The organism is Aggregicoccus sp. 17bor-14 (genome assembly GCF_009659535.1).
Classification (GTDB): Bacteria; Myxococcota; Myxococcia; order Myxococcales; family Myxococcaceae; genus Aggregicoccus.
On sequence record NZ_VJZZ01000005.1, the window covers coordinates 334,457 to 391,164 of the forward strand.

Genomic DNA, 56,708 nt, shown 5'->3' on the forward strand with positions numbered 1-56,708 from the left:
GACGCGGCGCCCGGCGTGAGGAGTTCCTCGCCGCTGCCCTCCTCGCCCTCGGCGTCCGCGCTGGACTCGGGCAGCTTGGAGATGCCGGTCACCTTCTCGTCCTCGCTCTCGAGCGAGATGAGCCGCACGCCCTGCGTGTTGCGGCCGATGACCGAGATCTCCTTGGCCTTCATGCGGATGAGCATGCCGCCGTTGGTGACGAGCATCACCTCGTCCTCGTCGCGCACCTGCACGAGGCCCACCACCTTGCCGTTCCGCTCGGTGGTCTTGATGTCGATGATGCCCTTGCCGCCGCGGCCCTGCACCCGGTACTCCTCCTCGAGCGTGCGCTTGCCGTAGCCGTTCTCGGTGACGGTGAGGATGGTGGTTCCCTTCTCCACCACGTCCGCGCCCACCACCTCGTCGCCCTCGTCCAGGGTGATGCCCTTCACGCCGTAGGCCTGTCGGCCCATGGAGCGCACCTCCTCCTCGGCGAAGCGGATGCTCATGCCGCTCGCGGTGGAGAGCAGCACGTCCTTGGTGCCGTCGGTGATCTTCACCGCCACCAGCTCGTCACCCTCCTCGATGCCCAGCGCGATGATGCCGCTGGTGCGCACGTTGGAGAACGCCGTGAGGTCGGTGCGCTTCACCACGCCGCGCTTGGTGACGAAGAACACGAACTGGTTGTCCGTGAACTCGCGCGTGACGAGCACCTGCGCGAGCTTCTCGTCCTGGCCCAGCTGCACCAGGTTCACGATCGCCTTGCCGCGCGCGGCGCGCCCCGCCGCCGGGATCTGGTGGACTTTCAGCCAGTACAGCTTGCCCTTGGTGGTGATGGGCATGATGTACGCGTGGGTGCTGGCCACGAAGAGGTCGGTGACGAAGTCGTCTTCCTTCGTGGTGGCGCCCGTCTTGCCGCGCCCGCCGCGCTTCTGCGCCCGGTACTCGGTGAGCGCCGAGCGCTTCACGTACCCGGTGTGGCTCAGCGTCACCACCATGTCCTCTTCGGCGATGAGGTCCTCGCTGGTGAGCTCGTCCGTCTCGCCCACCAGCTCGGTGCGGCGCTTGTCCGCGTAGCGCTCGCGGATCTCGCGCAGCTCGGCCTTGATGACGTTGAGCAGGCTGCTCTCGTTGGCGAGGATGTCCTTGAGCCGGATGATCTCGCGGATGAGGTCGATGAGCTCCTTGAACAGCTCCTCGCGCTGCAGGCCGGTGAGGCGCTGCAGGCGCATGTCGAGGATGTTCTGCGCCTGGATCTCGCTGAAGCCCGCGCCCTCGTACTTGTGCGCGAGGCCCGCGTAGTTGGGCTCCACGTCGCGCGCCCGCGAGACCAGCTTCTCCATCTGCGCGCGCGCCTGCGCGTAGTCGATGCGCGGCAGGTTCACGAACTTCGGGTGCTCGTAGAGCGCGGGGTTGAGGATGTTCATCAGGCCCCAGCGCGCCTCGTCCGGGTCGCGGCTGGCGCGGATGAGGCTCACCACCAGGTCGATGAGGTCCTGCGCGACGAGCAGGCCCTCGACGATGTGCATGCGGGCCTCCGCCTTGCGCAGCTCGAAGCGGCTGCGGCGGGTGACCACGTCGCGGCGGTGCGACACGAAGCGCTCGAGGATCTCCTTGAGCGTGAGCGTGCGCGGCTGGCCGCCGTCGATGGCGAGCATCACCGCGCCGAAGGTCGTCTCCAGCGGGGTGTTGGCGAAGAGGTTGTTGAGCACCACGCCGCTGATGGCGTCGCGCTTGAGCTCCACCACGATGCGCATGCCCTGGCGGTCGCTCTCGTCGCGGATGTCGCTGATGCCCTCGAGCTTCTTCTCGCGCACCAGGTCGGCGATCTTCTCGATGAGGCGCGCCTTGTTCACCTGGTAGGGGATCTCCGTGATGATGATCGCCTCGCGGTCACCCTTCTTGGAGGTCTCGATCTCGGTGCGCGCGCGCAGGGTGATCTGCCCGCGGCCGGTCTCGTAGGCGCGGCGGATGCCCTCGCGGCCCGTGACGAAGGCGGCGGTGGGGAAGTCCGGGCCCGGGATGAACTGCATCAGCTCCGGGATGGTGCACTTGGGGTTGTCGATGAGGTGCAGCGTGCCGTCGATCACCTCGCCCATGTTGTGGGGCGGGATGTTCGTGGTCATGCCCACCGCGATGCCGCTGCTCCCGTTGACGAGCAGGTTCGGGAACTTGCTGGGCATGACGAGCGGCTCTTCGAGCGAGTCGTCGTAGTTGGGCCCGAAGTCCACCGTCTGCTTGTCGAGGTCGGCGATCAGCTCCTCGGCGAGCCGGTCCATGCGCACTTCCGTGTAGCGCATGGCCGCGGGACTATCGCCGTCCACGCTGCCGAAGTTACCCTGGCCGTCCACCAGCAGGTAGCGAAGGCTCCACTCCTGCGCGAGGCGCACCATCGCGTCGTACACCGCGGTGTCGCCGTGCGGGTGGTACTTGCCGATGACGTCGCCGACCACGCGCGCGCTCTTCTTGTAGGCGCGGTTGTGCGTGTTCCCCAGGTCGTTCATCGCGTACAGGATGCGGCGGTGAACGGGCTTGAGGCCGTCGCGCACGTCCGGCAGCGCGCGGCCGATGATGACGGACATCGAGTAGTCGAGATACGAGCGGCGCATCTCGTCTTCGATGTTCACGGGGATGAGTTCCCCGGCGCTGCCCGGAGGCGGGGGCACGGGGGTCGCTGCCGGCTTGTCAGTGGTGTCGTCGGCCATGAGCTCTTGGGTAGGGCGGAATGGGGTGCGGGACCGGCCTGCTGGGCGATCACCGACCCGTTGGAGGAGGTTTCGTAACCCCCGGATTTCCCTGCGTCAACTCTCTAGAGCGCCCCTTTTTGGCGCGCCTGCCCGCCTGCTCCGGACGGGCCTGCCAAAGGGGCGAAAAGAGGGGGCAAAAACCAGGGCTCCGGAAGGGGTCTCCCGGGGGCCCGGGAGGGGCCCGTCCAGGGGTCTGCGAGGGGGTCCTGAAGGGGGTCCCGGGCAGGCCGCTCAGGAGGCCCGGCGCAGCCCCGAGAGCAGGCGTTCGGCCTCGGCTCCCACGGCGCCCTCGGGGTCCTTCTGGCGGGCCTTCTCCAGCGCCGCGATGGCCAGGTCCTTCTGGCCCTGCAGCCGATAGCAGACACCCAGCTGCAGGTGCGCCGCGGCATGGTCGCGGTCCATGGCGAGCGCCTCGCGGAAGCGCGCGAGCGCCACGTCCACGTCGCCGGAGAGCAGCGCCTCCTTGCCGGCCTGCACGCGCTTGTCCGCGTCGTTCACCAGCTCCACCGAGAGCACGCTCTTGCCCGCCACGTTGAAGAGCAGCGCGCGCAGGATGCCGCCCCAGTAGAAGGTCAGCCCCTCTGCGGCCACCACCGCGGCGAGCGGCAGGTCCGGCAGCAGCTGCTTGCCGCGGAACTTGAAGCGCACGCGCGTGTAGCGGCCCTTGTTCGCCCAGTGCACCAGCTCGCCCTGCAGGCTCTTGAGGCCCTCCTCGAGCTTGCGCGGGTCCAGCTCGAAGGGGAGCGTGCGCGCCTCCTGCTCCCCGGCGGGCAGCGCAGGCAGGGGCTCCGCGTCCACGGGGGGCAGGGCGGCGCCGGGGCGCGCGGCGGGCGCGGGGGGCATCGTGGGCTTCACGGCCGCAGTCGCCTTCACGGGGGTCGTCGTTGCAGCACCGCGCGACGTCGCGGCGGCGCGCTTCGCAGGAGCAGGCTTCGCAGCGGCCGGCTTCGGAGTGACGCGAGCCGCGCCGGTCTTCTTCGCGGCGGGCTGCGCCGCAGGGGACTTTCTTGCCGCGGGCTGCTTACGGGAGGAGCGCTGGGCCATGGGCGAGACCTTAGGTCAGTGGACGCTGTGTTTCACCGTCCGCCTGTAGCGTACGGCCGGCCCGTGCTGCGCTTGCATCCCGGGATCCCCATCGCACGGCTCGCTGCTCCGTGTCGGCCGTACACCGCCCGGGCGCGGCGCGAAGGGGCGGCAGCGGACACCGCGCCTGGAGTGCAGGTGCCCCCGCCTGCGCACCCTGCGTAGCGTGCGCTGCGCCGCCTTCCGCGGCCCAAGGGTGGTGCGCGATGGCTCTCGCTCCTCAGTCCGCTGGTCTCTCCCGCCGTGCGCTGCTGCAGGGCACGCTGGCCTCGGCGCTGGCGTACGCAGCGCGGCCGGCGCTCGCCGTGCCCCGGGTGGACCGGCTCAGCCTGCAGGTGCTCGTGGACAACGCCACCTTCGGCCCCTTCCTCGAGGACGCCCGGCTGCCGGGGCTGCGCGTGGAGCGCATCACCGGGAAGCTCGACCACGGGCGCATGTCCGCGCATGCGATGATGGCGGAGTTCGGGCTCAGCCTGCTCGCGGAGTCGCAGAAGGGCGCGCAGGTGCGGCGGGTGCTGGTGGACTTCGGCTACTCGCCCGAGGTGCTCGCCAACAACCTCGCGATGCTGGAGGTGGACCCGGCGCTGCTCGACGCCGCCGTGCTCAGCCACGGCCACCTGGACCACTACGGCGGCTTCCCCGGGCTGTTCCAGGGACGCGCCCCCCGTCCCCACCTCCCGCTCCTGGTGGGCGGCGAGGAGGCCTTCTGCGAGCGCGTGGCGCTCATCGGCAACCCGCCCCCGCTGATGGGCACGCTGGACCGGCGCGCGCTTGCACGCGCGGGCTTCGAGGTGCGCATTGCCCCCGCGCCCTCGCTCGTGGCCGAGCACGCCTTCACCACCGGCGTCATCCCGCTGCGCAGCGCCGAGCGCGCCGCCATTCCCACGCAGATGCGCCCCGGCCACGGCTGCGACGCCGCGCGCCTCTCGGAGGCGAAGCGCTCGGCTGCGCAGCTCCCGGACGACGGCGAGCACGAGCTGGCCACCTGCTACGCAGTGGAGGGGCTGGGGCTCGTGGTCATCGCCTCCTGCAGCCACCGCGGCGTGCTCAACTCGGTGGCCCGCGCGCAGGAGGTCTCGGGCGTGCAGCGCGTGCACGCGGTGGTGGGCGGCTTCCACCTGGTGCGGCCGAGGACGGAGGCGGAGGCGCGCCAGACGGTGGCCGAGCTCGCCACACTGGACCCCACCTACGTCATCCCCATGCACTGCACCGGCGAGGTGTTCATCGCCGAGGCGCTGCGCCGCATGCCGCAGAAGGTGGTGCGCCCCTACGTGGGCACGCGCTTCACCTTCAGCGCCACCTGAGGCTGGGAAGCCACCCCCGTGATGCCGTAGACACCTGGCCTCCACGGGAGCTCTGCGCTGCCCGCCCGCGCGCTAAAGTCGCGTCCATGAGCGACACGCGCGACATCCCTGCCTTCACCACCGCCGACCTGTGCGACGCGCACGCGGGCGAGCCCGACTTCCAGGTGGCCGAGCCCGGCTTCCTGGACTTCGGCGCGCGGCGCAGCTTCCACGGCGCCATCGCCACCGTGCGCGCGCCCGAGGACAACAGCCTCGTGCGCGAGGCGCTGGAGGAGCCCGGCGGAGGCCGGGTGCTGGTGGTGGACGGGGGCGGCAGCCGCCGCTGCGCGCTGGTGGGTGACATGCTCGCGGCGCTCGCGCAGAAGAACGGCTGGGCGGGCGTGCTGGTCAACGGCTGCATCCGCGACGCGGGCGAGGTGGCCCGCACGGCCGTGGGCGTGAAGGCCCTGGGCACCCACCCGCTCAAGAGCGGCAAGCGCAACGAGGGCCAGCGCGACGTGGAGGTGCGCTTCGCGGGCGTCACCTTCCGCCCGGGCGCACACCTCTACGCGGACGTCGACGGCGTCGTCGTGTCCGCGAAGGCGCTGCTGTAGCGCCTAGAAGGTGCCGCTGAGCTGCAGCCCCGCGCCCTGCGGCCCCACGGTGGCTCCGAGCTGCGCCTGGAGCACGGGCGGAACGGCGGGCTTCTTCGGAGCACCGTCGTCCTCCAGCCCCAGCTCCCCGCGCAGCCGCTTGTTGTAGTCATCCGCGAGCTCTCGCGCCTGGCTCCCGCTCACGGGGTGGGGGCTCATCAGGCGGGCGCCCATGATCAGGCCGCCGCCACCGAGCGCCGCGCCGAGCCCCAGGACGGCCTTCGTCATCCCGCGCGAGCTGCTGCACGAGGGCGGCGCGTCGAGCCCGCAGAGCTTCGGCTCCGCGGAGATTCCCTGGTACATGAGGACCCCGCCCCCCACGAGCGCCGCGCCGCCGAGCACGCCCATCACCACCTTGGCGGTCATCCGCTGCTCGTACGCGGCCACCAGGTCCTTGCGGCCCAGCCGCTCGTAGAAGGCCTTGCCCTGAAGGGGCTTCTTGAACTTGCCCTCGTACGGCGCGCTCCAGTGGGTGACGCCTGCGACAGGCACGTAGCCCCACGTGTTGACCGTGACGACCACGCTCTCGTCGAAGCCGATGCTCTTCAGCTCGTACTGCTCCTTCGCCTCGGCGAGCGAGAGGCGGGGGCGCAGCGGCGGGAGCAGCGACGGCGCCTGCGGCGAGCGGGAGGGCGGCGCGGCCCCGTCGGCCCCTTCCGACGGGGCAGCGGGGGGTGAAGCGTCTGCCACGGGCGACGCAGCAGCACCCGCTTCCGCGCGGGCGTCCAGGCTCGCGGTGTTCAGGTCCGAAGGCGCGGCGACCTTCTCGGTCGCAGCCACGGCGCCCGCCTCCAGCGGCGTGCCCGCAGTGGAAGCGAAGGTGCCCTGCGACGTGCCCGCCGTGTCGTAGAGCGCGACCACCGCCTGCGCCAGCGCGCCGCTCGCATCCGGGAACAGGCGCAGCACCACCACGCGGTCCACCGGGAAGGCGGCGCTGCGCTGGACGATCTCTGCATCCGAGAGCTGCGCCACCGCGCCCAGGGCCTGCGCGCTCATCACCAGCGTGGCCCGGCCCCCGGTGCGCAGCGCGGCCGTCAGTGCCTGCTCCGCACGCGCGAGCTCGGCTCCGCCCTCCCCCGCGGGCACCACGATGAAGCGCGCGGGCGCCGCGCCCAGGTGGCTCGCGACGCCTGCCGGGGTGAAGGTGCCGCTCCAGGAGGGCTGCTCCGCGGCGTGCGCGAGGCGCGCAGGAACCGAGAGCAGCAACACGAGCGAAACCAGAAGAGCGCGGGTCATAGGCCCTTTCTACGGGGCCCCGGGAGGCGCACACAATCCCCCCACCCGCGCCCGGGCTCAGGCCCGCACGGGCCAGGGCGTGGGGCGCAGGCCCGCGGCCCAGTTGTCGTGGCGGCCGTCCCAGTAGCCTACCTGCAGCGCGCCCACGTCCACCGCGTCCAGACAGTTCACGTTCACCGAGGCGAAGGCGCCGCCCAGCTCCGGCACGTCTCCGCGCCCGAAGAGGTAGGTGCCGCAGGCGCGGCAGAAGTAGCGGCGGTTGGGGCTGCCCTCCCTGCCGTAGCTGCCGAGGCTCTCCTCGCCCGAGAGCACCCGCAGCTGCTGCGGCTTGAGCAGCACGCCGGTGGCGCCCAGCTTCTGGCAGATGCTGCAGTTGCAGCGGGTCGCGCCGGCATCCAGGTCCAGCTCGGCCTCGAGGCGCACGGCGCCACACACGCAGCCTCCCGCGTGGTGCTGGAGGCCGGACGGGTTCGGGGACTTCGGACGGGGCTGGCTCATGACGGGGCTCCTCGGTGAGGCGGGTGGGATTTGCGCTACCCGGCCAGAGATAGCCCCCTCCCGTGACAGCCTCATGTCAGGTTTGTCCGTCTGCGCCCGGCTACTTCTTCTGCTGGTCCTGGCAGATGCTCGCGCACTCGGTGCGCATGCAGGTGTCCGGGTCCACGCCCTGCGTCGTGGCGCAGCGCTCCTTGCACTGGTCGCAGGTCTCGCCGCAGGCGGGGCCTCCGGTACAGCCGCGGTTGCAGCTCTTGCCGCAGCTCACGGCCGCCAGCACCACCACCACCAGCGGGAACCAGCGGCGCTTCAGGGTCTGTCTCATCGGGTCCTCCGGGAGGCGGGGGCGGGCAGGGTGTAGAGGTTCCCGCGCAGGGCGGGCGGTGCGCCCAGCGCGCGCGTGAACGCGGTGCCGTGCGCGGTGATGAGGTCGCGCAGCTGCTGGTCGCGGTCCGGGATGTCCATGCGCATCACCTGGCCGAAGAGCCGCAGCAGCTCCTCGGGGCGCGGGTAGTTCACCGGCACCGGGTGGATGACGGGGAAGTCGGGCACCCGGCGCACGTAGTCCTTCACCCGGTCGTAGAGGCAGGCGGTGACGCGCGCGTAGTACGCGCCATCCAGGGTGACCACGTCTCCGGTGAAGGGGGCCCAGGCCTCCGTCTTCAGCTTCTTGCCGGCGCAGTTCTTCAGCACGGGGCGCACGGTGACGGTGAAGCAGCCCTCGCCGGCCACGTTGCGCAGCGTGAGCCGGTCCTCGTGCCGCTCGTAGGTGAGGTGCACGTCCTGCACCACGGCGCTGCCGCCGGTGAGCGGCAGCGGGTAGTGCGTGTTCACGCCGGTGAACGTGAGCGTACCGGTGCTCTGGCTGATGTCGAAGGGCACCTGCTGCGCGCCGCTGCCGCAGTCCACCCACCAGTCCGTGGTGAACACGTCCCCGAACAGCGAGGGGATGAGCTGGAAGCTCGCCAGCTGGTCCTGCAGCTCCTCCGAGTAGCCGTAGTCCCCCTTGAGGCAGCCCTCGGTCACCACGTACACGCCCACGCCCGCCCCCACCACGTTCAGCCGGGACACCTGCACGGGCACGTCCACCCAGGGCTCGGGGCGCGCGAGGAAGGACAGGGGCCACGTGCCCGCGAGCGAGAGCGCCTCCGGGGTGATGCGCAGCGCCTCGAACTTCACGCCCTGCAGCGCGCCCAGGCTCAGCAGCGCGAAGGGCTTGCCCACCACGCTTCCCACCGCGCCGCTGATGGCGCCCGCCGCCCCGCCGCCGCCGCCCGCGAAGAGCTCGGAGAGCGAGGTGCCCAGCAGGTCGTGGATGGCCGCGGCCGGATTGGTGAACACCGCGACCAGGCCGTTGAGCAGCACGCAGAAGTTGTCCACCTCCGTGGTGACGGTGGTGCTCAGGCCCAGCGTGGTGGCCCCCAGCGTGTTGCCCTGCAGCCACAGCGCTATCTGCCCGCTGAAGGAGCCCCACGCCTCGTAGCAGTCCCCGGAGGTCTCTGCCGAGCCGCTCACCTGGATGACGCCCTCGCCCAGCGAGGCCTCGAGTCGGGTGAGGGTCACCCCGTCCACGTCGATGCCCGAGCCGCCGCAGGGCCCGGGAATCTGCGCCATCGCCAGCGAGCCCGGCGTGCGGTTCAGGTAGCGCTCCAGCCCTTGGCGCAGCCCCTCGCAGAAGACGAAGCGGCGAAAGGCCGGGTCCGAGAGGTGCAGCGCCACGTCCTGCCCCGGCTGCAGCGCGGTCTCCGTCTTGCCCGCGGGGTTGCCCTGCGCGTGGTTCGCGGCGAACAGCGTGCCCAGCAGCGCGAGCGCCTGGCGCGAGCGGTCCGGGTCCGCGAGGCAGTGCACCTCCACGCGCTCGAACTGGGTGCTCGCGAGCGTGCCGGTGCCCAGCGAGCCGTCCACCCCGGGCAGGATCTTGAGAGGCACGTCCAGGGACTGGAAGCCGTACTTCTGCACCTCGGTGGTGAAGATCTGATCCACCTGCGCGGGCAGCGTGGCGAGCGTCACCCCGAGCCGCTTCTGCACCACCTCCAGCGAGGCCGCATCCAGCGCCACGTGCACCGCGGCGGCGGCGAAGTCCAGCCCCAGCAGGCGCCCCGCCGGCACGGGCCGCAGCTGCACCGGCACCTCGATGCGCACCGTGCCCGCGAGCGGACAGGCGAGGCGGTTGCCCACGTGCAGCGTGCTGTTGTCGAAGGCGAGCAGCAGCGCCACCCGCTCCTGGGGCAGCAGCTCCAGGTCCAGGTCCCGGATGAGCACGTAGGCGCGCGGACCTTCGGGACCTGCGTCGTCGCGCCCGGTGCGCAGCTCGTAGGGAGGCGGCGTGCCGGGCACCGGGGCGAGCGGGAAGTGGCGCAGCGCGAGCCGGCGCAGCGCCTCGCGGGAGATCTCGATGCCCACGTCGAAGCCGGCGAGCAGGCTCATCGGGGCGTCCCCGGAGCCCGCGCCTTCGGGGCCCGCTTCCGGGCGGGCGGATGGCCCTCCGGGTGGAAGAGGCCGCGCAGCCGCACCTGCACCGCCTGCGGCGTGCGCCCGCCTGCCCGCAGCGCGCGGTAGGGCTGCTCGGACAGCGTGGCCAGCGCGGGCTGCTTCGCCACCAGCCCCCGCTTGAAGTCCTCCCCCAGCTCCACGCCCAGGTCCTCGAGGAGCAGGAAGGGGTGGAGGAGGAAGAGGTTGCCGCCGGAGGGCAGCTGCTCGATGCGCTCCAGGATGGCCGCCTGGTGGCGCGCGAGGTCGTCGAAGGACTCGATGCGACACCAGGGTCGGGTCATGGCCGCGCGCCTCCAGAGTGACCCAGAGGTGCGCCCGGCCGGCGCCCGGGGCCATTGCCCCAACAGGCTAGCGCTGCAGTGCCAGCCGCCGCCCTACCCCTCGCCGAGCACCCGCGAGGGGTCCACCTGCAGCGCGCGCCGCGCCGGAGCGAGCGTGGCGAGCAGCGCCACGAGGGCGAGCAGCGCCATGGCCGCCGCGAGCGCGACCGGGTCCGCCGGGCTCACCCCGCGCAAGGAGGCTTGCAGGAGGCGCGTGGCCCACACCGCCGCGAGCCCGCCCACCCCCAGCCCCGCGAGCACCGGCCGCATGCCCTGCCACGCGAGCATGCGCAGCACGTCCGCGGGCTTCGCGCCCAGGGCCATGCGCACGCCGATCTCCCGCGTGCGCAGGCCCACGAAGTAGGCCACGACGCCGTAGATGCCCACCGCCGCGAGCAGCAGCCCCACGATGCCCAGCACCGCGAGCAGCAGCGTGCGGAAGCGCGCGGTCGCCGTGCTGGCGCGCAGCGCCTCCTCGAGCGTCGTGATGCCGGCGAGCGGCAGCGTGGAGTCCACCTCGCGCACGGCGGCGCGCATCGCCGTGATGGCGTCCGCGGTGCTGCCGCTGCGGCGCACCACCAGCGTCACCGTGCGGTCGATCCAGTCCCAGCTCTTGCCCGGCGCCTGGCGCAGCGGCAGGTAGAACTCGGGCGCGGGGTCGCTCATCGGGCCCTGGCTGCGCACGTCCCCGGCGATCCCCACCACCTCCTTGTTGCGCAAGGCCGGCTCCATCTCGCAGCAGCCGATGTGCTTGCCCAGCGCGCGCTGCCCGGGCCACGCCTGGCGCGCGAGCGCCTCGCTGAGGATGATGACCTGCGGCGCGCCGCCCACGTCGGCCGCCGTGAAGCGCCGCCCCTCCTTCAGCGGGATGCCCAGGGTCTCGAAGAAGCCCGCGGAGACCACGCGCCGGCGGCCGTTGATCAGCTGGTCCTGCGTCTCCGGGCGCCCCTCGGGCAGCATCCCGTTGCTGCCGCCGCCGGGACCCAGCGGCACGCTCGAGGAGAGGGCCGCGCTCGTCACCCCGGGCGCCCCCTGCAGCTGCTCGAGGATGCGCTCGAGCGCGCGGGTGATCTGCTCCGGGGTCTCGTAGCTCGCCTTGGGCAGGCTCACCTGCGCGATGACCAGCCCCTCCGGCTTGAAGCCGGTGTCCACCTGGCTCAGGTGCAGCGCGGTACGCACGAGCAGCCCCGCGCCCACCAGCAGGGTGAAGGCGAGCGCGACCTCGCCCGCGATGAGCCAGGCGCGCAGCGCGTCGCGCCCGTGACTCAGGCCGCGGGCCCCCTGGCGCAGCACGCTCTCCAGGTCCGAGCGCGCGGCGCGCACCGCCGGCGCAAGGCCGCAGGCGAGGCTGCTGAGGAGGGCGGCGCCGAGCGCGAAGAGCAGCACGCTGCCGTCGATGCGCGTCTCGTCCAGGCGCGGGATGCCCTCGGGCGCGCTCGCGAGCAGCACGTGGATGCCCACCCACGCGAGCGCGAGCCCCACCGTGGCCCCGAGCAGCGCGAGCACCAGGCTCTCGGTGAGCAGCTGGCGCACGATGCGCCCGCGCCCCGCCCCCAGCGCCGCGCGCACCGCGAGCTCGCGGGCCCGCGAGGCGCCGCGCGCGAGCAGGAGGTTCGCCACGTTCGCGCACGCGATGAGCAGCACGAGCGCCACCGCGCCCAGCGTCACGAGCAGCTGCTGGCTCCAGTCCCCCACGATGGCCTCGGAGAGCGGCTGCACGGCGGAGCCGCGCTCGGCGTTGCCCTGCGGGAAGCGCCGCGAGATCTCCTCCTGCAGCGACTGCAGCTCGCCTTGTGCGCGCTGCCCGCTGACGCCCGGCTGCAGCAGACCCACCACCAGCAGCAGGTGCTCGTCGTGCTCGGCGCGGCGCGCGGGCGTGAAGGCCGCCGGCAGCCACACGTGCTCGCCGCTCGCCGTGGGGTCGAAGCCGCGCGGCATCACCCCCACCACGGTGTGCGACTGCCCGTCGATGCGCACGCTCTTGCCCACCAGCGAGGGGTCCGCGCCGAAGCGCCGCGTCCACAGGCCGTGGCTGAGCACGACGACGGGGCTCGCCCCCGGCGCGTCCTCCTCGGGCAGGAAGGTGCGGCCGAGCTGCGGCCTCACCCCGAACACCGAGAAGAAGTCGTGCGTGACGCGGCCCGCGGACAGGCGCTCCGGGTTCTCGCCCTCCTGCAGGCTCGCCCCGGTGAACTCCTCCGCCGCGAAGGCCTGGAACGAGTGGCTTCCCGCCTTGAGGTCCACGTAGTTGCCCACCGACATGCTCGCCGGCTGGCCGCGGTAGCTCTCCTGCACCAGCATCACCCGCTCGGGGTGTGCCCAGGCGAAGGGGCGCAGCACCACGCTGCGCACCGCGCTGAAGATGGCCGTGGTCGCGCCGATGCCCAGCGCCAGCGTGAGCACCGCGGTGAGCGTGAAGCCCGGCACGCGCCGCAGCTGGCGCAGCGCGTAGCCCACGTCCTGCACCAGCTCGCTGAGCCACTGCGCGCGCTGCCGCTCGCGCTGCTCGGCGCGCCCCAGCTGCCCGCACTCCTTGCGCACCGCGCCCACGTCCCCGAAGCGCCGCAGGGCCTCCGCACGCGCGGCCTCGGGGCTCATGCCGCCCTCGACGAGCTCCTTCGTCACCATCTCCAGGTGGAACTTGAGCTCCGCGTCCACCTCCTCGGCGACGGGGGCGCGGAAGATGAGTCCCTTGAGCTGCTCGTGGATGCGCTTGCCGGCCATGGGCGACACCTCGGGTCCTGCGCAGGTGCTACGTGCTGAAGAGGATGGGGGACACGGCGGTGACGAAGGCGCGGAAGCCCTCCACCTCCACCTGCAGCTGCCGGCGCCCCGCGGGCGTGAGCCGGTAGAAGCGCGCCTTGCGGCCCTCGTCCGAGGTGCCCCACTCCGGCTCGATCCACCCCGCGCGCGCGAGCCGGTACAGCGCCGGGTACAGCGAGCCCTCCTCCACGACGATCGCCTCGCCGCTGCGCTCGCGCAGCCAGCGGCTGATGGCGTAACCGTGGCGCGGACCGGCCGCGAGCGTCTTGAGCACCAGCGCGTCCAGCGTGCCGTGCAACCGATCCTTCCCCTGCGTGGGCATTCGGGCTCCTTCCCTAGATGACTAGGCAATGATGGGCGCCCCATACCTAGACGTCAAGGTATCCAGCGTGGGAAGGCGCGTTCCCACCGGGGGAAGCGCGGCCGACGCGGCACGAAAAGTGGACCGGGAGCGGGGGAGGCCGTCTCTTCCCAAACCGGAGCCACCCATGTCCCTCGCCCGCCTGCCCGCCGCCTCTCTCTTCGCGCTCGTGCTGCTCGCGCTCCCCGCGCAGGCGGGCGGCACGCGGCTGGGCGTCGCATACCTGCAGGAGGCGGAGGTGCAGCGCGACCTCGGCTCCGCGCGCACGAGTCCCGGGCTGCAGCTCACCTGGGACGTGCCGCTGGTGGGCGGGCTCGGCCACGAGCTGCTCGCGGCGGTGAGCGTGGGCGGCTACCGCGCGGGCCTCGAGCCCTTGAACCTGCTGGGCGATGCGCTGCTGGGCTACCGCTTCACGCTCGCGCTCGGGCTCTTCTTCGACGTGCGCGCGGGCGCGAGCTACCTGCACGCCTTCGAGGGTGGGAGCGAGAGCGCGCGCACGGTGGCGCAGGAGGGCCTCGCGGCGGTGCGCAGCCGGCAGCTCGCGGCGTGCGGCGCGCTGGGGCTGGGCTGGGACCTGGACCGCATCAGCCCCCTGCCCTTCAGCTTCTTCGCCCGCGTGACGGGCTACGGCCGGCGCGCAGGAGCGGGCGCGCCCCTGCCGCAGGTGACCTCGCAGGCGGGGCTCGCCCTGCACTTCGGCTAGGGCGTAGAAAACCCACCAAGCGCGCGGCCAGAATCGGGACGGGGCGAAGGCCGCCTGTAAGCTGGCTCCATGCACCCCCTCTACGCCCCCGCGCTCGCGCTCGCGCTCGCGGCCGTCCCCCAGGCTCCGTCGCAGGCTCCTGCGCCCCCTGCGCCGTCCGCCCGGGCTCCTGTCCCCGCCGCCGACCCGCCCCTGCCCGCCGGCTACTGGCCCGCGGCGCGCGTGGACGAGCTGCTCGCCAAGACCGAGACGCTGCGGCTCGCGCCGGACCTCTCCCGCCTCACCCCCGCCGAGCAGGGTGCGCTGCGCGACCTGCTCGAGGTGGGGCGCATCCTGCAGCGGCTCTACGAGGACTCGCGCCACCCGCAGGCGCTCGCGGCGCAGGACCGGCTCCAGAAGCTGGACGCGCGGCTGGGCAGCCCGCCGCGCACCCAGCGCCTGCTGCAGCTCTACCGCCTCTTCCAGGGCCCCATCGCCACCACGCTGGACAACAGCCGCGAGCCCTTCCTGCCGGTGGCCCCGCAGACGCCCGCGCGCAACGTGTACCCCGCGGACGCGACGCGCGAGGAGCTGGATGCCTTCCTCGCCGAGCACCCGGAGCGCAGCAGCGAGCTGATGCACGAGCGCACGGTGGTGCGGCGCGCGACCGCCGCGAACGTGGCGCGCGACCAGGCCACGCTGCAGCGCCACCCGGCGCTCGCGCTCCTGCACCCGCAGCTGCCCCCCCGCCTCAAGGCGCTCGCGGCGAACCCGGACGCGCGCGCCTTCTACGCCGTGCCCTACCCGGTCGCCTACGCGGACGCGATGGTGCGCGCCTACGGCCTGCTCGTGCACGCGGCGGACACGGTGCAGCCCAGCGACAGCGAGTTCGCCGGCTACCTGCGCAACCGCGCGCGCGACCTGCTCTCCAACGACTACGAGAGCGGCGACGCGGCGTGGGTGACGGGGCGCTTCAAGCGGCTCAACGCACAGCTGGGCGCGTACGAGACCTACGACGACGCGCTCTACGGCGTGAAGACCTTCCACGGGGTGAGCCTGCTGCTCACCGACGAGGAGGCCACCACCAACCTGCGCCGCGCGCTCGGCGGGCTGCAGGCGGTGGAGGACGCCCTGCCCTACCCCGCGCACAAGCGCGTGCGCGAGGACATCCCGGTGGGCGTGTACGAGGTCATCGCGGACTTCGGCCAGGCGCGCGGCACCAACACCGCGACGAACCTGCCCAACGAGCCGCTGTACTCGCGCCGCTACGGCCGCACCATCCTGCTGCGCGAGAACATCATGAAGAACCCGCGCCTCTTCGCGCAGGAGCAGCGCGTGTGGCGCACCGCCGTGGCCGAGGCCCACGGCAACGACCTCACCCCCGAGGGCCCCTTCCAGCGCACGCTGTGGCACGAGGTGGGCCACTACCTGGGCGCCGAGCGCGACGCGCAGGGGCGCACCCTGGACGAGGGGCTGCAGGACGACGCGGACGCGCTCGAGGAGATGAAGAGCGACCTGGTCTCGCTCTTCGCGCTCCTGCGAATGGGTCCCCCGCCCCCCAAGGGCGCGCCGCCGCGCGAGGGCGGCCTGGACCCGGCCACCCTGCGCTCGGTGCAGGCGAGCGGCATCCTGCGCACGCTGCAGAACAACCGGCCGCGCAAGGACCAGCCCTACGGGCAGATGCAGCTGGTGCAGTTCAACTGGTTCCGCGAGCGCGGGCTCATCGAGGTGGAGCCGCGCACGCAGCGCCTCGTGCTGCACTACGAGCGCTACCCGGAGGCGGTGCAGAGCCTGCTGAAGGAGGTGCTCGCGCTGCAGCTGGGCGGGGACAAGGAGGCCGCGGCGCGCTTCTTCGAGCGCTGGACCCAGTGGACCCCGGAGGTGCACGAGCCGCTCGCCGCCCGCATCCGCGAGGCGCAAGGAGCCCGCTACACCCTGGTGCGCTACGGCGCGCTGGGCGAGCAAGACGAGGAATAAAGGTCTTTGGCCGCTGTCCTGTTGCGTCGCCCCTTCCCTACCCGTCGGAGCCGTCCATGAGTTCCTCCCGAAGGACCTTCCTGCAGCTCTCCTCCCTCGCGGCCGCGGCCAGCCTGCTGCCCGGCAGCGTGCTCGCGAAGGGCAAGAGCAAGCCCCAGCGCATCCTCATCCTCGGAGGCACGGGCTTCCTCGGGCCCGCGATCGTCACGGCGGCGCAGGCGCGCGGCCACACGCTGACGCTCTTCAACCGCGGCAAGACGCGCCCCGCGCTGTTCCCCGGCGTGGAGAAGCTGCGCGGCGACCGCGACCCCAAGAAGGACGAGGGGCTCAAGGCGCTGGAGGGCAAGAGCTGGGACGCGGTCATCGACACCTCGGGCTACTACCCGCGCATGGTGTCCGCCTCCGCGGGGCTGCTCGCGCCCCACGTGAAGCAGTACGTCTACATCTCCAGCGTGTCCGCCTACGCGGAGAACGCCACGCCCGGCCAGGACGAGAGCGCGCCCACCGCGAAGCTCGCCGACCCGAACGTGGAGGACATGGGCAAGAACTTCGAGAACTACGGCGGGCTGAAGCGCGCGTGCGAGGAGGCCGCGGAGAAGGCCATGCCCGGCCGCGTGGCCAACGTGCGCCCCGGCTACATCGTCGGCCCCGAGGACCGCTCGGACCGCTTCACCTACTGGCCGGTGCGCTACGCGAAGGGCGGCGAGATGCTCGCGCCGGGCGCCCCCACGGACCCGCTGCAGATCATCGACGTGCGCGACCTCGCCGAGTGGCTGGTGCACGTGGTGGAGACGGGCGCCATGGGCATCTACAATGCCGTGGGTCCCCAGAAGCCGTGGAACATGGGCGCGCTCTTCGACGCCTGCCAGAAGGCGACCGGCCAGAAGGGCACGAAGCTCACGTGGGTGCCCGGAGAGTTCCTCGACAAGCACGGCGAGAACGGCGACGGCGACATCCCCATCTGGGCGCCGTACCTGGGCAAGTACAAGGGCATGCACCTGTACAGCAACGCGAAGGCAGTGAAGGCCGGCCTGCGCTTCCGCCCGCCCGCGACCACGGTGAGGGACACCTTCACGTGGTTCAACGCGCAGCCGCCCGAGCGCCGCAAGCTCAAGGCCGGCCTCAGCCCCGAGCGCGAGCAGGAGCTGCTCTCGCTCTGGCACAAGGCCCAGCAGGGCGGCGGCGGTGCAAGTGACGCGGGCAGCCCCGCATCGCCCGGCGACGCGGGGACGCGCTAGGTTCGGGGGCGTCATGCACGCCCTCGCGCAGGTCCTGACCGCCCTGGTGGCACTCGAGCACGCGGGGTTCCTCGTGCTCGAGATGTTCCTGTTCACGAAGCCCATCGGGCTGAAGACCTTCCGGCTGAAGGAGGACTTCGCCCGGGCGGCCGCGCCGATGATGCAGAACCAGGGGCTCTACAACGGCTTCCTCGCCGCGGGGCTCCTCTGGGCGCTGCTCGCGAGCGACCCCGGTCAGGCGCTGCAGCTGAAGACCTTCTTCCTCGGCTGCGTGGTGGTCGCGGGCGCCTTCGGCGCGGTCACGGTGAGCCGCCGCATCCTCTGGCTGCAGGCCTTCCCTGCGCTGCTCGCGCTCGCGGTGAGCTGGGGTGCCTCACGCGGAGCGTGATGAGCGCGAAGGTCCGCGTCGGCTCTCTGGGGCGGCCAGGCAGGACGGTCGCGGGAGACCTGCGCTCAGCCCGAGGGGGCGCTGCCCTGCGAGACGCTCCGGGGATGCGCGGGGTGTCGGGCCGGGTGCTGCGCGCTGCTGTGTACGAACCTCGGGAGTTTTCGAAAGTCCCGAGGTCTGTAGACAGCACCGCACCATCCTGCGCCCGGGAGCGGCACCCCTCCGGGCGCGGAGTCGTGCTCACCTGTTCTGAGATGTCGGGGGTTTTCCGGTAGCTCTTACCGACCTCGAGGCCATTCTTCTCCGAGCGAGGGCCGCACCGGAACGAGCGTTCATCCGGGTGCTCACCTTCGCCCGGACGCCCGGAAAGCGCGGGAAGCCACAGCGGGTGGAGGGGCGCGACGTGCGCGTAGAACGCGCCTCCGTCTGCGCCTTCAGGGGCCCGACGGGGGCCCGGAATGAAGCTTCCTTCGCGGGTTGCTCGGGTCGGCGGGCCTCGCGAGCTCTGAAAATTGTTCAGCAAAACCCCCGACATCTCAGAACAGGTGCGCACGGACCTGCCCCCGCCGAACCCGCACGCGCGTGCTCTTCGGCGACTGAAGCGCGTGAGCAACGAGATGCCTTGTCGCTCCGGCCGCACGTGAGTCCGATCCCGAGGCACCCCGGAGCGCCGCGCAGGCCGACGCCCGAGCGCGCTCGGCGCTCACGGAACGAGCCCGTCCCGTCCGGCTTCCTCTCCGAGCGCGGGCGACGGGCGGGGCACAGGCGAGCAGGGCCGCTTCGCAGCTCAGTGCCGACGCTTCATGCGCGCCAGAAAGTACGCCGCCACTTGCTCCGGCGTCGCGAGCTGCGCCTTCGGTGCATCGGGGTAGATGGACAAGAGAGCGCCTTCGGACGCGCGCACGACGTTGAGGCACGCGTGGCGCAGACCTCCGACGAGGAAGGGCGCTCCGGGCTCGTAGCGGCACGCCCCCACCTGGGCGAAGGTCGTCGCCCACTGCTCGCACGGCGCGTCGTAGCGTGAGCGCGGGGACGTCATCTTGGCGAGGGCGTCCGGCTCGCAGCGCTTCACCCGGTAGTTGAGCGCGTAGTACGCGACCTCCTCGTCGGTGTCGTTGTCCAGCCCGCGCATCCGCGTTGCGACCGTGGCCGAGGAGGGCTGCTCGTACAGCGCGAAGACGAGGAGCCGGCGCGGGTACGGGTCTGTCATGCCCCGCAGTCGCCGCCAGAGCACTTCCGCCGGGTAGCGCTGCGCGAGCCCCTCGGCCAACTCCCACAGGGTGGCCTGCGTGCCGCACGCATCCAGGTGCGCGACGCAGGTGAGCGACTCGTCGAGCGTCATGGGCGCAGGCGCCTGTGACTGAGGATTCGAGGCCAGAACGAGGGCAGCCAGAACACTGAGCACGGTGGGAGGTTCCTGGACGCTGCCGCGCGCCGTCGCTACTTGCCGTGACTCACGCGGAGTATGCGCGCATCGGACTTCGCAATCTCCGCGAGCGCAACTCCTCCGCGACTCACCCCCTTGGGAAGGCTGCCCACGACGGTCCACACCCCGCCCTTGAGCATCGCAGTCAGGGGCCTCTGCCGCTCGATGTTCTCAGCGCCGTAGATGGGCAGCCACACCGCCTCTGCAATCCGCATGGCCGTCTGGGCATCGGGGACGAAGCCCTCCGGAGGCACGTAGTTGTGCGGCGCTGCGTGGACGCTGGAAGCCACGACCAGCGCAGCACTGACGGCAACGAGCGCACTCCATCTCCGCTGGGGCATCGGCTTCTCCTTGCCGCGCACGACACCCCAACCGGGCTGTGCATTCCAGCCCTTCGGCTTTCGGACACGCCCTAAGCGGACGCGGCCTCGGGGTCGCCTTGCTCGGCCTGCGCCGCGCGGATGGCCTGCAGGAGCCGCTCGTCGGGGAGCTTCTCCCAGCCCTCCTTCAGCTCCACGCGCACCGAGCGCGCGCCGCCGCTGGGCGTGCACACCACCTGCAGCCGGCCCTCTTCCGTGCGCGCGGCCTCCTTCGCGGCCTTCTTGTCGGAGAGCCCCGCGAAGGCCTGCACGCACTTCCACGTCACCCCGTCCGCGTCCTGCACCTCTCGCTCCATCTCCGGAAGCTAGGGACGCGGGGGCGGCGCGGCTACTGCGTGGGCCCCTTGGGCAGCTCCGCTTGACTCAGGAGGCTCGCGCGCGGCAGCAGCGCGGGAATGGACGGCGTGATCTTCCCCACGTGCAGCACGCCGTGGAAGCCCGCGTGGGAGAGCTTCTTGAAGAGCTCCACCGAGGGGGCGCGGCCCGGCGGCGAGTAGCTCTCTTCGCTGGGGCTGGTGGCGTACACGCGGCACTCCGGCTCGTTGCGGCGGTTCACGCCGCAGGCCCAGCGCGAGCCGCGCGCGAACGCGGTGTCCAGGCTGTAGTGCGCCACGCCCTTCTGCGCGAGGCGGTAGCCGAGCGGCTGGAAGGTGCGGCTCCACGGCGCGCCGTAGGTGGAGCGCACGTGGTAGTTGCCGCCCAGCACCAGCAGCGTGGCCTGCGGGCTCGCGCGCCGGTGCGCGAGCAGCACCGAGGCCATCGCCTCCTCGCGCGCGTTGCCCTTCGTGTCCGAGGCGTCGTAGGCGATGGGCCGGATGTCCAGCCCGGCGGCGCGCCAGCGGCGCACGCGCTCGAGCAGCACCACCAGCGCGCGGCTGCTGCGCCCGTCGCGCGGCACCTGGCGCCAGAAGCTGCCGGTGAGCAGCTGCTCCACGTCCTCGTTCGTGCCGGCGCTCTGCACGTAGGTGTCCAGCGCGCGCTGCTCCTCGTGCGGCAGCGAGAGCCCGAGCAGCACGTGCCGCCCCACCTGCGCGAGCTCGCAGGCCATGTTGCCCACCGCCGCGGGCGTCTCGCGCGTGCCCAGCTGCTCGCCCACCAGCACCGTGGCGCCGGGGGTCGAGAGCGGGCCCAGCCCTCCGATGGGCTGGCCGCAGGGCCCCTCGCCCGCGCTGAAGGGCGTGCCGCCGTCCTCGAGCTCCCAGTCGCGCGTCATGGGCACGGCGCCCGGGTGCGCGTGGGACTGGGGCACGTCGTAGGCGCCGCCGGTGAACTCGAGCGAGGCGAACTGCTCGAGCCGCTCCACCACTTCCTTCTCCACGTCGCGGTCGCGCACGCCGCGCTCGTTCGCCCCGCGCAGCTCGTCCTGCGAGCTCATGTCGTACTGGCCCGCGAAGCGCTCGTCCGCCATCAGCTCGCGGGTGGGGCCGCCCACGTAGTTGGTGCCGCTGCCGCCGCCCACGTTCGCCACGCCGCGCCGCTCGCGCTTCACCACGCCGTCGTCGTAGGGCTCCTTGTCCTGCAGGTGGCGCTGGTTCGTCTCCAGGCCGGTGGCCACGTAGCGGCGCCAGCCACCGCTGGCCGCCTCGGGGATCTTCCCCTCCTCGGAGTCGTGGTCGTTGTGCTCGCTGTTGGCGAGCTGCGCCGTGTAGAGCAGGTCGCTGGGCAGCTGCCCCGGCGTGAAGTGCTCCTGGCGGTCGATGCGGAAGATGCGCACCACGCTGTGGTAGGGCCCGAGCGCGATGCCCTGCACGTAGTAGCGGCGCAGGTACATGGTGTTGGTGTAGCCGCCCATGCCGCGCCCCTCGAGGCGCCAGCGCGTGAGCAGCTGGGTGCCGTCCTTGAAGGGCTCCGAGTCGAAGTCGTGGTTCGCCAGCACCGCGCGCACCGCGTAGAGCGCCTCGGGCAGCGGATAGAGGAAGACGTGCTCGGTGTGCGGCTGCGACTCGGCGCCCGCGTACAGGGGCTCGGGCGTGGTGGCGCAGCCCGCGGGGAGCAGCAGCAGCGCGCCGGCGAGCGAGCCAGCGCCCAGCCAGGTGCGCAGGTGCCGCGGTGGCGTACGAGTCATGGGCCCAACCCCCTGCTGCGCAAGGCGCGTGCAGCGACGCTGTGGGTTCAGGGGCAGCCCCCGGTGGGAGGGCCCCCCAGGGGTTCAACGCCCGACCTCCCTCAGAATATCGCCATCCGTCCGCGCCGCGCCTCCTAGTCCCGCGGCCAGGCCCTTTCGTACTGAACTGGAGGGCGGGGCGGGGCGCCGCGCTCGCGCAGGGCGCGCGCCGCGTGCTGGGGCCAGTAGGCGTCTCGCAGCAGCGCGCGGGCGAGGAACACCGCGTCCGCATCCCCCATGGCGAGCACCTGCTCCACCTGCGCCGGCTCGGTCAGCATGCCCACCGCCGCGGTGGGGATGTCCGCGCCCTGACGCACCGCGCGCGAGAAGGACACCTGGTATCCCGGACCCACGGGGATGCGCGCGTCGGGCACCAGGCCGCCCGTGGAGCAGTCCACCAGGTCCACCCCCAGGGCCTTCATCCGCCGCGCCAGCTCCACCGACTCCTCCAGCGTCCAGCCCCCTTCCGCCCAGTCGGTCGCCGAGATGCGCACGAGCAGCGGCAGGCGCTCGGGCCAGGCCTCACGCACCGCGGCAATCACCTCGAGCGGGAAGCGCACCCGGTTGTCGAAGCCCCCGCCGTAGCTGTCCTGGCGGGTGTTGGACAGGGGCGAGAGGAAGGTGTGCAGCAGGTAGCCGTGCGCCGCGTGCAGCTCCACCACCTCGAAGCCGGCGGCGAGCGCCCGGCGGGTCGCCGCGACGAAGTCCTCGCGCACCCGGCGCAGGCCCGCCGCGTCCAGGGCGCGCGGCGCGGGCAGGCCGCCGAAGGCGATGGCCGAGGGGGCCACGGTGTCCGCCCAGCCCCCCTGCTCGGGGGGGACGTAGCCGTGCCCCTCCCACGGCGCCTGGGTGCTCGCCTTGCGGCCGGCGTGCGCGAGCTGCACGCCGGGCACCGCCCCCTGCTCGCGCATGAAGGCGGCGATGCGGCTCCAGGCCGCCTGCTGGGCGTCGTTCCACAGGCCGGTGTCCGCGGGGCTGATGCGCCCCTCGGGGGAGACGGCGGTGGCCTCGGCGAGGATCAGCCCCGCGCCGCCCACCGCGCGCGAGCCCAGGTGCACGAGGTGCCAGTCCTGCGGCACGCCCTCCTTCGCGCTGTACTGGCACATGGGGGACACCCAGGCGCGGTTGCGGGCGGTGACGCTGCGCAGCGTGAGGGGGCGGAAGAGGTGGTTCTGGCTCAAGGGGGCCTCGGGGAGTGGAGGGAAGCGCGGGCGGCCCGGCAGCCGTGCGGGCGGCCGGGCTGCGCGGCGGCGGAGCCTACGATGCGGCCGTGCTCCTCAGGGTGCGCACGGGAGGCCCCCGCCTGCCCGGGCCCTGCGCGCGGGAGCCCCTGCAGCGGGCGGGCAGGCGACCCGGCCCGCCGCGGCGCCTCAGGCCCCGCGGCGCGGGCGCTTCTCGAAGCGCATCCGCTTGAGCGCCTCGAAGCGCGCGCGGTCCTTCGGCGGGGTGCTCGCCACCATCCCGTCCAGCAGCCGCTTCGAGCTCTGGAAGACCTCCTCCACCGCCGCCTCGAAGGCGGCCGCGTTCTTCTGCGAGGGCGCGCGGGTGCCGGCAATCTTGCGCACGAACTGCAGCGCCGCGGCGCGCACGTCCTCGTCCGTCGCGGGCGGGGCGAAGTTGAAGAGCGGCTTGATGCTGCGGCACATGGCGGGCTCCCGCGCAGTCGTTCTCTGGGCTCGCGCGAGCGCTAGCGCTGGGCGCGCTGCGTGTCGAGCCGGTCGTAGTGGCGGTAGCCCAGCTGGTCCAGCGCGCTCGCGGGCGCGAGCCCGATGTCCACCAGCGTCTTGATGTCGTAGGTGCCCGCGAGCACCGGCGGCGCGTAGGCCTGCGCGGCCTCGGGCGTGCGCAGGTGCGCGAGCGGGAAGAGCACCGTGCGGGTGTGCACGTGCATGAAGTGCGCGGCGGACTGGCGGCTCCAACCGGGCACCCCCGGCGCGGTGATGACGTGCGGGGTGGCGAGGAAGGTGCCGCCGGTGAGGATCTCCAGCTGCTGGCCCACCTGCGCCACGATGCAGCCCGCAGGCGGCGTGCCGCGCACCAGCTGCCCCGCGGGGTGCTCGGGCGTGGCGCGCGTGCGCAGGTACAGCCCGCTCTGGTCGTCCGGGCGGCCCGCGGCGCGGCCCTCGGGATTGAGGAAGCGACCGCCGGGCAGCAGCGTGAGGAGGTTGAAGTCGGTGTGCTCCTCGCCCCACACGATGCCGGTGTTCACCTGCTCGGCCTTGAGCGGCAGGTAGTGCAGCGTGCGCGTGACGTGCGGGCCCTTCTCGCACAGCTCGGCGAAGGTGCCCTCCGGCAGCGCGAGCGCGAGCGCCGCGCCGCGCAGGAGCGCGAGCCCCGCCGCGTGCAGGGAGAGCCCTAGGCCCACCAGCCCCTCCCCGAAGAAGGCGGGCGCGCGCTCGGGCCACACGTTCTCGGGGTAGAGCTGCGGGAACTCCAGCGCGGCCTCCGGGTCCACCGGGTGCGGCGCCGCGAAGTAGCACTCCTTGAAGTCCGGCTGCCCGTTGCCCGCCACCGCGACCTCGGTGTTGGGCGGCGTCCAGCCGCGCTGGTACCAGATGTCGCTGCGGCCGTAGGGGCGCTTGGCCGCGTCCGGCTGCGCGATGAACTGGCCGAACGCGTCGTAGAGGCGCTCGAGCGCGGCCGCGTCCACGCCGTGGTTCTTCACGTACACGAGGCCGTAGCGGCCGAAGGCCTCGCGCAGCGCGGCGGCGCCCCGCTGCAGGCGCGCGGGATCAGTGGAGGCGAGGTCCGTCAGGTCGACGGTGGGGATGTTCGGGGAGGCGTCGGACATGGCGGGGCGCAGGTTTACCCTGCCCGGCGCCCGCTGGGGAGGGAGGGGGGGCGGAGGCCTGGGGTGTCGGCGGGTGTGGGCAGCGGAGGCGGAGGACTAGCTGGCGACGGGCTGGGCGGCGCCCGTGGGCGCGGGGCTCTCCACCGCCTCGGTGCGCGCGAGCTCCTCGGGGTGCAGCCGGAACCAGCGGGCGATGAGCAGCACCTCCTGCACCTCGTGCGCGCGCAGGCCCAGCGCGTGCGTCTCCGGCTGGGCGAAGAGCAGGCGCGCCTGGTCCGCGAGCGCGCGGCGGTCGCGGGGGCTGCGCGGGGCGGGCAGCTCCGCGCGCACGCTGCCGCGGCGGATGACGTAGACGAAGTCGTCCTCGCCCGTGCCCGAGCAGCCCGGCACCGTGTAGAGGAAGGAGAGCGACTCGATGGTGCGGCTCACCTCCTCCGCCTCCGCCTGCACCCACTCGAGGTGCTCGGCGCGGTCGCGCAGCTCCGCCGCGTACTCGAACTGCAGCCGGCTCGCGGCGGCGCGGATGCGCTCGCGCAGCTGCTCGAGCGGCCCCTGCACCTCGCCGAGGAAGAAGCGCCGCGCCAGGTCCACCCGCGTCCCGTACTCCGCGCGCGTGCAGCCGCCTGCGCACGGCGCGAGGCAGCGGTGCACCTGCCCGCGGATGCAGCGCGGGTCCTCGCGCCCGGCGAAGAGCGGCAGCTGGTCCGCGAGCCGCATCTTCACCTCCGCGCCGCAGTCGCGCAGCTCGAGCAGGTCCGAGAGCGCGCGCACCGCGTCCTCCGCCCCACTGCGCCCGCGGAAGGGCCCGAAGTAGTGCGCCCCGTCCGAGAGCACCTGGCGCACGACGACGAGCCGCGGGACGGCCTCGCGCGTGAGCTTGATGAAGCAGTAGGAGCGGTCGCCCTTGTGCTCCACGTTGTACACGGGGCGCCAGCGCTTGATGTGGCGGAACTCCTGCAGCAGCGCCGCGAACTCGCTCGGCGCGTACTCCCACTTCAGCTCGTGCGCGTGGCCGATGATCTCCGCGGCCTTCTCCCCGCGCTCCGCGCGGAAGTACGAGAGCAGCCGCGTGCGCACGTGCACGCTCTTGCCCACGTAGAGCACCTCGCCGGAGGGACCCAGCATCCGGTAGGTGCCGGGGCGGTTCTTGGCGCTCGCGCGGACCTCGGCGCGCAGCTGTTCGATGCGGGGGTTCATGGGACGGGTGCTGCGGACCGAACGCGCGTTCAGCCCTGCGGAGGGCCCCGAGTCTGCCCCACCTGGGCGCCCACTTCAGCGCCCCGCCCCGGGCCAGGCCGTGCAGCGCGGAGGCACACCGGGCCCCGGCTGCTCGCACGCCCCTACCGCGAGTGACGCGCGCTAGCGCGGGTTGGGCGGCTGCAGGGGCGCATCCAGGGCCTGCTCGCACTGGCACACCTCGCACTTGCGCTCGCGGTCGTAGCTGCACCGCTTGCCCGCGACGCAGCGCAGGCTGCGGGCCTCGGGGCACAGGGACTGCTCGCGCTGGGCGCGGCGCTGGTCGGACTCGTGCGAGCAGCCGAGGGCCGCGAGCAGCGGCAACAGCAGGACGGCCGGGAGGGCAAGGCGCTTGGACATGGGCGCGGAGCCTAGTATCCCCGCGCGCCTCATGTCCGCGCCCTCCCCTGCCGCCGCGCCCCTGCGCCCCGGCCTCGTCTGGCTCATGGCCGCCGCGAGCGGCGCCACCGTCGCGAACCTCTATTACAACCAGCCGCTGCTCGGGGAGATCGGCCGCAGCCTCGGCGCCTCCGACGCCAGCCTCGGCCTGCTGCCCACGCTCACCCAGGTGGGCTACGCGGTGGGCATGCTCTTCATCGTGCCGCTCGGCGACAGCCTCGAGCGCCGCCGCGTCGTCGTCACCATGACGCTGCTGGTGAGCCTCGCGCTGGTGGGCACCGCGCTCGCGCCCTCGATGCCGCTGATGGTGCTCGCGGGCTTCGCGGTGGGGCTCACCACCGTGGTGCCGCAGCTGCTGATCCCCTTCGCCGCGAGCCTCGCGCCGGCAGAGACGCGCGGGCGCGTGGTGGGCACGGTGATGAGCGGGCTGCTCATCGGCATCCTGCTCAGCCGCACCGCCTCGGGCTTCGTGGGCACGCACGCGGGCTGGCGCGCGATGTTCTGGATGGCCGCGGCGCTGATGCTCGCCACCGCGCTGCTGCTGCGCTTCACCCTTCCCGCGCAGCCCCCGGCCGAGCACCTGCCCTACCCCGCCCTCATGCGCTCGCTCGGGCAGCTCGCGCGCGAGGAGCCCGTGCTGCGGCGCTCGGCGCTCCTGGGCTCGCTCTCCTTCGGCGCCTTCAGCGTGTTCTGGTCCACGCTCGCGCTGCACCTGCACGCACTGCCGGGCCACTACACCCCGCAGGTGGCGGGGCTCTTCGGCGTGGTGGGCGTGGCAGGCGCGGTCGCGGCGCCGCTGGTGGGGCGCTACGCGGACGCGCGCGGCGGGGGCACGCGCGCGATCAACGCGGCGGCGCTCGGCGCGCTGCTGCTCTCCTTCGTCACCTTCGCGCTGCTCTCGCGCTCGCTGTGGGGCATCGCGCTGGGCGTGGTGCTGCTGGACCTGGGCGCGCAGGCGAACCACATCGCGAACCAGACGCGCGTGTACGCGCTGCGCCCCGAGGCGCGCAGCCGCCTCAACACCCTCTACATGGTCACCTACTTCGCCGGCGGCGCGCTGGGCTCCTGGGCGGGCACGGCGGCCTGGGGGCGCTGGGGCTGGTGGGGCGTGTGCGGCGCGGGCGCGCTCTTCTGCCTCGCGGCGCTCGCGCTGCTCGCCTCTCGCGGGCGCGAGCGGGCGCGCGCGGCCTAGCGCCGGCTGCGGCGCAGCAGGCCGAGCACCCCGAGCGCGAGCAGCGGGGCGAGCCCACCGACGCCCCCCGCGACGGCGCAGCTGCTGCCGCTGCCCTCGTCCCCCTGCAGGGCCTCGGGCGCCTCGGGGGTGACGGGGCGCGGGCCCTCGGCATAGACGAAGGGGGCCTGCGCGCGCGCCACCTGGCCGCTCGCGGAGGTGGCCACCACCTCCACGCTGCCGGCCGCGTGCGCGGGCGCGGTGGCGCGCAGGTGCTCCGCGTCCTGCACCTGCACGCTCTCGGCGAGCGCCTCGCCGAAGCGCACCTGCACCCCGGAGGCGAAGCCGCTGCCGGTGAGGGTGACGGCGGTGCCGCCGCCGGTGGGCCCGGTGGTGGGCGCGAGCGCGGAGAGCGCGAGGGGCGCAGCGGGCACGGGCGTGGGCTCGGCCTCTGCGAGCGCGCGCGCCGCCTCCTCGCCCATCTTGCGCTGGCCTGCGACGCTCGGGTGGATGCCGTCCTGGCCCAGCCCCGCGAGGAAGCGGTCGGGGCTCGCGGGGTCGCGCAGCACGGCGTCGAAGTCCAGCACGCCCTGCACCTGTGCCAGGGTGCGCAGCCACTCGTTCACCGCGCGCCGCTGCGCGTTGACGTCCGCGAGCGGGGCGCTGTTGCCCGAGCGCTCCTTGGGCGGCAGCGTGGCGCCCCACACGCGGCAGAAGGGGCGCAGGCGATCGTAGAGCGCGGCGAGCTTCGTCTCGAGCTGCGCCGCGGTCAGGGTGCCCAGGTCGTTGGTGCCCAGCAGCACCGCGCAGTCCGTCACGCCGCGCAGGGTGAGCACCTCCGCGTCCAGCTTCGCGCTCGCCTCGCTCACGCCCTGGCCGTACACCGCGGCGTTCACCAGCGGCACCTTCAGCGCGAGCTCCGCCACCGCGGGCCAGCCGTCGCGCGCATCGCCCGGGTCGGTGACGTAGGCCTCGGTGATGCTGTCGCCGATGGCCACGAAGGCGCGCGTCGTCGCGCCCTCCACCTCCACCGTGTCCAGGCCCACCATCTTGGTGAAGGCGCTGCCGCCCAGCGCGGTGCGCAGCGACGTGTAGCTGCCCGCGCGCGCGTAGCTGCCGGGGAAGTTCTGCAGCGCGCTCGCCGCGAGCGCGCCCTCCACCTCGAAGGACACCGCGAGCTCCGCGCCGAAGGGCACCGCGAGCGCCACCGCGTCGCTCGTCACGCGCTGCCCCGCGGCCGCGCTGAAGGTGGAGGCGCCGGAGAAGGTCAGCGCCACCGGCTCGGAGGCGAGGCTGCCGCTGGGGCCCGAGAGCGCCACCGTGGCGGCGTAGAGGCGCAGCGCGCCGGTCCCGGCCCGGAAGCTCACCCGCACGCGCTCGCCCGCGCGCCGCACCGGCACCCGCATCCGGTAGGTGGTGCGCGCGCTGTCCTGGGACCAGCGCAGCGCCTGGTGGAAGCCAGGCTGCGGGCTGGTGGGCTGCTGTGCGTGCACGAGCGGCGAGGTGAGCGCGAGTGCGCACGTAGCCAGCAGCGGCAGGGGTCGGGGGTGCGGCATGGCCGCCCGAACATTCGGGCCCGCCACTTCGTTCCGCGCTCAACACGGGATGGAGCGGGGCTCGCCTGCCTGCCCCTGTTTTCCGGTTCGCGAGGAGCGCCCCGCTTCCCAGCCGGGTGGCACGTGCCTACCTGCGGCGGCAGCATGATCACGCCCAACGCCCACCGCCCCGTCCACCGCCTGGATGCGCTGACGGGAGTCCGCTTCCTCGCGGCCCTGCAGGTGCTGCTCTTCCACTACGGCGCGCCGCTCGCCGCCGGTGCCCCCGCCTGGCTCGAGCGCGTGTGCGGGCGGGGCTACGTGGCGGTGTCCTTCTTCTTCGTGCTCTCCGGCTTCATCCTCGCCTACCACTACGCGGAGCCGGCGGCGCGCGGGGTCCTGGACCGGCGCAGCTTCTGGGTGAACCGCTTCTCGCGCATCTACCCCGTGTACGCGCTGGGGCTCCTGATGATGCTGCCGCTCGCGCTGGACCCGGCGGGGCTGGGGGCGCACAGCTTCGGCGGCTCCTCGCTGCTCGCGCGCGCGGTGACGGGGCTCGCGCACCTCACCCTCACCCAGGGCTGGGTGCCGCAGCTCACCGCCTCGTGGAACCTGCCGGGCTGGAGCATCTGTGCGGAGGCCTTCTTCTACGCGGCCTTCCCCTTCGCGGCCGTGCCCATCGCCCGGCTGCGCAGCCGCGGCGCGCTCGTGGGCGCGCTGCTCGCGGCCTGGGCGCTGGCGCTCGCGCTGGCCGGCGGCTACCTGCTGCTGGACCCGGACGGGCTGGGCACGGCGTCCGCGGGGGCGCGCGGGCCGTGGCTCTCCGCGCTCAAGTACAACCCGCTGGTGCGCCTGCCGGAGTTCCTCGCGGGCATCTGCCTCGGCTGCCTCTTCGTGCGCGAGCGCGCGCGCAGCGCCGCCGCAGCAGCAGGCGGATGGAGCAGGGGTGGGGTGCTCACGCTCGCGGCGGCCGGAGGCGCGCTCGCGCTGCTCGCGGCGCCGGGCCTGCCCTACCCGCTCTTGCACAACGGGCTCTTGCTGCCGCTGTTCGCCGCGCTCGTGTTCGGGCTCGCGCAGGGCGGGGGCCTGCTGGGCGCAGCGCTGCGCACGGGGCCGATGCGCGTGCTGGGCGAGGCGAGCTACGCGCTCTACATCCTGCAGCTGCCGCTCATGCTCTGGGCGCAGCCCTTGCGCGGCCACGGGCTGCCCGAGGGCGGCGCGGCCTTCACCCTCGCCTACCTCGCCCTCGCGCTCGGCTTCGCGCTCGCCTCCTTCTACTTCCTGGAGCGCCCCGCCCAGCGCCTGCTGCGCGCGGCGCTGCAGCGCGAGGAGGCTCCCGAGCCCGCGGTGGCCCGCGTCCGCCGCTAGCCCTCTCCCTTCCCCCGCCTCTGCGGCCAGGGGGGTGAAACCAGAGGGTGCGGGCGTAGTACAGTCGGGCTGTGGATATCCCGGAAGAGAAGAAGGCGGGGGGCTGGGAGGCGCGGCTCCTCGGGGGCGCGACGCTGGTGAGCGGCGAGCGGGTGCTGCGGCTGGACCGCAAGCCCGCGGGGCTGCTCGGCTACCTCGCGTGGGAGGGCCCCACGCCGCGCGCCCGGCTCGCGGGGCTGCTGTGGCCCGAGAGCCCCGAGTCCACGGCGCGCAACAACCTGCGCCAGACGCTGCGGCGCCTGCGCACCCAGACGGGCGCGGACCTGGTGCAGGGCGACGACCTGCTCTCGCTCGCCCCGGAGCTGGGGGGCGATGCGCGCGACCTGCGCGAGCCGACGCAGGACGTGGACCGGCTGCGCGCCCGCGTGCAGGCCGGCGCGCTGCTCGAGGGGCTGGACTACGACGACGCGGAGGACTTCCGCGAGTGGCTGCAGCTCGCGCGCGAGGCGCTGGGGGCGGCGCAGCGGCGCGCGCTCGCGGGTGCGGCGGACGGGCTGGAGGCCGCGGGCCACTTCTCGGGCGCGCTCGCGCTCGCGCGCCTCGGCGTGGACGTGGAGCCGTACGCGGAGGAGGCGCACCGGCGCCTCGTGCGCCTGCTCTACCTCTCGGGAGACCGCAGCGCGGCGCTGCTCGCCTACGAGCGGCTGAAGGCGATGCTGCAGGAGCGCTTCGGCGTGGGGCCCCTGCCGGAGACGGCGGCGCTCGCGCGGGAGATCTCCCGCGGCACGGCCGCGGCCACCCGCGCGCCGGCGCAGCCCAGCGCCCCGAAGGCCCGCCTGCCCCTCTCCGTGCTGCGCCCGCCGGTGCTGGTGGGGCGCGAGCAGGAGTGGGCGCGCATGGAGGCCGCGTGGGAGGCGCGCCAGGGCATCGCCATCAGCGGCCCGCCGGGCGTGGGCAAGAGCCGGCTGGTCAACGACTTCCTCCAGGCGAAGGCGCCCGGGCGCACCGTGTTCTGCTCGGGCAAGGCCGGAGACCGGCTCGTGCCCTACGGCACGCACGCGCGCACCTACCGGCAGATGCTGGACGTGCTGGGCGGCGCCCCGCTGCCCGAGTGGGCGCGGCTCGAGCTCGCGCGCATCATCCCGGAGCTGGGCCCCCGCCCGCCGCCGCTCGCAGGCGAGGAGGACAAGCTGCGCTTCTGGCAGGCGAAGATCGAGCCCTTCCGCGTGGCGCACGGGCTCGGCTACGACACGCTCGCCTTCGACGACCTGCAGTACGTGGACGCGGCGAGCGCCGAGGCAGGCTCCTACGTGCTGAGCCAGCTGCTGCAGGACCCGGCCACGCCCGTGCGCACCATCCACGTGTTCCGCACCGGCTCGCTGCCCCCGGAGACGGACGCCATCATCCGCTCCATGGCGGCCGCCGGGCTGCTCTGCCTCATCGAGCTCGAGCCGCTGCAGCCCTCGCGCCTGGACGAGCTGCTCGCGAGCCTCGGGGTGCCCGGGCTCGAGGGGCGCGCCGAAGAGCTCGCGCGCTACACCGGCGGCAACCCGCTCTTCGTGCTGGAGACGGTGCGCCACCTGCTGGAGAGCGGCGACCTCTCGCGCGGGCTCTCGGAGAGCCTGCCGCCGCCGGGGAAGGTGGGCCCGGTCATCGCCGAGCGCCTCGCCAAGCTGAGCGCGCCCGCGCTGCACCTCGCGCAGGCGCTCGCCGTGCTGGGCACGGACTTCACCCTGGGCGTGGCGGCGGAGCTGCTCGAGAGCCCGCCGCTGGAGCTCGCCGCGCCGTGGCGCGAGCTGGAGACGGCGCAGGTGGTGCGCGGGGGCGGCTTCAGCCACGACCTGATGGAGGAGACGGTGGGGGCCCTGATGGCGGAGCCGGTGCGCCGCCACCTGCACCGCCGCGCGGCGCTCGTGCTGCAGGCGCGCGGCAGCCGCCCCGCGCGCGTGGCCGCGCACTGGCGCGACGCGGGCGAGGACGCCCACGCCGCGCCCTTCCTCCTGGCCGCCGCCGAGCAGGCGCGCGGAGAGCTGCTGCTCAAGGAGGCGGAGGACTTCTACGTGCGGGCGGCAGAGGCCCTGCGCGCGGCGGGCAACGAGGACGGCGCGCGCGCGGTGCTCGCCAGCCGCGAGCTCGCGCTGGGCGGGGCGAAGCAGCGCGTGCACGCCTGAGGCGGGTGTCCGCCGCCGGCACTGCCGAACGCAGGGCTTGCGGACGGTGCGCGGGTGCGGAAGATGGGCTGCACCATGTCCTTCCTCAGCCACCTCGAGTGCTCCCGCTGCCACCAGACGCATGACGCGGACCGCGTGCAGAACCTGTGCAGCTGCGGCGGCCCGCTGCTCGCGCGCTACGACCTGAAGCGCGCAGGCGCGGCGCTGCGCCCCGAGCAGCTCTCGGGCCGGCCCGCCACGCTGTGGCGCTACCGCGAGCTGCTGCCGGTGCGCGACGCCGCGAACATCGTGAGCCTGGGCGAGGGCATGACGCCGCTCTACCCGCTGCCCCGGCTGGGCGCGGCGCTGGGGCTGCCGGACCTGTGGCTGAAGGACGAGGGGCTCAACCCCACCGCGACCTTCAAGGCGCGCGGCGCGGCCACCGGCGTGAGCCGCGCGAAGGAGCTGGGCATCCGCGCCATCGCCATGCCCACCAACGGCAACGCGGGCGGCGCGTGGGCGAGCTACGGCGCGCGCGCCGGGATGAGCGTGACGCTGGTGATGCCCACGGACGCGCCCGCCATGAGCGTGCTCGAGGCGGCGGCGGTGGGGGCGAGCGCGTACATGGTGAAGGGGCAGATCACCGACGCGGGCGCCATCGTGGCGCGCTCGGCGAAGGCGCACGGCTGGTTCGAGGCCTCCACGCTCAAGGAGCCGTACCGCATCGAGGGCAAGAAGACGATGGGCTACGAGATCGCCGAGCAGCTGGGCTGGAAGCTGCCGGATGCGATTCTCTACCCCACCGGCGGCGGCGTGGGGCTCATCGGCATCTACAAGGCGCTGCGCGAGATGCAGGCGATGGGCTGGATCGCCGAGGACGCGCGCCTGCCCCGGCTCGTGTGCGTGCAGGCCGAGGGCTGCCAGCCCATCGTGAAGGCCTTCCAGGAGGGCAAGGCCGTGAGCGAGAAGTGGGAGGGCGCAGCCACCGTGGCGCAGGGCATCCGCGTGCCCAAGGCGCTCGGCGACTTCCTCGTGCTCGAGGCGGTGCGCGAGACGGGCGGCACCTGCATCGCGGTGAAGGACGCGGACACGCTGTGGGGGCTCGAGCAGCTCTCCCGGCAGGAGGGCGCCTTCGTGTGCCCCGAGGGCGCGGCGCTGGTAGGCGCGGCGCGCGCGCTGCGAGAGCAGGGCTGGCTGCAGCCGCACGAGCGCGTGGTGCTGCTCAACACGGGCGCGGGCATCAAGTACCCGGACATCCTGAAGCCCCAGCTGCCCGTGCTCCCGCTGGACGCGACGCTCTAGGCCGCCGGACACTCCGCGAACCATCTCGCCGCAGCCCGGGCGACCTCCTCCGGCGTGGCAGCCGTGTCGCTCGCCCAGGCGACGAAGCCGTCAGGACGCACGAGCACGGCGCTCAGCCCGAGGCGGTCCCTCGCGTCGCAGGCCACGTACCTGACGCGCTCGCCCCAGCGGCCCTCCAGCGCGCGCAGCGGCCCCTGCGGGCCGAAGTCCAGGAGCACTCCGCTCCCCTCTTGCAGCCGTGTGCCGAGCCTCGATCCGTTCTCCAGCTCGAAGTCCGGGCAGCTGCGGCCCACCAGCGGGTGCTCGCCGCCGAGGCCGTAGCGGAGGGACACGCCCCAGACACGCTCCGCGAAGTAGGTCGCGCCGTCGCGCGTGGCGATCAGGTCGCGCAGGATGGCCTCGAGGGCGCGGGACGATCGGCTGGGGCGCATCAGCGCGACCTGGGCCCGCGACCAGTCGAGGATGCGCGCCCCGAGCGGATGCCGCTCCGCGGTGTAGCTGTCGAGCAGGCCCTCGGGGGCATCGCCGCGGAGGGTGGCGGCGAGCTTCCACCCGAGGTTCATGGCGTCACCCAGTCCGAGGTTCAAGCCCTGTCCGCCGAGCGGTGAATGGATGTGCGCGGCGTCGCCCGCCAGCAGCACCCGTCCCTTGCGGTAGGTCGTCGCCTGCTGGGCGCGGTCGGTCCAGGTCGTGGCGGAGTTCAACGCCTCGACGGTCACATCCGTGCAGGACACGCGCCGCAGGACCGCTTGCACGTGCTCGCGCGTGATCGGCTGGGTGCGGTGGAATGCGCCGCCGTCGAAGTCGGCCATCGCGATCACCCCGGGCTGCCCCTGCATGTACATCCCCGTCGGCGTGTGATGTCGGCCGAGGGGGAGCTTCTCCGGATCGGCGAGCTCGACGCGGACCGAGTAGCCCGTGAACTCCGGCTCGGTCCCCGTGAACTCGAAGCCCCCCTGCTTGCGCACCGTGCTGCGGCCGCCGTCGCAGCCCACGAGCCAGCGCGCGCGAAGGCGCTGCCCGCCGGCGTGGACGGTCACGTCATCGTCCGAAGCCTCGAAGCCTTCGACTCCCTGGCCGCGCCGGAGCTGCACGCCGAGGGAGAGCGCTCGAGCGGTGAGAACCCGCTCGAGATGCTCCATCTCGCAGCCGAACTGGAAGTCGGCCGGGCCCGGCAGTCGGAACGTCCAGCGCGACGAGTCGATGCGGTCGTAGTCGAACGCGATGCCCGCGAAGTGGCCGGCCGGCCCGCGCAGCGGAGGCCCCGCAGCCATGGCGCCAGGCTGGGGTTGCGCTGCGATCTGTTCCAGCAGCCCGCGCCGATAGAAGGCTTCGATGCTCGGGCCCCACAGCCCTCGCCTTCCGAAGGGAAGCCGCTTCAGGGGGGAGTGCGGATCTTCCGACTGCTCGAGCACCAGCACGGAGCGCTTCCCGAGCCGCAGCTCGCAAGCCAGGAACAGGCCGACCGGGCCGGCCCCCGCGATGATCACGTCGTAGTCCAAGGCGTCCTTCCGGTTCGGGTGACTGGAGGCGTGACGGCCCGCCGCCCGCTGAAGCCTGCGCACTTCCGCAGGGGTGGGCAGGGACAGGGTCAGGCGCGGTGCAGCACGCCGCGCAGCGAGAGCTGCCCGCAGGCGGCGAGGTCTCCGGGGCTGGTGTGCGCGTCCGCGCGTCCCGGCACCAGGTCCACCTCGGCGAGCCGGTAGCAGCGGCTCACCAGCTGCGAGCAGAAGTACGAGGCCGCGCTCTTCTTCGGGTCGCGGTACTTGCGCATCCGGCCGTGCCAGACCATCCGCGCGAGCCGCAGGAGCGGCCCGTGCGCGTAGGGCTTGCCCACCTCGTCCAGCGCCGCGGTCACGAGCACGTCGCGGCGCAGCCGCGCGCGCACCTCGGGCAGCGGGGTGAACCAGTCCACCTGGCCGCTGTAATGGTCCACCGCCACGCTCAAGGGCACTGCCTCCACGCCCTTGCCCACCGCCTGCACCACCATGAGCCGCGGGCCCCACCACAGCGCGACCCCCGCGTGCGAGTAGGCGCTCTTGCTGCCCCAGCGGATGAGGCGGCTCATCCAGTAGGTCCCCTGGAAGAGCAGCACGTCGCCGTCCTGGATCTCCGCACGCACCGCGCGGTAGTCCAGGCGGCTGCCCTTCGGTCGCTTCGGTGCGCGCGCGGCGAGCCCCTCCACTCAGGCCTCCCAGCGCACGCGGTAGGTGCAGCCCTGCGCGTCGCGTGCGTGCACGCTCACGTCCCGGCGGGCCACGCCCACGTGCTCGAGCGCCGCGTCCACCACGCCCGCCACGTACGCGGGGTGCAGCGTGGGCTCGTTGAGCCACAAGAGCACCTCGGTGGGCCCCACTTCGGTGAGCTGGCTGAGGTTGTAGTTGCAGCCCGCACGGAAGTTCTGGGTCATCCGCTCCAGGGTGCGGCGCGGCCCGATGAGCCGCAGCAGCCGCAGCATCGCGGCGCCGGTGAGCGTGCGCGAGTAGCCCACCAGCAGCTGGCGGCCCAGCTGGTGGTAGGCCTGCTCGTGCGAGCCGTGTGGCCACAGCAGCTCCGCCGTGAGCTGCAGGAAGCGGTTCCAGTCGGCGCGCCGGTAGGTGGGCAGCAGCGGCCGCGCGAGGTCCAGGCCCGCGTCCGCGAGCCGCGCGCGCAGCTCCGGCGTCACCTGCCCCTTGAGCCCCACGTGGAAGAGCCCCTCCACGGCGTGGTCGAACACCAGCTCGGGCTCACCGGGCCCCGGCGTGCTCCTCCTCAGCTCCTCGACGCTGCGGCTCTGCGGGTACATGCCTCAGGCTTCCCAGCGCACGCGGTAGGTGCAGCCCTCCTCGTCGCGCGCGTGCACGGTGATGCTGCGCTCGGCCACGCCCACCAGCTCCAGCACCATGTCCACGATGCCGGCCACGTAGGAGGGGTGCAGGGTGGGCTCGTTCATCCACAGCAGCACCTCGCGCGGGCCCAGCTCCGTCACCTTGCACAGGTTGTAGTTGCCCCCGGAGCGGAAGTTCTGGGTCATCCGGTCCAGCGTGCGGCGCGGGCCGATGAGGCGCAGCAGGCGGATGATGGCGCCGCCCATCAGCGTGCGCGAGTAGCCCAGGAGCAGCTGGCGGCCCAGCTGGTGGTAGGCCTGCTCGGGCGTCTCGTCGGGCCACAGCGTCTCGGCCGTCACCTGGATGAAGCGGTTCCAGGCAGCGCGCGGGTAGGCGGGCAGCAGCGGGCGCGAGAGGTCCAGCCCCGCGTCCTTGAGGCGCGCCTGCAGGGGCGGCGTCACCTGCCCCTTGAGGCCCACGTGGAACAGCCCCTCCACGGCGTGCTGGAACACCAGCTCGGCCTCGCCGGGCCGGAGGCTGGCGCGCTTCGACGAGGTGCCGGACGAGGCTCCGGAGGAGGCGTTCGGGGAGGCGTTGCCCTGGGTCTGCGGGTGCATGCGCCGCACTCTACCTCAAGCCGGGCCCGGGACCGGCCGACCTGCACCTCCGGGGGGGACGAGCAGGCAGGGGGCGGGCGCCGTCCCCGGGCGCGGCGCGCGCCGGGCCACTAGGATTCGCCCCATGCGACACACGAGCAAGACGGCCGCAAGCGCCCTGCTGGCGCTGGGCCTGGCCTGCGCCCACCCCGCCGCTGACGCACCGCAGGAGGCGGGCGCCTCCGGGGGCGGCGCGCCCGAGGCGCTGCAGGCGCTGGCGATGCGCGGGGTGATGGACTTCTACGGCGTGGGCTTCGGGCGCGGGCTGCTGGTCTGCGTGTCCCTCTGCGAGCAGGGGCGCTGCGCGTCGCCCTCGCCCCAGTTCGTCGCCCGCTTCGAGCACGAGCAGTACCGCGTGAACGAGCCCGGCTACTGCACCTGGCGCGACGGGCGCGTCACCTACTCGGGCCGCGCCTCGGCGCAGCTGGGCGCCCAGCAGCTGAGCCTGCGCACCCCGCCGCGCGGCGCGCTCTACCTGGACCTCTGGCCCGCCGAGGGCTGCGCGCAGGGCACCTGCACCGTGCCCGCGAAGCTCACCGTGGGCGCCGGCACCACGCGCGGCCTCAGCGTGCTGCTCGAGAAGCAGCGCGCCGACTGGCGCGTGCGCCAGGTGCGCGAGCTGCGGCTCGCCTCGCAGTAGCGCCGGGGCAGCGGGCGCTCAGGCCGCGCGGCGCGCGAGGCGCTCGCGCACCACGGCCTTCACCTCGCCGGGGTCGAAGGGCTTGGCCACCACGCGGCCCGCCACCTGCTCGAGGAAGCGGCGCGCCTCGGGGGTGAACGCGCCGCCGGTGACGAAGACGACGCGCCCCTGCAGCGCGGGCTGCACGTGACCCAGCGCCTCCCAGAAGTCGCGCCCGCTCATCTCCGGCATCATCACGTCGCAGAAGACGAGGTCGAAGTGCTCGCCGGCCACCAGCCGCTCCAGCGCGGTGCGCGCGCTGGTGACGGCCTCCGCGTGGTGCTCGGTGCCCAGCAGGCGCACGAGGCTCTTGGCCACCAGGGGCTCGTCGTCCACCACCAGGATGCGCCCGCGCGGGCCCGGCGCGCTGGGCACCGGCACGGGGCGCGCGGGCTGCTCGTCGGTGGCCGCGGGCAGCACCACGCGGAACAGGGAGCCCTCTCCCGGGCGGCTCTCCACGTGGATGTCGCCGCCCAGCCCGGTGACGATGCTGTGGCAGATGGAGAGCCCCAGCCCCGTGCCCTCGCCCACCGGCTTGGTGGTGAAGAAGGGGTCGAAGATGAGCTTCAGGTTCTCCGGCGGGATGCCGCAGCCGCTGTCCCTCACCTCCACCACGGCGCGCCCGGCCGCGTCCGTGGAGGTGCGCACGGAGATCTCGTTCTGGTCCGCCGCGCCCTCGCGGATCGCCTGCGCGGCGTTCACCACGAGGTTGAGGAACACCTGGCCCAGCTTCGCCTCGCTGGCCATCACGTAGGGCACCTCGCCCAGCTCCTTGCGCAGCCGGGCGCGGTGGCGCACCTCGTTGTTCGCCATGGACAGCGAGCTCTCGAGCACCGGGCGCAGGTCGATGCGGCTGGGCGTCTCGCCGCCGCGGCTGAAGGTCTTCAGGTCCTTCACGATGTGCTTCACGCGGTCCGCACCGTGGCAGGCCTCGTCCAGTGCCTGGGCCACCTCGCGCACCTCGTCCAGCTCCAGCGTGCGGCCCGCCTCGAGCGCCTTCTCCCAGGCGCGCAGCTCCACCGCGCCGTAGCGCAGGTTGCTCACCACGAAGGCGAGCGGGTTGTTGATCTCGTGCGCGACGCCGGCCGCGAGCGTGCCCACGCTGGCCATGCGGTCGCTCAGCCGCAGCCGCGCCTCCATCTGCTGCGCCTGGGTCACGTCGCGCGCCACGGAGACGTAGGCGGCGCGCCCGCCGAAGGTGAGGGGCACGCCGCTCAGCTCCACCACGGCCACGCTGCCGTCGCGCCGCCGCAGCCGCGCCTCCTGCACCCCCGGGGCCCGCTCGCGCGCCTCGGCCTCGTCCTCCGGCAGGCGGTGGGCGTGCAGCGGCTGGCCCTGCAGGTCGCGCAGCCGCTCGTAGCCGAGCAGGCGCAGCGCCGCGTCGTTCGCGTAGGTGGCGCGCTCGTCCACGTACACCGTGACGGCGATGGGCAGCTGCTCGATGAGCCGGCGCAGGCTCTCCTCGATCTCGGCGCTCTCCTCCGCCACGCGGATGAGGGCGCGGTTGGCCTCCGCGAGCTCGCCGGTGCGCTCCTCCACCCGCTCGGTGAGCTCGCGCTCGCGCTCGCGCAGCTGCCGCACGCGCAGCCGGAAGGCGAGCGCCACCAGCCCCGCGAGCGCGAGCAGCGCCGCGCCCCAGAAGGCCGGCGTCTCGAGCAGGCGCGGGCGGCGGCGGAAGGCGAAGGTGGCCTCCACCGGGGCGGCCTGCGCGCCGGCCCCGCCCGCGCGCTCCAGCATCACCCGGAAGCGGTACTGGCCCGCGGGCAGGTTCGTGTAGAAGGCCTGCCGCCGGCTCCCCGCGTCCACCCAGTCCGGGTCGTAGCCCTCCAGCTTGTAGCGGTAGCGCACGCGCTCGGGGTCCACGAAGGTGAGCGCCGCGTAGTGCAGCTCGATGTCCGGCGCCTCGCCGCTCAGGCCCCCCTGCGCCTCCACCGGGTGGCCGCCGCTGAGCACCTGCTCGATGACGAGCGGCGGCGTGGGCAGCGGCCGCACCTGGCGCGCCGGGTCGATGCGCACCGCGCCGGAGATGGTGGGAAACCACAGCGCGCCGTCGCGCGCGCGCAGGCTCGCCGCGCGGCTCGCGCTGTTGCACTCCACCGCGCGCAGGCCGTCCGAGCGGCCGAAGGTCTCCGAGTGCACGCGCTCGCGCGTCCCCGCGAGCACCTCCTCCAGCTCCGCCTTCGCCACGCGCGCGATGCCGTGGTTGCTGCTCAGCCACAGGCTGCCCTGGCCGTCGTCCAGCACCGAGAGGATGTGCGGGTCGAAGAGCCCCTCCTTCACCCCCACGCTGCGCAGCACGCCCCGCTCCAGCCGCACCAGCCCCTGCTCCGTGCCCAGCCAGAGCACGCCCGGGCGCTCGCGGTCCTGCGCGAGCGCGCCCACGCTGCGCCCCGCGAGCCCCTCCTTCGGGCCGTAGCTCTCCACCACCCGGCCGCCGTCCTGGCCCGGGTCGAAGCGCACCAGCCCCGCGGGAGTGCCCAGCCACAGGCCGCCCTCGGGCGCATCGAGGATGTGGTTCACGCCGTTGCGCGAGATGCCGGCCGCGGCGCCGTACACCGTGAAGCGGCCGCTCTTCGCCTCCAGCCGCGCGAGCGCCACGTCGGTGCCGAACCAGAGGTCCCCCCGCGGGTCCTCGTGCACGTAGAAGACGAGCTCGCTGGGCAGCCCGTCCTTCGTGCCGTAGCGCCGGAAGTGCTCGCCGTCGAAGCGCGCCGCGCCCTGGCTGGTGGCCACCCACAGCCCGCCCTCGCGGTCCTCGGAGAGGCCGAACACGATGCCGTTGGGCACGCCCTGCGCCTCGCCGTAGCGCGTGAGCTGGCCGTCCTTCAGCCGGTGCAGCCCCGCGTCCTCCGTGCCCAGCCACACCGCGCCCGCGCGGTCCTCGTACACGCTCCACACCACGTCGTGCGCGAGCCCCTCGGGCGTCCCCAGCACCTGCACCCGCGCCTCGCGCAGCTGGTGCACGCCGCCCGGGGAGGTGCCCACCCAGAGGCTGTGCTCGCGGTCCTCGTAGAGCGCGCTGACGAACATGCGGCCCAGCGCGGGGCTGCCGGCCTGAGCGAACTGGCCCGCGTGCCGGCGCAGCACGCCGCCGTCCTCGGTGCCCACCCACAGGTCGCCGCTGCTGTCCTCGAGCAGCCGGCTCACCTTGCGCCCGGCGAGCGCCGCCACGGGCGTGAAGCGCGCCTCGCCCGGCGCCAGGCGGTAGAGCCCGTCGCGCGCGCCTGCCCACAGCACGCCCTGCGCGTCCGCGAGCAGCGCCTCCACCTGCAGCGAGCCCAGCCCGGCGGCCGCGCCGAGCCGCTCGAGCGCCGGCGCCGCGCCCGAGCCGTTCGAACCCCCCGGCGTCAGCCGCACCACGCCGCCCGAGCGCGTGCCCACCCAGAGCACGCCGCCGGGCCCCTGCGCGAGCGAGGACACGTCGTCCTGCGCGAGCCCCTCCACGTACTGGAAGGTCTCGCCCACCCGGTGCGCGAGCCCGTGGTCGGTGGCCACCCACAGCCCGCCGTCCGCCGCCGGGAGGAAGGCCTGCACGCTGTCGTCCGCGCCCCCGGGGTTGGTGGGCAGCGCGTGGAAGCGCCCGCCCTCGTAGCGCACGAGGCCGCAGCCCTCCGTGCCCACCCACAGCCGCGCCCCTTCCGCGTACAGCGCGAGCACGTCGTTGCAGGGCAGGCCGCGCGCGGTGTCGAACACCTCCCAGCGCGCGCCGTCGAAGCGCGCGAGCCCCTCCTGCGTGCCCACCCAGAGGTAGCCGTCCTGCGTCTGCGCCACCGCCGCGACGCCGTTCTGCGGCAGCCCCTCGTCCTGCGTCCACGAGCGCTGCAGCAAGGGCAGCGAGGTGGAGGGCAGCGCGCGGGCCTGCAGCGGAGGCTGCGGCGCGGGCAACGCGAGGAGCACGGCGGCGACGAGCGACGGCAGGAGAGACGCCATGGGGAGGCCGCCCCGGGGAAGGCGGAGCTGGACAGTAGCACGCGGCCCTCGGCGCCCTGAAGACGGGGCCCGCCTCCCTCCTTGCCCTACAGCAGCGCGGGCGGCACGGTGTCCACCGGTGGGAGCGGGTGCGCTGTTAGGGTGCACGCCGACATGGCCTCCTCCTCTCTCACCCTGCTCGCCGGCCCCGCGGCGCTCACCCTGCTGCGCGAGCGCTCGCTGCGCGCCGAGGACGTGGACGTGGTGCCCGGCGCCTCCGGCGGCCCCAAGTGGCTCGTGCTCTCGGGGCTGGACCGCATGCTCTTCGGCGAGCTGCTGCAGGCCCCGCGCACCCGGCCCCTGCACCTCATCGGCTCCTCCATCGGCAGCTGGCGCCTCGCCTGCCTCGCGCAGAAGGACCCCGTCGCGGCGCTCGACCGCTTCGAGGCCGCGTACGTCGAGCAGCGCTACCCGCCCAAGCCCTCGCCCGCGCTCGTCACCGAGACGAGCGCGCGCATCCTCGAGCAGCTGCTGGGCCCGAGCGGCGCCGAGGAGCTGCTCGCCCACCCCTGGGCGCGCCTGCACGTGGTGACCACGCGCTGCCGCGGCCCGCTCGCCAGCGAGCGCCGCGCGGTGCAGCTCGCCGGGCTCGCGCTCGCCGCCGCGGGAAACCTGCTCACCCGCAAGAGCCTCCCGCTGCAGATGCAGCGCGTGGTGTTCCACACCGCGGGGGACCAGAGCCCCTTCGCGGGACTGCGCGACCTGCCCACGGTGCACCTGCCGCTCACGGCCGCGAACCTGCGCCCCGCGCTGCTCGCCTCCGGCTCCATCCCGCTGGTGCTCGCGGGCGTGAGGGTGCCGGGCGCGCCGCCGGGCACCTACCGGGACGGAGGCGTGGTGGACTACCACCTGGACCTGCACTACGGCGCGGGCGAGGGGCTGGTGCTCTACCCGCACTTCTACCCGTACGTGGTGCCCGGCTGGTTCGACAAGAGCCTGCGCTGGCGGCGCGCGAGCGCGGCGAACTTTGCGCGCGCGCTCATCCTCGCGCCCTCCGCGGAGTTCGTCGCGCGGCTGCCCGGCGGCAAGATTCCGGACCGCGACGACTTCGTGCGCCTGAGCGACGCGGAGCGCCTGCGCGCCTGGCGCACGGTGCGCGCCGAGAGCGAGCGCCTGGGAGACGAGCTGCGCGAGCTGCTCGCGAAGGGCCGCCTCGCGGACGCGGTGCGCCCGCTCTGAAGACCGTCCGCTCTCCCCCCGGGAGAGGGACAGCGTGAGGGAAGTAGGCGAAGCTGCGGGCAATATGCGCCTCATGCCCCGCGCCCTCGCCCTTCTCGCGCTGCTCGCCCTCTCCCCGGCCCTCGCGCAGACGCCCTCTGCGAAGCCGCCTCCGCCGCCCTACGGGGTGAGCGCCGAGCGCACCGCGTACATCCGCTCGCACTACACGAAGTTCGAGTACCGCGTGCCGATGCGCGACGGCACGCGCCTCTTCACCGCGGTGTACGTGCCCAGCGATGCGGGCCCCGCGCGCCGCTACCCCTTCCTGCTCAACCGCACGCCCTACTCCGTCGCGCCCTATGGAGCCGACCGCTACCCCACGCGCCTGGGCCCCACGGCCGCGTACGAGCAGGAGGGCTTCATCTTCGTCTTCCAGGACGTGCGCGGCGCGCACATGTCCGAGGGCACCTTCGTCAACATGCGCCCGCACGAGCCGGGCAAGAGCGGCGCGCGCGGCGTGGACGAGAGCTCGGACACCTACGACACGATCGCGTGGCTGCTGCGCAACGTGCCCAACAACAACGGCCGCGCCGGGCAGTGGGGCATCTCGTATCCGGGCTTCTACACCTCGGCGGGCGCCATCGACTCGCACCCCGCGCTCAAGGCCGTCTCGCCCCAGGCGCCCATCGCGGACTGGTTCTGGGACGACATGCACCGCCACGGCGCCTTCAACCTGGCGCTGGGCTTCGCCTTCTTCTCGGGCTTCGGGCTGCCGCGCCCCGCGCCCACCGCGAGCGAGACCCCGCCGCACTTCGACTTCGGCACCCCGGACGGCTACCAGTTCTTCCTCGACCTGGGCCCGCTCTCCAACGCGGACACGCGCTACTTCAAGGGCAACGTGGCCTTCTGGAAGGACGTGGTGCAGCACCCCAACTACGACGCCTTCTGGCAGTCGCGAAACCTGCTGCCCCACCTGAAGAACATCCGCGCCGCGGTGATGGTGGTGGGCGGCTGGTACGACACCGAGGACCTCTACGGCCCGCTGCAGACCTACCGCGCCATCGAGAAGCAGAACCCCGGCATCACCAACACGCTGGTGATGGGCCCCTGGCCCCACGGCGGCTGGACGCGCACGGATGGCGCCGCGCTGGGCGACGCCGAGTTCGGCTTCCAGACCAACGCCGTCTACCAGGAGCTGGAGCTCGCCTTCTTCAAGGGATACCTCAAGCAGGGGGAGAAGGACGCGCCGAAGCCGGACATGCCCGAGGCCTTCGTCTTCGAGACGGGCGTGAACCGCTGGCGCCGCTTCGATGCCTGGCCTCCGCGCAACGTGCGCCCGCAGCGCCTGTACCTCGGCGCGAAGGGGGCGCTCGCGCTCGCCGCCCCCGCCGCCGGCCCCGAGGCCTTCGACGAGTACGTGAGCGACCCCGCCAAGCCCGTGCCCTACACCGAGGAACTCACCACGCGCTGGAGCAAGAACTACATGGCCGAGGACCAGCGCTTCGCCTCGCGCCGCCCGGACGTGCTGGTGTTCCAGACCGAGCCGCTCGAGCAGGACCTCACGCTCGCCGGGCCCCTGGAGGCGGACCTCTGGGTGTCCACCAGCGGCACGGACGCGGACTGGGTGGTGAAGCTGGTGGACGTGAACCCCGGCGTGATGCCCGGCTGGAGCAAGGCGGACGAGGACGCGGGGAAGCCGAACCGCGGCGGGCAGCAGACGCTGGTGCGCGGCGAGCCCTTCCGCGGCCGCTTCCGCGACAGCTACAGCGAGCCCAAGCCCTTCGTGCCCAACGCGCCCACCCGCGTGCACTTCACGATGAACGACGTGTTCCACACCTTCCAGCGCGGCCACCGCGTGATGGTGCAGGTGCAGTCCAGCTGGTTCCCCTTCATCGACCGCAACCCGCAGACCTTCGTGCCCAACATCTTCGAGGCGAAGGAGGGGGACTTCGTGCGCGCCACCCACCGCGTGTACCGCAGCGCCGAGCACCCGAGCTTGCTGCAAGTGAACGTGCTGCCCGCGGTGGACGCGCCGTAGCGCGCCCCGGCTCAGCGCGGGGGAAGCGCCCAGTCCACCGGGCTGCGCCCCCGCGCCTGCAGCTCCGCGTTGGTGCGGCTGAAGGGCCGGCTGCCGAAGAAGCCGCCCTTCGCCGAGAGCGGCGAGGGGTGCACGCCCGTGAGCACCGCGTGGCGCTGGGCATCGATGAGCGGCAGCTTCTTCTGCGCGTAGCGGCCCCAGAGCAAGAACACGCAGGGCTCCGCCTTCGCGCTCACCGCGCGGATGACCGCATCCGTGAAGTGCTCCCAGCCGTGGCCCGCGTGGCTGTTCGCGCTGCCCTTGCGCACGGTGAGCACCGCGTTGAGCAGCAGCACGCCCTGCTGCGCCCACGGCACGAGGCTGCCGTCGCGCGGCGGCGGAGCGCCCACGTCCGCCTGCAGCTCCTTGAACATGTTGCGCAAGGAGGGGGGCGGCGGCACGCCGGGGGCCACCGAGAAGGCGAGCCCCTGCGCCTGTCCGGGCCCGTGGTACGGGTCCTGCCCGAGCAACAGCACCTTCACCTTCGCGTAGGGCGTGAGGCGCAGCGCCGTGAACACCTGCCCCTCGGGCGGGTACACCGTGTGCGCCGCGCGCTCCTTCGCCACGAACGCGCGCACCGCGGCGTACTCGGGTGAGTGCACGGTGTCGGCGAGTACTTCGCGCCAGTCCTTGGGAAGCGCTTCGGTCACGGAGGGGCTCCTGTGGATCGAGACTCGTGCAGGCAGTCCACGCGGTAGAGAGGGGCGCCGACGTCCTCGCTGCCCAGCAGGTAGCCGCTGCCATCCGGGAGCCAGGCCACGGCCTCTGCCTGGGGCTGCGAGGGGCCGGGCACCTCGCGCGGCGGGGCCTTCAGCACCTCCTCGAGGCGCGTGGCTCCCGGCCGCGACCACTCCCAGGCCCCGAAGTAGCCGCGCACGAGCAGCCGCGTGCCGTCCGGGCTGAGCGAGGCCGCGGTCGCCGCGCGCTGCGAGAACACGCGCGCCGGCAGCGTCGCCACCCGGCGCGCCCGGCCCAGCTTCTGCGAATCCAGCCCCTCCACCAGGTACACGTGCGCGAGCGCATCGAGCGGCTTCGTCAGCACGAACACCCTGCCGGACCGGGGCTCCACCACCAGCGCCTCCGCATCCTGCGGCCCGTCCTCGTACGCGAAGCGCTGCACGTGCACCTTGAGCGGCTGCGACTCGAGGCTCTCCGGCTCCGCGACGCGCAGCAGCTGCACCTCGGGGCGCCGGGCGCCGTTGTCGCCGATGTCCGCGAGCCACACGCAGCTGCCCTCCTCGCAGGGGCCCACCGCCACGTCCTCCACGTCCACTGCGCTCGCGTAGAGGGGAAAGCGCGCGCGCACCTTGCCCTCGGCGTCCAGCGCGTAGAGCGAGAGGCTGTGGCCCGAGTCGTTGTGCGACCAGAAGAGGCCGGGGTGGCGCGCGCTCGCGGTGAGGCCCGAGAGCTCCTCCAGCCCTGCGGGCGTGCTGCCCGCGCGGCGCACCACCGGGCCCTTCTTGCACGTGCGCGGCCGGGTCGCGGACGGCAGCGCCCCCTCCGCCGCCGGCTTCGCAGGGGGCCGGGGCTCGGGCGCCGCTCCCGGCGTGGCGACGAGCAGCAGGGCGGCGAGCGCAGGCGCGAGGTGGGACATGGCCCCCAGGCTAGCGACCGGGCCCCGCGGGTGCACCCCGGCGCTTCGCCGCCTGCTCCTTTGCGCCTACCATGCGTTCGCCAGCCGTCCCTTTCAGGAGAGCAGATGAGCGCGCAGACGCACACGGTGTTCAACCAGGTGCCGGACCTCGCCGGCTACAACCTCTTCACCGGGGACCCTGCGCTGCGCTCGGCGCTCGCGCGCTACGGCGCCCGCTGGCACGAGGAGGCGCTGGTGCGCTACGGCGCGAAGCTGGGCGAGGAGGAGACGCTCGCGCTCGGCGCGCTCGCCAACCGCCACCTGCCCACGCTCTCCACGCACTCGCGCACCGGCGAGCGCATCGACCGGGTGGAGTTCCACCCGAGCTGGCACGCGCTGCTCTCGCTGCTGCGCAGCGAGGGCCTGCACGCGCTGCCCTTCAGCAGTCCGCGCGCGGGCGCGTGGACGGCGCGCACTGCGGGCTACTACCTGCAGGCCCAGGTGGAGTCGGGCTCGCTGTGCCCCACCACCATGACCTTCGCGAGCATCCCGGTGCTGCGCCCGGAGGGGGCGCTGTTCCGGGACTTCGGCCCCAGGCTCTACAGCCGCCAGCACGACCCGCGCGACCTGCCCTGGCGCGAGAAGACCTCCGTGATGGTGGGCATGGGGATGACCGAGAAGCAGGGCGGCTCGGACGTGCGCAGCAACACCACGGTGGCCCTCCCCGTGGGCGCGCAGGGCCGCGGCGAGGAGTACCGGCTCACCGGCCACAAGTGGTTCTTCTCCGCGCCCATGTGCGACGCGCACCTGGTGGTCGCGCGCATCGGAGACGCGCAGGGCCCGCTCTCCTGCTTCTTCGTGCCGCGCTTCCGCGACGACGGGAGCAAGAACGCGGTGCTGGTGCAGCGGCTCAAGGACAAGCTGGGCAACAAGAGCAACTCCAGCAGCGAGGTGGAGTTCCGCGACGCGACCGGCATCCTCATCGGCGAGGAGGGGCGCGGCATCCCCACCATCATCGAGATGGCCACGCACACCCGGCTCGACTGCATCATCGGCAGCGCGGCGCTCATCCGCCAGGCGCTGGTGCAGGCGGTGCACCACGCCCGCCACCGCGCCGCCTTCGGCAAGCGCCTGGTGGAGCAGCCCCTGATGCGCAGCGTGCTCGCGGACATGGCGCTCGAGAGCGAGGCCGCGAGCCTGCTGATGATGCACCTGTCGGACGCCTTCGAGCGCAGCGCCGGCGGCGAGGAGGGGCTCGCGCGCGCGTACCGCCGCGTGGTCACCCCGGCCGCGAAGTTCTGGGTGTGCAAGCGCGCCATCGAGGTGACGGGCGAGGCGATGGAGGTGTGGGGCGGCAACGGCTACGTGGAGGAGGGCCCCATGGCGCGGCTCTACCGCGAGGCCCCCGTCAACTCCATCTGGGAGGGCTCGGGCAACGTGATGTGCCTGGACGTGCTGCGCGCGCTGCAGCGCGAGCCCCAGGCGGCGCAGCTGCTGATGGAGGACCTGCTCTCCACTGCCTCGGGCGAGCCGCGCCTGCGCGCCGCCCTGGGCGAGCTGCAGCGGATGCTGCGGCTGCCGCCCGAGGAGCTGGAGGCGGGCGCGCGCCGCTTCGCCCAGACGCTGGTGCTCTGCGTGCAGGGCGTGCTCATGCTGCGCCACGCGGACGGCGAGCGCGCCGAGGCCTTCCTCGCGAGCCGCTTCGACGCGGGCCACGGCCGCGTGCTGGGCACCCTGCCCGGCCTCGCCCCGGCGGCCGCCGCGCGCATCGTCGAAGCGGCCTGGACCGCGTAGGGCTCTGGAGCCGCGGCCTGGACCGCGTAGGGCTCTGGAGCCGCGGCCTGGACCGCGTAGGGCTCTGGAGCCGCGGCCTGGACCGCGTAGCGTTGCAACTCAGTTGCGCAGGCGCAGGCTGCGCTCGTGCTCTCGCGCGAGCGCGGCGTCCTCGATGAGGCCCGCCTGGGCGAGCAGCGTGGCGGCGGTGGCGTAGAGCTCCGCCGCCTCGGGCGAGAGCAGCACCTCCTCGTCGCCGTTCGCCGCCTTGAGCAGCTGGGGCAGCGCGCGCGAGGGCTCGGCGGCGCGCAGCCAGTGCTGGGCGAGGAGGATGGGCGGCGCCCCCTGCTCCTCGAGCACCGCGGCGACCAGGCCGTGGAGCATGGCCTTCATCGCCGGGGCCATGGCGGCCTCGAGCGTCTCGTGGATGAGGTCGTGGCTGAAGCGCTCGTCCACGAGCAGCTGGGCGCCCTCCAGCTCGCGCGCCGCCTCGCGCAGCTCGCGCTCCGGCTGGCGCAGGATGCGCGCGGCGAGCCGCAGGGAGAACTGGGCCCCGGCGACGGCCGCCACCTGCGCGAGCACGAGCGCGCGCGAGGAGAGCCGCTCGAGGCGGTGCTGGATGAGGGTACTCACCTTGGCGGGGATGGGCAGGCGCTCGGGCCAGCCGCGCTCCAGCGCGCCCGTCTCCAGCAGGTGGCGCACCGTCTCCACGACGAAGAGGGGGTTGCCGCCGGTGTGCTGGGCGAGCGCCTGCGCGTGCTCGGCGAGGCCGCGCACCCCGAGGCCCTCCAGCAGCGCGTGCACCTCGGGGGCGCTGAGCGGCGCGAGGCGCACGACTTCCGCGCGCTCGGCGGCGACGAGGCGCGCCACCGCCTGGCGCGACCACGTGGGCAGCTCCGCCTCGCGGTAGCAGTCGATGAGGTGCGGGCGCTCGTGGCGCCACGCGGCGCCCTGGCGCGCCTCGCGCGAGAGCAGCGCGTAGGTGAAGAGCTCGGAGCTCGCCGCGTCCCAGTACTGCACGTCATCGGTGACGATGGTGCGAAAGCGCCCGAGCTCGCTCCACATGACCTCGGTGACCGCGTCGTAGAAGCGCAGCTTGTCCTCTGCGCTGGAGAGCGGGCGCGGCTGCTCGCCGGGGCCTCCCAGCTCGGGCATGAGGCGCAGCAGCTCGCGGCGGATCCACTCCGGCAGCTGCAGCGTGGGGCGCTGGGAGAGGATGGCGCGCAGCGCGCGGGCCTGGGAGGCGTAGGGGATGGCGGTGTCGCCGAGCCGCCCCTCGGTGCGGTGCCACATGCCCCAGGACTCGGCGATCTCCTCCGAGAGCCGCGTCTTGCCGATGCCCGCCTCCCCCACCAGGAACACCATCTTGCCCGCCATGCAGGCGCGCTCCACCTGCTCCCACGCCTCGTCGCGGCCCACCAGGATGCGGGGCCGGCGCACCGCGAGCGGCAGCAGCGGGCGCGGCGGCGTGGCGGTGGGCGGGTGCGCGGGCGCCGCGTGCTCGATCTCCCGCGCGAGCGCCAGGGTCTCGGGCGTGGGGCGCACGCCCAGCTCCTGCTCGAGCACCGCGCTCACCCGCTGGAAGGCCGCGAGGGCCGCGCCGCGCTCGCCGCGCAGGAAGTGCAGCCGCATCTGCGCGCGCGCCGCCTCCTCGCTCTCGGGCTCCACCTGCACCCAGCCGCGCACCAGCGCGAGCGCGCCCCCGAGGTCCCCCGCGCCCTCGAGCCGCGCCAGCTCCCGCTCGCGCGCGGTGCGCCGCCAGCCCTCCACCGCCACCCGCATCGCCTCCAGCCAGCGCTCGAGCTCCGAGCAGCCCTCCAGCTCCAGCCCCTCGAGCACCTGCGCCCGGGAGGCCGCGAGCACGTCGGCGTGGCGCCCCCCCTCGGCCGCCTCGCGCAGCAGCGCCGCATCCACGCGGGCATCCGGGGCGAGCTGCAGCCCCTCGGCGTCACCGAGGACGAGCTCCGCGTCGGTGAGCATGCGCAGCCGGCGCAGCAGCGCGCGCATGTTGTTGCGCACCATCGTGGGCTCCGAGTCCGGCCACAGCAGGCACGCCAGCGGGTACTTGGGCGAGGGGCCACACAGCGCGAGGTACGCGAAGAGCGCGGCGGCGCGGCGCTCGAGGCGCAGCGCGCGGCCGTCCGGAGCCACGAGCCGTGCGATCCCCAGCACTTCGATCGACCAGGTGGCCATCCGTCCCAGACTCCTGCGCTGCGCACGCCCTGTGTCTGCGTAACGCAGGCCCTGTGCGCGCATATCTGGGAGACGCACGGGCCGCGTCCGGTGGGCCACGGGCACCGTTGCATCCGTGCGTGATGGCCGCGTGACGAGCGCCCGCGCGCATGTGCTCTCCCGCATCACCCGGCCATCACTGCGTGCGTGCCACCGTCGCCTGGCTCGGAGGGAACGCACAGCTCGCGCTCCCTGCGCGCTTCGCAGCGGCCGTGACGGCCGTGGCCGTTCACCTGGGAGGTCCTCGTATGAAACCGTCTCGCGTACTCCGGGCAACCGGAGCATTCCTCGCCGCCGCGCTGCTCTACGGGCCGGCGGCGCTCGCCCAGACTGGCGTCATCACCGGCACGGTGAGCGACAGCGCCACCCACAAGCCCGCGCCGGACGTGGTGGTGACGGCCACGTCCCCGAACCTGCAGGGCGAGCAGGTGGTGGTGACGGACGCCACCGGCCAGTACCGCATCCCGCAGCTGCCGCCGGGCAACTACACGCTGCGCTTCGAGAAGGAGCAGTTCCAGCCCTACAGCCGTACCGCCATCCAGCTGCGCGTGGACCGCACCATCCGCGTCAACGTGGAGCTGCTGCCCACCGGCCTCACCGAGGAGATCCTCGTCCAGGGCACCGCGCCCACCGTGGACGTGGGCTCCACCTCCACGGGCGTGAACGTGGGCGCGGACTTCGTGCGTCACATCGCGGTGGTGGCGCCCAGCGGCAAGGGCGGCGCGGCGCGCTCCTTCGAGTCTCTCGCGGACATCGCTCCGGGCGCCAACACGGACACCTACGGCGTGAGCCTCAGCGGCACCACGTCCCCGGAGAACGCCTTCGTCATCGACGGCCTGTCCGTCAACGATCCCGGCTTCGGCACCCTGGGCACGCCGCTGAGCGTGGAGTTCATCCAGGACGTGAACGTCATCACCGGCGGCTACATGCCCGAGTACGGGCGGGCCACGGGCGGCGTGCTCAACGCCGTCACGAAGAGCGGCTCCAACGAGTTCCACGGCTCGGTGTTCGCGAACTTCACCCCCGGCAGCCTCGAGGGCACGGCCACCCCCGTGGTCTCGCAGGGCAGCGCCATCTCCAGCACCAGCAGCCTGCACGCGCTGGGGGACTTCGGCGCGGAGCTCGGCGGCCCCATCCTCAAGGACAAGCTGTGGTTCTACGCGGGCATCGCCCCCTCCTTCACCCGCTACGACGTGGAGCGCGGCATCAACGCCCGCGTCTCGTGCGCGGCGGGCAGCGCGGGCTGCGTCGGCGGTGACCCGGCGGACGGCACGCCCGGCGCACAGCAGGACGAGAACGGCTTCTACGTGGTGAACCGCGTGGAGGGCACCACCACCCACCGCTTCGCCGACCAGCGCGCCGTGCAGTACATCGGCAAGCTCACCTACCTGGTGAACCAGGACCACAACATCAGCCTCTCGGTGTACGGCAGCCCCAACCGCTCCGGCAGCGCGAGCGCGTACGCCCTCGCGAACCAGAGCGGTCAGCCTGCCATCGCGGTGCAGGGCCAGTTCGACTCGCTGGGCACCCGCAACTCCAACAGCGCAATGGACATGGCGCTCAAGACGGCGTCCTCGTTCATGGACAAGCGCCTGCTCGTGGACGCCACGCTCGGCTGGCACCACCAGGCGGTGAGCGTGCTGCCGGTGGACGGCAGCCACATCGGCGACAGCAGCGGGCTCGCCTCGCGGCCGGGCGTGCAGTTCCGCCCCAACGGGGGCCGCAGCGTGACCGACTTCGAGTTCCAGGACGACGCCGCGGTGCGCGCCGCCTGCACCGGCCCCGGCGGGCAGCTGCTGTGCCCCGTCACCACCTACAACGCGGGTGGCACCACGGCGCAGCTGAGTGACGACACGCTGGACCGCTACCAGGGCAAGGCGGTGGGCACCTTCCTCGCGAATGCCGCGGGCCGCCACGTGTTCAAGGCGGGCGTGGACGTGGAGGCGCTGCGCTACGACCGGCTGAAGGCGCTCGCCGGCGGCGCCTTCCTGCGCGAGTCGCTCAACTCGGGCGCCAACTTCACCGAGTTCCGCAACTTCGGCTACCTCACCGCACCGGGCGCCTTCGAGCGCCAGGCCTCGGTGAACGCCATCTCCACCAGCAACACGGTCGGCGGCTTCCTGCAGGACAGCTGGAGCGTGCTCGACCTCTTCACCATCAACGCGGGCGTCCGCTACGACCAGCAGCGGATGTACGGCGACGACGACCTGCTCGCGCTGAACCTCGGCAACCAGTGGAGCCCGCGCGTCGGCGTGCTGTACGACTTCACCCAGCAGGGCCGCTCCAAGGTCTACGCGAACTACGCGCGCTTCTACGAGCAGGTCCCGCTGGACCTCGCCGACCGCCAGTTCCCCGGTGAGCGCCAGGTGAGCATCGCGCACCGCAAGACGCTGCGCGGCAGCGGGGCCGCGAACTGCAACCTGAGCGTGAACGACCTGTCCGCCTCGACCGGCGCGTGCCTGGACACGAGCAACCTCGCGGGCCTCACCCCGCTCTCGGGCGACAACGACCCCAACAGCTTCCTGCTCCCGGTGGGCGGCGTGCGCAGCCCGGTGGACCCGGACCTGAAGCCGCAGAGCTCGGACGAGTTCGTGGCGGGCGCCGAGTACGAGGTCATCGCCAATGGGCGCGTGGGCGCGAGCTACACGCGCCGGTACATGAACGCGATCATCGAGGACATGAGCCGCGATGACGGCAACACCTACTTCATCGGCAACCCGAGCCGCGGCATCGCCCGCGACTTCCCCGCGGCAACCCGCGACTACAGCGCCGTGACGGTCTTCTTCGACAAGACCTTCGCGGACCGCTGGCTCGCCCAGGTCAGCTACACGTGGAGCAAGCTCGAGGGCAACTACGCCGGCCTCTTCCGCCCCGAGGACGGCCAGCTGGACCCGAACATCAACGCGGACTTCGACCTCGTCTCGCTGCTGCCCAACCGCACCGGCCCGCTGCCGGGCGATCGCACGCACAACCTCAAGGTGTTCGCGGCGAAGGAGTTCCTCGTCTCCAACAACGTGAGCTTCAACCTCGGGGCCACCTACCGCGGCCGCTCGGGCACGCCCTACAGCTACCTGGGCGCCTTCCCCGGCTACGGCAACGGCCAGGCCTTCCTCCTCGAGCGCGGCGCTGCGGGGCGCACCCCCTGGCGCAACGACATCGATGGGCGCGTGGGGCTCAACTACAAGCTGAGCGAGAACAACCTCGTCACGGTGGGTGTGGACGTGTTCAACCTCTTCAACTTCCAGCAGGCCACGCTGGTCGACGAGAACTACACCTTCGGCAACCCGCAGCCCTGCGTGAACACCACCACCGACGCTCGCGAGTGCCTGCTGGGCCAGGTGAACCCGGACGCAGACGTGCCGGGCGAGAAGTTCACCGAGGCGGACATCAACCCGAACTTCGGCAAGGCCACCCAGTACCAGGCGCCCCGCTCCATCCGCTTCGGCGCGAAGGTGACCTTCTAATGGGCGCCCGTCCGATGAAGCGCACGGTGCTCGCAGGGCTCGCCACGCTGGGCCTGCTCTCCGGCTGCGACGCGGCACAGCAGGCCACCACCTGCCGCGCGGCGAGTGGCGGCAACACCTTCGCGGTGAAGTACACGCTGGTGGGCACCCCCACCGGCTGCGCCGGGGACTTCGTCCCGCGAGCGGGAGAGCAGCTCGCACTCGCCTCGTACGACCCGCCCGGTGCCGAGCGTCCCACGGTGGCAATCGCAGCGGGGGACAGCCCCCTGCCCGTGTACTCCGCCGAGGGAGGAACGCCACTGCTCGCGGTGGGCGACTTCACCGAGCGCACGGCGGATGCGAGCACCAGTGCCTGCACGGCGCCCACGCTCAGCCCGCTCGTGGCGGGCGACACCACCTACCAGTTCTCCGCACTGCAGCTGTACGTGAGCGCGGCGAACCAGGGCACGCAGCTCAAGAGCCGCCTCACCCTCACCACCGGGACCTGCAGCGCCACCTACGAGGCGCTGGGCGTCTATCCCGCCACCGACTGCAAGGCGTACGCAGCGGACGACGCGGACCACGAGGCGCCCCTCACCGACGCCCAGGGCGCGCTGCTGCTGGACCCCTCGCAGTGCGAGCCGGGCCACAACGGCATCAACCCGGACGTCGCGGCGCAGACCGAGTGCGAGCCCCACCTGGGCCTGTGCGTGCTGCGCGGCAACGACTTCGTGAAGACGGGCGGGGATGCATAGCGGCTGAAGCGGGATGACGGCGAGGCCCCTTGCGCACGTCTCGAGCGCGAGGGGCCCTCGCCCCGGGGCGCTCCGACCTCCAACGGAGCGCCCCTTGTTTCGCCAGTGCCATCGGCGACATGCCTGCGCTGAGGCAGCACCCGTGCGGCGTGGCTCCTGGCCAAGACGGATGGGACAGCGCGGGCGGCATGCCTAGCGCGTGGGGGCGCCGGCCTGCGCAGCGCTCCGGGGGTGCGCACGGGAGGAGCAAGGGGCCTTCCCCTTCGGGCGGGCCGACCTGCTGGACGAAGTGTTCCGTCCACGCCCGCCGCAACCGAGTCCCCGGCACGCGCCAGCCTCTCTCCGAAGCGAGGCTTTGTGTACACGACACGCGTACCGCCGAGAGGAGCGACTCCGCTGGGCGGAACATTTCGTCCACGGGTTCCGGTCCGAAGTAGCGCCCTCGGGGCCTGTAAGACGTACCGGAAAACCCCCGACATCTCAGAACAGGTGCGCGCGACTCCGCGGCCGGAGGGGTGCCCCTCCCGGGCGCAGGTCGGTGCGGTGCTGAATACAAACCTCGGGACTTTTGAAATCTCCCGAGGTTCGTACACAGGGGCGCGCACGACCATGCCCGACACCCCTCCCCACTCCGCGCATCCCCGGAGCGCCTCGTAGGGCAGCGCCCTCTCGCGCTCGGCGCATGCGAGGGGAGCCCGTCCCGTCCTGACGTCCCCACAGAGCCGATGCGCGTGTGGCACAGCGGGGCGGATCCATCCCCCACCCCGGCCGTCTCCCGGCGGGGGAGAGGGGACCGTGGGCCCGTCTTCTCCCCCGGTGAACCTCCGAATCACGCTCCGGTCACGCCAACTCTGGAATCTGGGCGCCACTATCCATGCGCCTCGAATCCGCCCGCTTCCCGCCCCCCGCGCTCCCCCTCTCGGAGCTCCGTCCTCCCGTGCACTGCGTCGACTACGGAGGCAGGGGCACGCCGCTGGTGCTGCTGCACGGCCTGGGCGGAAGCCACCTCAACTGGCTCCCCTCCGCGCCGCTGCTCGCCGCGCACGGCCGGGTGCTGGCGCTGGACCTGGTGGGCTTCGGGCGCACGCCGCCGGCCGGGCGCTCCGTGGGCGTGGAGGGCCAGCGCCAGATGCTGCATCGCTACCTCACCGAGGTGGTGCGTGAGCCCGCGGTCCTGGTGGGCAACTCCTTCGGAGGCCTCATCGCGCTCGCTCAGGCAGCCGAGGCGCCGCGCACCGTCGCAGGCCTGGTGCTGGTGAGCCCCGCACAGCGCCCCGCGCCGCAGACGCGGCTGCACCCGACGCAACTGCTGCGGCTCGCGCTGCACACGCTGCCCGGCCTGGGGGAGTTCCTCCTCTGGTGGGACGGGCGTCGGGGCGGCGCGCGCAAGCTGTTCCTGGACGTGCTCACCCTGGGCTGCGCGGACGTGCGGCGGGTGCCGGCCGAGGTGGTGGAGCAGAACGTGGCGCTCATCGCGGAGCGGATGGCGCGCATGCCGGTGGGCCACGCGGCGAGCTACCTGCAGGCCACGCGCTCGCTGCTGCTCGCACTCCTGCGCCGCCGCCGCTTCGAGGCGTGGGTGCGAGGGGTGCAGGCGCCCACGCTGCTCGTCCACGGGCGCGAGGACCGCCTGGTGCCGCTGGCCTTCTCGGAGGCGCTCGCGGCGCAGCGGCCGGACTGGGAGTTCGCGCCGCTCGAGGACGTGGGGCACGTGCCGCAGATGGAGCAGGCCGAGGCCTTCACGCAGCTGGTGGGCGGCTGGCTTCCCCGGGCCCTGCCCCGACCCGGGCGTGTCACGCCGCGGTCACCCTCGCTGGGCTAGTTCAGCGTGCATGGGGGAGCTCGAGAAGCCTGTCACTGCGCGGTCACAGGCGTCCCCTACGAGCGGACTCCTCGCCATGGCCCACGCCCTCCCGTCCCGCCCCAATCCCGCCGTCGCGGCTTACCTCCTGCTGGTGCACGCCGTCGCGCTCACCGCCTTCTGGCTCCCCTGGCCGCCGCACGCCCTCGCCATCGGCCTCTCGCT

The 56,708-nt window shown here is 73.5% G+C and carries 45 protein-coding genes (2 of these 45 running past the window's edge); 18 read left to right on the forward strand and 27 right to left on the reverse strand.

Features of this window, described 5'->3' with window-relative positions; all coding sequences use genetic code 11:
* Positions 1-2,684 carry the 5' portion of a DNA gyrase subunit A gene (gyrA, locus tag FGE12_RS12415; protein ID WP_153866636.1) on the reverse strand. The gene continues 82 nt to the left of window position 1, outside the view, so the window shows 2,684 of its 2,766 coding nt (coding positions 1-2,684); the start codon lies at positions 2,682-2,684; its stop codon lies off the left edge, out of view.
* A 273-nt stretch (positions 2,685-2,957) separates the two neighbouring features.
* Positions 2,958-3,599: a tetratricopeptide repeat protein gene (locus FGE12_RS12420; protein ID WP_370458968.1), complete on the reverse strand. Its 642-nt coding sequence runs from the start codon at positions 3,597-3,599 to the stop codon at positions 2,958-2,960.
* 416 nt (positions 3,600-4,015) lie between these two features.
* Between FGE12_RS12420 and FGE12_RS12425 the strand changes: the two genes are divergently transcribed.
* The gene (locus tag FGE12_RS12425; protein WP_153866638.1) at positions 4,016-5,113 is read left to right on the forward strand and encodes an MBL fold metallo-hydrolase; all 1,098 of its coding nucleotides are present in this window, start codon (positions 4,016-4,018) and stop codon (positions 5,111-5,113) included.
* An 86-nt stretch (positions 5,114-5,199) separates the two neighbouring features.
* Positions 5,200-5,706 carry a ribonuclease E activity regulator RraA gene (gene rraA / locus FGE12_RS12430; RefSeq protein WP_153866639.1) on the forward strand — a complete coding sequence of 169 codons (507 nt, stop codon included), beginning with the start codon at positions 5,200-5,202 and terminating at the stop codon, positions 5,704-5,706.
* 3 nt (positions 5,707-5,709) lie between these two features.
* Here rraA and FGE12_RS12435 read toward each other — a convergent pair whose 3' ends face one another.
* The 7 genes from FGE12_RS12435 to FGE12_RS12465 form a co-directional block, all read right to left on the reverse strand.
* The gene (locus FGE12_RS12435) at positions 5,710-6,981 is read right to left on the reverse strand and encodes a hypothetical protein (RefSeq protein ID WP_153866640.1); all 1,272 of its coding nucleotides are present in this window, start codon (positions 6,979-6,981) and stop codon (positions 5,710-5,712) included.
* 57 nt (positions 6,982-7,038) lie between these two features.
* Positions 7,039-7,479 carry a GFA family protein gene (locus tag FGE12_RS12440; RefSeq protein WP_153866641.1) on the reverse strand — a complete coding sequence of 147 codons (441 nt, stop codon included), beginning with the start codon at positions 7,477-7,479 and terminating at the stop codon, positions 7,039-7,041.
* A 100-nt stretch (positions 7,480-7,579) separates the two neighbouring features.
* On the reverse strand, positions 7,580-7,801 hold the full coding sequence (locus FGE12_RS12445) for a hypothetical protein (protein ID WP_153866642.1): 222 nt from the start codon (positions 7,799-7,801) through the stop codon (positions 7,580-7,582).
* Positions 7,798-9,903 (reverse strand): hypothetical protein, encoded by a 2,106-nt coding sequence (locus FGE12_RS12450; protein WP_153866643.1) that lies wholly within the window; start codon positions 9,901-9,903, stop codon positions 7,798-7,800. Before FGE12_RS12450 ends, FGE12_RS12445 begins: the two co-directional genes overlap by 4 nt.
* Positions 9,900-10,250 carry a hypothetical protein gene (locus FGE12_RS12455; RefSeq protein ID WP_153866644.1) on the reverse strand — a complete coding sequence of 117 codons (351 nt, stop codon included), beginning with the start codon at positions 10,248-10,250 and terminating at the stop codon, positions 9,900-9,902. Before FGE12_RS12455 ends, FGE12_RS12450 begins: the two co-directional genes overlap by 4 nt.
* A 93-nt stretch (positions 10,251-10,343) precedes the next feature.
* On the reverse strand, positions 10,344-13,013 hold the full coding sequence (locus FGE12_RS12460) for an ABC transporter permease (RefSeq protein WP_153866645.1): 2,670 nt from the start codon (positions 13,011-13,013) through the stop codon (positions 10,344-10,346).
* 28 nt (positions 13,014-13,041) lie between these two features.
* The gene (locus FGE12_RS12465) at positions 13,042-13,374 is read right to left on the reverse strand and encodes a PadR family transcriptional regulator (protein ID WP_153866646.1); all 333 of its coding nucleotides are present in this window, start codon (positions 13,372-13,374) and stop codon (positions 13,042-13,044) included.
* Between the two features lie 166 nt (positions 13,375-13,540).
* On the opposite strand from FGE12_RS12465, the gene FGE12_RS12470 reads away from it, so the two are divergent.
* The 4 genes from FGE12_RS12470 (at position 13,541) to FGE12_RS12485 (ending at position 17,698) form a co-directional block, all read left to right on the forward strand.
* On the forward strand, positions 13,541-14,116 hold the full coding sequence (locus FGE12_RS12470) for a hypothetical protein (protein WP_153866647.1): 576 nt from the start codon (positions 13,541-13,543) through the stop codon (positions 14,114-14,116).
* Between the two features lie 69 nt (positions 14,117-14,185).
* A complete protein-coding gene (locus FGE12_RS12475; protein WP_153866648.1) occupies positions 14,186-16,072 on the forward strand; it encodes an NUDIX hydrolase in 1,887 nt (628 codons plus the stop codon).
* 56 nt (positions 16,073-16,128) lie between these two features.
* On the forward strand, positions 16,129-17,310 hold the full coding sequence (locus FGE12_RS12480) for an NAD-dependent epimerase/dehydratase family protein (RefSeq protein WP_153866649.1): 1,182 nt from the start codon (positions 16,129-16,131) through the stop codon (positions 17,308-17,310).
* Between the two features lie 13 nt (positions 17,311-17,323).
* The gene (locus FGE12_RS12485) at positions 17,324-17,698 is read left to right on the forward strand and encodes a DUF1304 domain-containing protein (RefSeq protein ID WP_153866650.1); all 375 of its coding nucleotides are present in this window, start codon (positions 17,324-17,326) and stop codon (positions 17,696-17,698) included.
* Between the two features lie 787 nt (positions 17,699-18,485).
* Here the strand turns inward: FGE12_RS12485 and FGE12_RS12490 are convergent.
* From FGE12_RS12490 to FGE12_RS12530, 9 genes are all read right to left on the reverse strand, one after another.
* Complete coding sequence (locus tag FGE12_RS12490; protein ID WP_153866651.1) at positions 18,486-19,040, reverse strand: hypothetical protein; 555 nt, start codon at positions 19,038-19,040, stop codon at positions 18,486-18,488.
* A gap of 98 nt (positions 19,041-19,138) precedes the next feature.
* Positions 19,139-19,465, reverse strand: coding sequence for an NTF2 fold immunity protein (locus tag FGE12_RS12495; RefSeq protein ID WP_153866652.1), 327 nt, complete (start codon positions 19,463-19,465; stop codon positions 19,139-19,141).
* Positions 19,466-19,536: 71 nt separating this feature from the next.
* A complete protein-coding gene (locus FGE12_RS12500; protein ID WP_153866653.1) occupies positions 19,537-19,800 on the reverse strand; it encodes a hypothetical protein in 264 nt (87 codons plus the stop codon).
* A 32-nt stretch (positions 19,801-19,832) separates the two neighbouring features.
* On the reverse strand, positions 19,833-21,569 hold the full coding sequence (locus FGE12_RS12505) for a hypothetical protein (RefSeq protein ID WP_153866654.1): 1,737 nt from the start codon (positions 21,567-21,569) through the stop codon (positions 19,833-19,835).
* Between the two features lie 134 nt (positions 21,570-21,703).
* On the reverse strand, positions 21,704-22,789 hold the full coding sequence (locus FGE12_RS12510; RefSeq protein WP_153866655.1) for an NADH:flavin oxidoreductase/NADH oxidase: 1,086 nt from the start codon (positions 22,787-22,789) through the stop codon (positions 21,704-21,706).
* Between the two features lie 189 nt (positions 22,790-22,978).
* Complete coding sequence (locus tag FGE12_RS12515; protein WP_153866656.1) at positions 22,979-23,254, reverse strand: DUF2277 domain-containing protein; 276 nt, start codon at positions 23,252-23,254, stop codon at positions 22,979-22,981.
* 41 nt (positions 23,255-23,295) lie between these two features.
* A complete protein-coding gene (locus FGE12_RS12520; protein WP_153866657.1) occupies positions 23,296-24,399 on the reverse strand; it encodes an isopenicillin N synthase family oxygenase in 1,104 nt (367 codons plus the stop codon).
* A 96-nt stretch (positions 24,400-24,495) separates the two neighbouring features.
* Positions 24,496-25,596: a UvrB/UvrC motif-containing protein gene (locus FGE12_RS12525; protein ID WP_153866658.1), complete on the reverse strand. Its 1,101-nt coding sequence runs from the start codon at positions 25,594-25,596 to the stop codon at positions 24,496-24,498.
* Positions 25,597-25,758: 162 nt separating this feature from the next.
* Positions 25,759-25,995 carry a hypothetical protein gene (locus tag FGE12_RS12530; RefSeq protein ID WP_153866659.1) on the reverse strand — a complete coding sequence of 79 codons (237 nt, stop codon included), beginning with the start codon at positions 25,993-25,995 and terminating at the stop codon, positions 25,759-25,761.
* Between the two features lie 31 nt (positions 25,996-26,026).
* Here FGE12_RS12530 and FGE12_RS12535 point away from each other — a divergent pair, with 31 nt between their 5' ends.
* On the forward strand, positions 26,027-27,226 hold the full coding sequence (locus tag FGE12_RS12535; RefSeq protein ID WP_228530754.1) for an MFS transporter: 1,200 nt from the start codon (positions 26,027-26,029) through the stop codon (positions 27,224-27,226).
* On the opposite strand, the gene FGE12_RS12540 is transcribed toward FGE12_RS12535, so the two are convergent.
* Positions 27,223-28,761, reverse strand: coding sequence for a GDSL-type esterase/lipase family protein (locus FGE12_RS12540; protein ID WP_153866660.1), 1,539 nt, complete (start codon positions 28,759-28,761; stop codon positions 27,223-27,225). The genes FGE12_RS12535 and FGE12_RS12540 overlap by 4 nt on opposite strands.
* 144 nt (positions 28,762-28,905) lie before the next feature.
* Here FGE12_RS12540 and FGE12_RS12545 point away from each other — a divergent pair, with 144 nt between their 5' ends.
* The 3 genes from FGE12_RS12545 to FGE12_RS12555 all read left to right on the forward strand — a co-directional run bounded on the left by FGE12_RS12545 (position 28,906) and on the right by FGE12_RS12555 (position 33,560).
* A complete protein-coding gene (locus FGE12_RS12545) occupies positions 28,906-30,108 on the forward strand; it encodes an acyltransferase (protein WP_153866661.1) in 1,203 nt (400 codons plus the stop codon).
* A 71-nt stretch (positions 30,109-30,179) separates the two neighbouring features.
* Positions 30,180-32,279, forward strand: coding sequence for an AAA family ATPase (locus FGE12_RS12550; RefSeq protein WP_153866662.1), 2,100 nt, complete (start codon positions 30,180-30,182; stop codon positions 32,277-32,279).
* 75 nt (positions 32,280-32,354) lie between these two features.
* The gene (locus FGE12_RS12555; RefSeq protein WP_153866663.1) at positions 32,355-33,560 is read left to right on the forward strand and encodes a threonine synthase; all 1,206 of its coding nucleotides are present in this window, start codon (positions 32,355-32,357) and stop codon (positions 33,558-33,560) included.
* Here FGE12_RS12555 and FGE12_RS12560 read toward each other — a convergent pair.
* From FGE12_RS12560 to FGE12_RS12575, 4 genes are all read right to left on the reverse strand, one after another.
* The gene (locus tag FGE12_RS12560; RefSeq protein ID WP_153866664.1) at positions 33,557-35,062 is read right to left on the reverse strand and encodes an FAD-dependent monooxygenase; all 1,506 of its coding nucleotides are present in this window, start codon (positions 35,060-35,062) and stop codon (positions 33,557-33,559) included. The two genes, FGE12_RS12555 and FGE12_RS12560, sit on opposite strands and share 4 nt — an antisense overlap.
* An 89-nt stretch (positions 35,063-35,151) precedes the next feature.
* Positions 35,152-35,745: a hypothetical protein gene (locus FGE12_RS12565; protein WP_153866665.1), complete on the reverse strand. Its 594-nt coding sequence runs from the start codon at positions 35,743-35,745 to the stop codon at positions 35,152-35,154.
* Positions 35,746-36,345: a DUF2378 family protein gene (locus tag FGE12_RS12570; protein ID WP_153866666.1), complete on the reverse strand. Its 600-nt coding sequence runs from the start codon at positions 36,343-36,345 to the stop codon at positions 35,746-35,748. It lies immediately after the preceding gene.
* Between the two features lie 3 nt (positions 36,346-36,348).
* A complete protein-coding gene (locus FGE12_RS12575) occupies positions 36,349-36,984 on the reverse strand; it encodes a DUF2378 family protein (RefSeq protein WP_153866667.1) in 636 nt (211 codons plus the stop codon).
* A gap of 124 nt (positions 36,985-37,108) precedes the next feature.
* On the opposite strand from FGE12_RS12575, the gene FGE12_RS12580 reads away from it, so the two are divergent.
* A complete protein-coding gene (locus tag FGE12_RS12580) occupies positions 37,109-37,663 on the forward strand; it encodes a hypothetical protein (RefSeq protein WP_153866668.1) in 555 nt (184 codons plus the stop codon).
* An 18-nt stretch (positions 37,664-37,681) separates the two neighbouring features.
* On the opposite strand, the gene FGE12_RS12585 is transcribed toward FGE12_RS12580, so the two are convergent.
* The gene (locus FGE12_RS12585; RefSeq protein WP_153866669.1) at positions 37,682-41,632 is read right to left on the reverse strand and encodes a two-component regulator propeller domain-containing protein; all 3,951 of its coding nucleotides are present in this window, start codon (positions 41,630-41,632) and stop codon (positions 37,682-37,684) included.
* A 153-nt stretch (positions 41,633-41,785) separates the two neighbouring features.
* On the opposite strand from FGE12_RS12585, the gene FGE12_RS12590 reads away from it, so the two are divergent.
* Together FGE12_RS12590 and FGE12_RS12595 are read left to right on the forward strand one after the other, a co-directional pair.
* Positions 41,786-42,850 (forward strand): patatin-like phospholipase family protein, encoded by a 1,065-nt coding sequence (locus FGE12_RS12590; RefSeq protein ID WP_153866670.1) that lies wholly within the window; start codon positions 41,786-41,788, stop codon positions 42,848-42,850.
* 64 nt (positions 42,851-42,914) lie between these two features.
* Positions 42,915-44,867, forward strand: a complete 1,953-nt coding sequence (locus FGE12_RS12595; protein WP_194797821.1) for a CocE/NonD family hydrolase — start codon at positions 42,915-42,917, stop codon at positions 44,865-44,867.
* An 11-nt stretch (positions 44,868-44,878) separates the two neighbouring features.
* Here FGE12_RS12595 and ung read toward each other — a convergent pair whose 3' ends face one another.
* Together ung and FGE12_RS12605 are read right to left on the reverse strand one after the other, a co-directional pair.
* Positions 44,879-45,556 (reverse strand): uracil-DNA glycosylase, encoded by a 678-nt coding sequence (gene ung / locus FGE12_RS12600; RefSeq protein ID WP_194797822.1) that lies wholly within the window; start codon positions 45,554-45,556, stop codon positions 44,879-44,881.
* On the reverse strand, positions 45,553-46,500 hold the full coding sequence (locus FGE12_RS12605; protein ID WP_228530755.1) for a hypothetical protein: 948 nt from the start codon (positions 46,498-46,500) through the stop codon (positions 45,553-45,555). The genes ung and FGE12_RS12605 overlap by 4 nt, the downstream gene beginning before the upstream one ends.
* 105 nt (positions 46,501-46,605) lie before the next feature.
* On the opposite strand from FGE12_RS12605, the gene FGE12_RS12610 reads away from it, so the two are divergent.
* Entirely contained in the window at positions 46,606-48,273 is a 1,668-nt protein-coding gene (locus tag FGE12_RS12610; RefSeq protein WP_153866672.1) for an isovaleryl-CoA dehydrogenase, read from the forward strand.
* 99 nt (positions 48,274-48,372) lie between these two features.
* Here the strand turns inward: FGE12_RS12610 and FGE12_RS12615 are convergent, their stop codons facing one another.
* A complete protein-coding gene (locus FGE12_RS12615) occupies positions 48,373-50,445 on the reverse strand; it encodes an AAA family ATPase (protein ID WP_153866673.1) in 2,073 nt (690 codons plus the stop codon).
* A 287-nt stretch (positions 50,446-50,732) separates the two neighbouring features.
* On the opposite strand from FGE12_RS12615, the gene FGE12_RS12620 reads away from it, so the two are divergent.
* From FGE12_RS12620 to FGE12_RS12635, 4 genes are all read left to right on the forward strand, one after another.
* A complete protein-coding gene (locus FGE12_RS12620; RefSeq protein ID WP_153866674.1) occupies positions 50,733-53,948 on the forward strand; it encodes a TonB-dependent receptor in 3,216 nt (1,071 codons plus the stop codon).
* On the forward strand, positions 53,948-54,682 hold the full coding sequence (locus FGE12_RS12625; protein WP_153866675.1) for a hypothetical protein: 735 nt from the start codon (positions 53,948-53,950) through the stop codon (positions 54,680-54,682). The genes FGE12_RS12620 and FGE12_RS12625 overlap by 1 nt, the downstream gene beginning before the upstream one ends.
* A 937-nt stretch (positions 54,683-55,619) precedes the next feature.
* Positions 55,620-56,504, forward strand: a complete 885-nt coding sequence (locus FGE12_RS12630) for an alpha/beta fold hydrolase (protein WP_194797823.1) — start codon at positions 55,620-55,622, stop codon at positions 56,502-56,504.
* 76 nt (positions 56,505-56,580) lie between these two features.
* A protein-coding gene (locus tag FGE12_RS12635; protein WP_153866677.1) for a fatty acid desaturase crosses the window boundary here: on the forward strand, positions 56,581-56,708 show its start. Its footprint extends 697 nt past the window's final position; only the first 128 of its 825 coding nucleotides appear in the window; it begins with the start codon at positions 56,581-56,583; its stop codon lies beyond the right edge, outside the window.

Bases quoted from the DNA above. Each gene is read 5' to 3' on its own strand.
- FGE12_RS12425 (WP_153866638.1), top strand. From the start codon at position 4,016: ATGGCTCTCGCTCCTCAGTCCGCTGGTCTCTCCCGCCGTGCGCTGCTG.
- rraA (WP_153866639.1), top strand. From the start codon at position 5,200: ATGAGCGACACGCGCGACATCCCTGCCTTCACCACCGCCGACCTGTGC.
- FGE12_RS12435 (WP_153866640.1), bottom strand. From the start codon at position 6,981: ATGACCCGCGCTCTTCTGGTTTCGCTCGTGTTGCTGCTCTCGGTTCCT.
- FGE12_RS12440 (WP_153866641.1), bottom strand. From the start codon at position 7,479: ATGAGCCAGCCCCGTCCGAAGTCCCCGAACCCGTCCGGCCTCCAGCAC.
- FGE12_RS12445 (WP_153866642.1), bottom strand. From the start codon at position 7,801: ATGAGACAGACCCTGAAGCGCCGCTGGTTCCCGCTGGTGGTGGTGGTG.
- FGE12_RS12450 (WP_153866643.1), bottom strand. From the start codon at position 9,903: ATGAGCCTGCTCGCCGGCTTCGACGTGGGCATCGAGATCTCCCGCGAG.
- FGE12_RS12455 (WP_153866644.1), bottom strand. From the start codon at position 10,250: ATGACCCGACCCTGGTGTCGCATCGAGTCCTTCGACGACCTCGCGCGC.
- FGE12_RS12460 (WP_153866645.1), bottom strand. From the start codon at position 13,013: ATGGCCGGCAAGCGCATCCACGAGCAGCTCAAGGGACTCATCTTCCGC.
- FGE12_RS12465 (WP_153866646.1), bottom strand. From the start codon at position 13,374: ATGCCCACGCAGGGGAAGGATCGGTTGCACGGCACGCTGGACGCGCTG.
- FGE12_RS12470 (WP_153866647.1), top strand. From the start codon at position 13,541: ATGTCCCTCGCCCGCCTGCCCGCCGCCTCTCTCTTCGCGCTCGTGCTG.
- FGE12_RS12475 (WP_153866648.1), top strand. From the start codon at position 14,186: ATGCACCCCCTCTACGCCCCCGCGCTCGCGCTCGCGCTCGCGGCCGTC.
- FGE12_RS12480 (WP_153866649.1), top strand. From the start codon at position 16,129: ATGAGTTCCTCCCGAAGGACCTTCCTGCAGCTCTCCTCCCTCGCGGCC.
- FGE12_RS12485 (WP_153866650.1), top strand. From the start codon at position 17,324: ATGCACGCCCTCGCGCAGGTCCTGACCGCCCTGGTGGCACTCGAGCAC.
- FGE12_RS12490 (WP_153866651.1), bottom strand. From the start codon at position 19,040: ATGACGCTCGACGAGTCGCTCACCTGCGTCGCGCACCTGGATGCGTGC.
- FGE12_RS12495 (WP_153866652.1), bottom strand. From the start codon at position 19,465: ATGCCCCAGCGGAGATGGAGTGCGCTCGTTGCCGTCAGTGCTGCGCTG.
- FGE12_RS12500 (WP_153866653.1), bottom strand. From the start codon at position 19,800: ATGGAGCGAGAGGTGCAGGACGCGGACGGGGTGACGTGGAAGTGCGTG.
- FGE12_RS12505 (WP_153866654.1), bottom strand. From the start codon at position 21,569: ATGACTCGTACGCCACCGCGGCACCTGCGCACCTGGCTGGGCGCTGGC.
- FGE12_RS12515 (WP_153866656.1), bottom strand. From the start codon at position 23,254: ATGTGCCGCAGCATCAAGCCGCTCTTCAACTTCGCCCCGCCCGCGACG.
- FGE12_RS12520 (WP_153866657.1), bottom strand. From the start codon at position 24,399: ATGTCCGACGCCTCCCCGAACATCCCCACCGTCGACCTGACGGACCTC.
- FGE12_RS12525 (WP_153866658.1), bottom strand. From the start codon at position 25,596: ATGAACCCCCGCATCGAACAGCTGCGCGCCGAGGTCCGCGCGAGCGCC.
- FGE12_RS12530 (WP_153866659.1), bottom strand. From the start codon at position 25,995: ATGTCCAAGCGCCTTGCCCTCCCGGCCGTCCTGCTGTTGCCGCTGCTC.
- FGE12_RS12535 (WP_228530754.1), top strand. From the start codon at position 26,027: ATGTCCGCGCCCTCCCCTGCCGCCGCGCCCCTGCGCCCCGGCCTCGTC.
- FGE12_RS12540 (WP_153866660.1), bottom strand. From the start codon at position 28,761: ATGCCGCACCCCCGACCCCTGCCGCTGCTGGCTACGTGCGCACTCGCG.
- FGE12_RS12545 (WP_153866661.1), top strand. From the start codon at position 28,906: ATGATCACGCCCAACGCCCACCGCCCCGTCCACCGCCTGGATGCGCTG.
- FGE12_RS12555 (WP_153866663.1), top strand. From the start codon at position 32,355: ATGTCCTTCCTCAGCCACCTCGAGTGCTCCCGCTGCCACCAGACGCAT.
- FGE12_RS12570 (WP_153866666.1), bottom strand. From the start codon at position 36,345: ATGTACCCGCAGAGCCGCAGCGTCGAGGAGCTGAGGAGGAGCACGCCG.
- FGE12_RS12575 (WP_153866667.1), bottom strand. From the start codon at position 36,984: ATGCACCCGCAGACCCAGGGCAACGCCTCCCCGAACGCCTCCTCCGGA.
- FGE12_RS12580 (WP_153866668.1), top strand. From the start codon at position 37,109: ATGCGACACACGAGCAAGACGGCCGCAAGCGCCCTGCTGGCGCTGGGC.
- FGE12_RS12585 (WP_153866669.1), bottom strand. From the start codon at position 41,632: ATGGCGTCTCTCCTGCCGTCGCTCGTCGCCGCCGTGCTCCTCGCGTTG.
- FGE12_RS12590 (WP_153866670.1), top strand. From the start codon at position 41,786: ATGGCCTCCTCCTCTCTCACCCTGCTCGCCGGCCCCGCGGCGCTCACC.
- FGE12_RS12595 (WP_194797821.1), top strand. From the start codon at position 42,915: ATGCGCCTCATGCCCCGCGCCCTCGCCCTTCTCGCGCTGCTCGCCCTC.
- FGE12_RS12605 (WP_228530755.1), bottom strand. From the start codon at position 46,500: ATGTCCCACCTCGCGCCTGCGCTCGCCGCCCTGCTGCTCGTCGCCACG.
- FGE12_RS12610 (WP_153866672.1), top strand. From the start codon at position 46,606: ATGAGCGCGCAGACGCACACGGTGTTCAACCAGGTGCCGGACCTCGCC.
- FGE12_RS12615 (WP_153866673.1), bottom strand. From the start codon at position 50,445: ATGGCCACCTGGTCGATCGAAGTGCTGGGGATCGCACGGCTCGTGGCT.
- FGE12_RS12620 (WP_153866674.1), top strand. From the start codon at position 50,733: ATGAAACCGTCTCGCGTACTCCGGGCAACCGGAGCATTCCTCGCCGCC.
- FGE12_RS12625 (WP_153866675.1), top strand. From the start codon at position 53,948: ATGGGCGCCCGTCCGATGAAGCGCACGGTGCTCGCAGGGCTCGCCACG.